The sequence below is a fragment of the Rickettsia fournieri genome (genome assembly GCF_900243065.1).
Classification (GTDB): Bacteria; Pseudomonadota; Alphaproteobacteria; order Rickettsiales; family Rickettsiaceae; genus Rickettsia; species Rickettsia rickettsii.
The window spans coordinates 162,844-220,514 of record NZ_LT978484.1 but is presented as its reverse complement, the minus strand read 5'-3'; the positions used below and the strand labels follow the sequence as shown (position 1 = coordinate 220,514).

The window sequence follows — 57,671 nt, the reverse complement described above, 5'->3', positions numbered from 1 at the left end:
AAATTAAAGTAGCTAGCCAAAATTTGCATCATTCTAAAGGTATTAAATCAGGAGTTATATCAGATTTAAAAAATGCTGAAACTAGCATTGTTTCAGCAATTTACGCACTTGAAAAAGATTGCGGTAAAAATATAAAAAAAGTTATATTATCGTTATCAGGTGCCGACACTAAATCTTATTATATTAATTATACCATTAAAGTTAACGGGCAAACCGTAACGCAGCAGGATATTAAAAAGTTACTACAAAAAGCATTACTTGAATTTAAAGTTAAAAACCAAGAAATTATTCATTATTTTCCTCTTGAATTTACCCTTGATAATAATTCAGTCGAGAATCCTATAGGTATGTACGGTAGAGAACTTAGTTGTGAATTACATATTATTGCTGCTAGTTCAAATATGTTATCAAATATTGTACAATGCTTCGCTAAATGTCATGTTGAAGTCACAAATATTACTCTAGCAATTTATGCTTCTGCTATTAGCTGTCTTACGAATGATGAAAAAAATCTAGGTTCGATTATCATCGACATGGGGGATAAAACTACCTCTTTCGGCATTTTTTTTGCCGGTAAATTAATATATACGGGGCATGTAAATATAGGTAGTTTTCATATTAGCTCGGATATTGCTAAAGTCTTTGGTATTGATCTTGTTACGGCAGAGAAATTAAAAATTTTATACGGTAATGCAATGATACCTTTATTTGAGAAAGATAGTATTATAAATATGGAGGATTTTCAGGTTGATACTCATCATACTTTAAATACTTCCGTAACAATTTATAAATTGGCGGAGGTAATAAGAGCAAGAGCCGAAGAAATATTATCAATAGTAAAAGCCGAATATGATAAAGCAACAAAAGGGCAGGTTGAAGTTTTTAGAGTTGTAATTACCGGCGGCGGGTCTCAGCTTAGAGGACTTAAAGAGCTTTCAAATAAAATTTTTGAAAAACAGAGTAGAATCGGTAAACCGGAGATTATTGCCGGTTTTATAGAAGACTATAATCCGGCCATGTATTCAGCAACTATAGGAATGCTAAAAATTCATGCTCTAAAACAGCAAAAAGAATTTGCTCATACTAGACTTGATGCAAATAGTAGCTTCTTTAAAAAAGCTTTTGATTGGTTTAAAGAGAATATTTAGAGAGGCTGCCCGCGTTGGACTGGAAAATGCATTTAGTGTCATTCCCGCTTCCGTGGGAATGACATAAAATGATCCACTCAACAATACCTACTTGCAATGAGTACTTGTATTTACGCGGGCAATGTCATTTAGAAATATTTTGCTAAGAATTATTATTAGGTTTTTCTCTAGAACAAATTAGTACATTCCCTTTAACTTCGATAATAAAAAGTCGGTCGCCTGTTTTTGCATCGATTTCATTTGGAACAAGGTAAGCATTCATAATAGCACCGGACCATCTTACTTGTCCTATAGTATCAGAAGAAACTGTAGAACTATAAACCTCTACCGTTTTGCCTATCATATCCGAGTAATTTTTTGTTTTATCAGTTTTATTATAAACATATTTTTTAAGAGGATAATATAATATGCAAAACCAAATAAGCGATAATATACCAAAAAATGTTATTTGATTTGTTAAGCTAACTAGAGGGTAGTTATATACCACAAGAGTGTTTGATAACGCTCCAAGCCCAAAGAATAAGAATCCAATACTTGGAACTGCAAAGAATTCAACAACTATGCAAATTATGCCTATTATTAACCATATTTCGGTGAGATAATTATTTATCATGAACATAAGTTTTTAAAAATAATATTACGTCAGCTATGTCTTGTGGTTTTGAGATACCGGCAAAGGACATTTTAGTTCCTGGTGCATAGATACTTGGTTTATGTAAGAAAGCAAATAAACTATCATCATCCCATACGTCGCCAAGTTTTGATAGAGCAGGGGAATATTTATAGTCTGCTATGCTTGCTTTTGGTCTGCCTGCTACATCCCAAAGATGCGGTCCTAGTTTATTTGGACCGTCTTTATCAAGAGAATGACACATTAAACATTTCTTGGCTATTTCACGACCGTTATCGGCGTTAGCAGTCTTCATTAATTCTGGTATATTTACCGGTGCTTGCTCTAGTGCAGTAGTATTTTGATTTTCTGATGATTCTTGAACCGCAACACTGTAGCCGTGATGTTGTAACTCTAGAGTGGGCTTGTATAATATATTTGCAACAAATCCAACCATCATAGCAATTAAACTAGCCAATAAGATGGCTGCAACAATTTTATTTAATTCTTTTCCAGACATTTATTTTGTTTTTTTTATTAGAATTTATACTATAATTTAAGTTGTAAGAGAAGTTAATTAAATAAATAAAAGAAAAATTTATAAAAATATTTGTTCTTTGGAGAGAAAAATAAATGTCAAAAAAATCAAGGGTTAGAAAAATATTTAATAAGTTAAAATCTTATTGGACTAGTTTTAGACAAAGTAAAATCGGTAAAATATTATTTAGCAATAGTTTAAGTTATGCAGTTTCCATAGCTTCTATAGCAATTACAGTTTCTGGGCTTTTTACTCCTATATCACCGATAATTATAGCTGTAGCTGTTGTTTCAGGAGTTAGCTTAGGAATTCAAGCTGTAAATGAGACTTTGAAAGTGCATGATTTGCGTAAACTTCATAAAGAGAATAATTTATTAGTACATAACAGAAATGCTAAAAGTCAGCAAGATTATATATTATCATTAGAACCGAGCTTAAAAGATATTTTGAAAAATGAATTATATACGCCGCAAACGGCAGGTAAGTATGCTACTCAAGATAAGTATGAGTTAAATGTAAATAAATTGAAAAGTACAGGACGAATATTTGGAAATAATTTAGGTGGAGCCGCAAATTTGGCCGCTTCTATTATTAAAGGTGCTAGCGGTAATGTGCTTGATATATTAAAAGCTACGGGTTACGGTGTAGTGACAACCGCATCATTAATTATCGACGGTCTTACTGAAAAGGAAAAAATAGAAATAAAAGCAATATTTAAATTAAATATAAATGAAGAATATAAAAAACAAGATACTCCTATATATGAAAATTTAGAACAATTAGAGAATTATACTAAAAATCAAGTATTGCAAACATTAGCTTTAAAAAAATTAATAACGGATAAGAATTATTGGAGTATGAATAAAGACCAAAAAATACAAAAATTTCGAGAAATAATAGGCAGTTTTAATTCTGAAATAAAAAGAAACGGTTTAGAAGAATTTTTTAGAGAAAATAAAATAACAATGGATAATAGCAAAGAGAGCTATGTTAAAGATATTCAAAATGTAATGAATCCATTTTATGAAAATCCTAGTAAAGCCGAAGGATATAATCCTTTAACTAAAGCTATGGATAAAGATAAAGTTAATAATGCTGAAATAAAAAGGACCAAAAGTGAAAATTTAAAAAGGATGCAAAAAAGAAATCGAAATTTAACAATATGAAATGATTATTATAACTCACTGCTAGTTACAAATTTGTAAGAGGTAGTATCGCTAAATATTCTATGCAATAGTTCATTATTAAGAGCATGGCTGGTTTTGTAGCCTTTAATTGCACTTACAATGCTAGTGCCGTTGGTATATAAATCACCGAATAAATCTAATAGTTTATGGCGAACAAATTCATCTTCATAACGTAAGCCGTTTGGGTTTAAGATTTTATCCTGCTCATCTATTCCTATAGCATTCTCAAATGAGGCACCTTGGGCAAGCCCTTTGCTTTTCAAATAATCAACATCTCTTATAAAGCCAAAAGTTCTAGCATCCGCAATATTTTTAGTAAAAGATTCTTGATCCCTAAAACTTAGATTTTGTCTGCCTATAGCTTTACTACTAAAATCAATGGTTAAATCTACAGTCATGTGATCGGAAGGAGTACAATATAATTCACAATCTTTATGAACTACTTTTATATCTTTTAAAATTTTTAGATATTTTTTAGGAGCATTTTGTAATTTTTTTCCTGCACACTCAATCATAAACACAAAAGGTTTACTACTGCCGTCCATAATTGGTACTTCAGGACCGTCAATTTTAATAATTGCATTATCAATGCTGCATCCCCAAAGTGCTGCCATTAAATGTTCAATTGTTGAAATTTGAACTTTATGATCATTGCTGATAGTGGTAGATAACAAGGTATCGGAAACATTGAAATAGTTAGCTTCAATATAATTATTTTCAGAAGATATATCGGTTCTAATGAATATAATTCCGGTATTTTCTTTAGCGGGTTCTATAGTTAACTGGGTACGTTTTCCTGAGTGGACCCCGATTCCGTAACAACTAACCGGTTTTAATAATGTACTTTGCTGCATTTTAGGCATTGTAAAAATATATTTAAATATTAATATTTAATGCCAAATTATACAAGTTATATTATGTTACAGAATATTACACATATACTCGATGAACTTCAAAAATTGGCTGCGTCATCCTACAAGAGTTGCGATACTCACGTATTAAGTATACGCGCCGCTCCTCACCTTGTGGATTCCTTGCTCTTTTTGAAGTTGATCTTCGTCTATGTTAGTATAAGACTTCTTGCATAACTTGCTAATAAGAGAAATTTGCAGGAGACACGGAACGCAGAACCGCAGCGTACACGCAAGTAACGTGAGGATTCGAGTACCGGATCGACGTACAAATTACCCTTATTAGCAAGTTATGCAAGAAGTCTTATTAAAATCTATATAATGTATACTTAATAAAATACCAAAAATGATAAGCTACAAAACTACCGACTACGGCAAAAACAGAAAATAAGAAATCACTGCCGTTAATAGTGCCGTAAGGTACATGAGATGATAAAGCTCCGGCATATGTACCGATGCTGCACATTGAAAAATACGAAAATAAAGCTGTTCTAAGTTCGTAATCCCTAAATTTATCAATTAGTATTAAAATATTGCAAATATAAATGGATCCTAAACAACTACCGATTAGTATTATATATAATATATTAAGGTTTTTATTAGTTCCATGAAGCGGTAGTAAAATAAAGCAGACGAGCAGAATTATAGTTAGTGATAAATTAGCCAAATATTTATTTACTTTGCTTAATATATAGCATATAGGAATTATAGAAAAACATATTGCTAGAAAAATATATTTTAGTATAAGTCTTAAATTAATTAATGCTAATTCTTTCTTTAATGCAAAAGCTTCATAATACCATAATATATCCAAGGTGACATAAGCAACTACGAAGCCTGTCAATAATTGTAATTCGACATTTTTTATTAAGGATGAAAATTTGGAATTTAAATTTAATTTATGAGATGTAGGATTATAATGCAGAAATTCGGTTATTATATTGATACAATATAATAATGCACAAATTACTATAGTATTATTTGTCGGTGTTATAAATGGATTTAATAAATCTACCATTAAGTTTCCACCCGCCCATAACAACATTATACAAGCTAAAAAAAAATATTTCTTTTCTTTGCTACTCTCAATAATGTCTAATGTTATAGAAGTGAAATATGAAAATGTTCCAAAATTAATTACAATAAAATTAATTTTAATTAGAGTATAATTATTTAATAAAATTAGGTTTATTGTACAAATAATTAATAAAGATAAGCTAATTAAAATAATTTTTTGATTACTTAACTTATTAATTAACTGTGTTAAGGCAAAGCCTGCGATTATCGAACCTATAAATTTAGTTTGATTTATATGATTTATTTGTTCTCCGCCTAGATTTTTATTTAGCAGTAAAAAGATTTTAAAATTATAAAAATTTATAGCATTGATACAGGAAAAAATAAATATTCCCAAAAGTGAGAAAAAAATAGTTTTGTAATCGTTTTTAAAGTCATAAATTAAGTGTTTGCTAAACATAAATACATTGTATATAACTCATAATTATAATGATTAAGATTATTATCTTAAAAATTAAAGAGATTCGTAATTCCATTATTTAAGTATATATAGATAGTTATTAGATTATCAGCTTTTAATCAAGTATGGTAGTCTTATTTATAATTTGTATATAATTATTGTTGAATTTTTAAAAAAATTAATGAATTAAATAATATGAAAATATTTTAATGTAAGAAAAATAATAATATATTTTTTAGTATTTTAAAGAGGTGTTATTTGAAGTTTATCTAGAATTTCATTTTTGCTCTTTACTCATAGATAAATTATCTATTTAAATAAATTAATACAAGATAAACAATGATTTTTCTTAAGATACAAGCATTATATTAATTATTTGTTCTTCAAGTTAGTGAGCAAGATAAATGAATAAAAAGATTATAATTGATGCTAATTTTCCAAGCGAAACAAGAGTAGTTTTATTAGGACAAAGCAACAATATAGAAGATATTGAATTTCAAACAACCGTAAGACAACAAAATAAAGGTAACATTTATTTAGCAAAAGTTACAAGAATAGAACCGTCGCTACAAGCTGTTTTTATAGAGTACGGAATGGATAAAAGCGGTTTTTTACCGTTTAGTGAAATCCATCCTAACTATTACAATTTGCCTACCTCGGAGAGAAATTTTCCAGTTAATGCTTTTCCTGAAATAGCTCTTTCAAATATTACGGTTGAGGATGATAAAGAGAAACCGGCTGTTATATATGATTCTTTGGTTGATAGTGAAGAAATTGACCTAAAAACCATAGAAGATTTAGTAGAGAGTAAATTCCAGTCAGAACTTAATTTAGAAGCGGCTGATGATATTGAAATGATTCAAAGCGGTACCTCTGAGTCAAATATTCCGCAATATAAACAATATAAAGTTCAAGAAGTAATAAGAAAAAACCAAATATTATTAGTGCAGGTTACTAAGGAAGAACGAGGAAATAAGTGCGCCGCTTTTACTACTTATATATCCTTGGCTGGTAAATATTGTGTTTTAATGCCTAATAAAGGTTCGCAAAACGGTATATCGCGTAAAATATCAAACGGGGAAGAAAGAAAAAGACTGAAAGATATTTTAAATAAAATAGTAAGCGGTGACAAAAATGCTTATAGCGTCATTGTTAGAACCGCAGGTAGAGGAAGTAGCACCTTAGATTTAAAGAAAGACTATAATTATTTAGCAAGGTTATGGAATAAAATTCGTAAAAGTACTATTAAATTTCCGGCTCCGTGTTTTATTCATGAGGAAGATAGTATAATACGTAAAACCATACGTGATATGTGCGATCACAATGTTAAAGAGGTGGTAATTCAAGGACAAGAGGGTTATGAAGACGCTTCAAAATTTATGCAGGATTTATTACCTTCAGAGCTTGCAAAGCTGAAAGAGCATAAAAGTAAAACTCCTATATTTACTAAGTTTCAAGTAGAAGAGCAATTAGTTAAATTATATCAGCCTGTAGTGACGTTACCTTCAGGAGGATATATCGTTATTAATCCTACAGAAGCTCTTATTTCAATTGATGTAAATTCCGGTAAATCAACTTCTGAACAAAATATTGAAGAAACGGCACTAAAAACTAATTTAGAAGCAGCCAAAGAAGTAGCAAAGCAAGTAAAGCTTAGAGATCTATCAGGTTTGATAGTTGTTGATTTTATAGACATGAGCGAAGCTAAGAATCGTAAAATTATTGAACGATCCTTTAAAGAGTTTTTAAGTCGTGATCGTGCTCGTATACAAACCGGTAATATTAGTCAGTTTGGACTACTTGAATTCTCAAGGCAGAGATTACGTTCTTCTTTCTTAGAAACTAATTCGGCAATTTGTTCTCATTGTAACGGTAAAGGAGTCATTAGAGCAAGTGACGCTAATGCTATGTTAATTTTACGTACTATAGAGAATGAAATTTTTGAAGAAAGAATTGATGTAATAAATGTTTTTACCAATATCGTTTCAGTTATTTATCTACTTAATAATAAACGTGCTGAGATAAAATTTATTGAAGAAAAATATAATATAAAGCTTAATTTTTATTCCGATCCTAATGCTACATCAGATAGTTATTCGATTGAAAAAGTGAAGCTGTTCAAGAAAAATAACAATAATGTTAATTCTGTTAAGCCGGTAATTCAGAATCATAATGCCGATTATACTGAAGAAGAGCTGAAAAAAGAACAGTTACGCAAAAATAAACATAAATGGAAAACAGCTAATAATAGTAATAATATTGCTAATGAAGTAAAAGATAAGAGTTTAGAGGCAAAAGAATCGGTAGAGCAAACCGTAAGCGTTGTGGAAGAGGTGAAAGTTGTAGAAAGTAATGCCGGCTTAGAAGCAGCACAAGCTACTCCAAAAAAGACAAAACGTAGATATCGTAATAAAACATCAAATAAGAAACGTCCTTCTAATACCGTCGAAGATACGGAAAAGAATGCAGAGTCTTGATTTGAGGGTTTATAATATGTCATTCCTGCGAAAGCAGGAATCCAGTAATCTTTAATGTTACCCCGTGGGCTTGACCACGGGGTCCATAAAAATAATAAAAAATACTAATATGATTAGTATTTTTAGCTGGATCCCGCGATCAAGTCGCGGGATGATAAATGATAAACCTATCCACGCAACAAGGCCTACGCGGGGATGACATAGCAATGCCGTAATGACGCGATAAAAAACATAAACTTAAAATAAAAGTGCAGAAAAGTTTAATTACAAAATGGTTGTGTATAAGTTGTATAATGGTCATAGCGACGATTGTTATAGGGGGGATAACAAGGCTTACCGGTTCTGGTTTATCTATAGTTGAGTGGCGTCCGGTAACTGGTATTTTGCCGCCTTTTAGTTTTGAAAGCTGGCAGGCGGAATTTGCTAAATATAAAGCTTTTCCTGAATATAACTCCGTTAATTACGGAATTACTTTATCACAGTTTAAGTTTATTTATCTGTTAGAGTTTATACATCGATTACTTGGTAGAATTACAGTTTTAATATATATTGTACCTTTAATATATTTTTATTTTAAAGATGTTATAAAAAATCGTGACATACCTTATATAATTGTTTTGTTGTTATTTTGCGTACAAGGCTTTATGGGGTGGTATATGGTTAAAAGCGGCTTGTTGAATAGCCCGTATGTTAGTCATTTTCGACTTGCTTTTCATTTAATTATCGCCGTAATTATTTATCACATACTTTTTTATCAACTAATAAAAAATCGTTGTGATATTTTGTTAATCCCGTCACAAACAGATTTTAAATTACCATTAATATTTTCCGGTATTGCTATTACTGTAGTATATGTGCAAATTTTTTTAGGTGCTTTAGTTGCAGGGCTTGATGCAGGGCTGATATATAATAGTTTTCCGCTAATGGATGATAGTTTTATCCCGATGGAGATAAAAGATAATTTCGTTGATCTTAAAAATTGGTATGATCCGGTTTTTATACAATTCATACATCGTTTAGGCGGCTATAGCGTATTTTTGGTTGTTGTAGTTTTGATAATTTGCTTGTTAAAAATAGAACATCCGAAATTAAATAAGATAGCGTATTTTCTAATGATTGCATTATTTATGCAGGTATCTACCGGAATAATTACTCTTTTATACTCTGTACCTATAATAATTGCCTCTATACATCAGCTTTTTGCTATAATCCTTTTATCTATAATAATTTGGTGCTATTTTTTAATAAAAAGTTCCTAATTTATTAAAAATATGATCATCGATTTCAATACTCCTATTTCTTCTAGATTAGATAAATATTTAAAACGTCTATATCCCTTATTGACTCAAGGAGTAATAGAGAAAGCATTACGTCAAAAACAAATTACCGTTAATTCTCAGAAAGCAGAAGCGAGTTTAAGAGTAAAGGGCGGCGATAAAATTTTTATTAACGATAAGTTTAATTTACCTGTTAAGCAACCTGAAAAATTAGTTTTTACCGACGCTGAAATTAAGCTAGCGAAGAAAATTATTACCGATTATTTGATATATGCAGATGATAATTTAATAGCTATAAATAAACCTGCAGGTCTTGCTACTCAAGGCGGCAGTAAAATAAATTTATCTATTGACTCTGCATTAAAATATTTGAATTATAAAGGTGCTGATTTTAAGCTAGTACATAGATTAGATAAAAAAACAAGCGGTTTGCTCTTAATAGCCACAAATTATTTAAGTAGTGTAAAACTTCATGATGCTTTTAAAGAAAAATTGGTTGTAAAAACATATTTTGCCGTAACCTATGGGAAGCCAATTAAAAATGTAGGCGAAGTTAGAAGTAATATAGAAAAGAGTAAAGGAAGTACACCTAAAATTACTGATATTGATAGTGAAAATGGTAAACTTGCCATTACTTATTATAAAGTACTTAAATCACTTGATAATAACTTATTTTTAATTGAATTTACGCCGGTTACAGGTAGAATGCATCAATTAAGGTTGCATGCTAAATTATTAGGTTGTCCGATACTTGGAGATGATAAATATGGTAATAAAGAAATAATGCCGTATAGTAAATATATGTTCTTGCATGCTAATACTATATGTTTATCTGAAAAAATTTTTGGTCAAGAGATTAAGTTAGAAGCAAAATTACCGTTTTATTTTAATAGACGTCTTACATAACTTGCTTCTAAAGGTAATTTGTACGTCGATCCGGTACTCGAATCCTCATGTCAAGTGTACGCTGTGGTTCTGCGTTCCGTGTCTCCTTCAAATTTCTTTTTATTAGCTGCGTTATGTAAGACGTCTATTGATAAGTTTGTGGAGTGTTGCATTTATGATTCGTAGATATTTTTTATTGCTGCTTTTTTTTATGACTAATTGTATTGATTGTTTTGCAGATATACAGCAAAGAATCAATGAAGCAGAAAAAGAATATATAAGTAATAGATTTTTAAATGCCGTTTTTATGTTTGCCGATGATTATAAACCTTTATTAACCGGTGCTAAAGGAATTTTTGCTTTAAATGGTGAGCAATTAAAAGCAAATGAAATGATGCCTATTGCTTCTACTACAAAGCCTTTTACAGCAGCGGGAATCTTAAAATTACAAGAACAGGAATTATTAAATATTAACGATAAAATTTATAAATATCTTGATCCGGAAATGTGGGGTGGAAAAGTGCCGGATTGGGCATATAAAATATCTATCCATAATTTATTAACGCATAGTAGTGGTATTGCTGAATATTTTAGTTTTGTTAAACTTGATTTAAATATGCCTAAGAAAGAGATTCACAAGAAAATATTACAATTTGTTTCTTCTAAGCCTTTAGAAATATCTATAGGGAAAAAATTTAAATATAGTAATACTAATTTTGTTATACTCGGTATGATTATAGAAAAGGTGGCTAAAAAAGATTTAGCTAACTTTTTTTATGATGAATTTTTTAAACCGCTTAATATGAAATCTACTAGTTTTGCTTCATATAGTGAAGCCGCTAGAATCCAAAAAAACGTTATTAGTTCTAATTATCCGGTAAGATATTTTTTAACACCTAATAATAGTAATAAACCTATATTTACTCCTGTAACTGCTGATTTTTTAGCAGTTCCTTGTGCTGACGGTGGTATAATATCAACACCGGTTGATCTTATTAGATGGTATAGGGCATTAAATGAGGAGAAAATTCTTTCTAAGAAGTCGTATAAACTTATGACTACTAAATATTTTTTAGCAAAAGATATAGAAGGTCGTAAGTCTTATATGGGTTACGGTATTTTTCTTACTGATCTTGATTCTAAGCGTTTAATGATTCATTATACGGGAAAAGCCCTTGGAATACAAAGTGAAGCAGGATATGTTTTGCCTGATAATCTTTATTTTGCTATACTTAGTAATACTATGATAAAAATTCCTGAAGAAGAAAAAGATAAAATTGATATGAAAAATCCTTTAAATCAACTTGGAATAATTTATTTTAGAGATGCAATAATAGGGGCAGCTATAAAAAATTAAATAGACTTGTTGTGTAAGCTATTTTATAAAGAGGAATTTGAAAGAAACACGGAACGCAGTACCGCAGCGTACACTTAGTACGTGAGGATGCGAGTACCGGATTGACATACAAATTACCTTTAGAAGGAGGTTATACAACAAGTCTAATGAAGATAGTTACTTGGAATATTAATTCATTGCGTCTACGGATCGATTTATTAAGAAAATTAGCATATGAACATCAGCCGGATATTATTTTACTTCAAGAAACAAAGGTAGCTGACTCATTATTTCCTCTTGAAGTTATTAAAAATATAGGCTATGAACATGTAATATATTCAGGGCAGAAATCATATAACGGTGTTGCTATTATTTCAAAATTTCCTTTGAATAATGTTTTTTCATTGGAGTTATATAATAGTGATAAAAGGCATATAGCAGCTATAGTTAATGATATAGAAATACATAATTTTTATGTTCCTGCCGGCGGTGATATACCTGATATCGAGGTAAATACAAAATTTAAGCATAAGCTCGAATATGTAAGGTTAATGCAGGAATGGTTAACGACTAACCGTACTAAAAACGATAAAATGATTATTGTCGGGGACTTGAACATTGCTCCGTATGAACATGATGTATGGTCTAGTAAGCAGTTGCGAAATGTTATCAGCCATACCGATATTGAACGCTCGTTATTGGTAGAGCTACAAAATGCGTTAGGTTTTATTGATAGTAGCAGACATTTCGTATCGCTTGACGAAAAATTTTATACTTGGTGGAGTTATAGAAATATAGATTGGAAAAAATCTAACAGAGGTAGAAGACTTGATCATATTTGGGTTAGCGATAATTTAAAAGGTGCATTATTTTCTATGCATTTACTACCAGAAGCACGTGATTGGCCTTCACCTTCGGATCATGTGCCATATTTTGTGACTTTTAATTTACAAATGTCATCCCGTGGTTTGACCACGGGGTCCAGTTCAAAATAAAAAAAAAGACTGGATCCCGTGGTCAAACCACGGGATGACAATAGTCTTAAGGAGTAATTAGTGGATATTAAGTTAGGAAAATATAAGCCGACAAAGGAAGAATATATAAAAAGCTTTAAAGATATGCTCCTACTGCGTCGTTTTGAAGAAAAATGCGGTCAGTTATACGGAATGGGAGAAATCGGTGGTTTTTGTCATTTATATATAGGGCAAGAAGCAGTAATTTCTGCAGTAGATATGGTTAAACAAAAAGGTGATAGCACTATTACTAGCTATCGTGACCATGCTCATATTATTTTAGCAGGAACTGAGCCTAAGTATGTTTTTGCCGAGCTTATGGGGCGTGCTACAGGTTGTTCGAAAGGTAAGGGTGGCTCGATGCATTTATTTAATGTACCAAACAAATTTTACGGTGGACACGGTATAGTAGGGGCTCAAGTACCGATAGGCACAGGGCTTGCGTTTGCTGAAAAATATAACGATACGCATAATATCTGTTTTACTTTTTTAGGTGATGGTGCCGTTAATCAAGGTCAGGTATATGAAGCTTTTAATATGGCTGCTTTATGGGGGTTGCCGGTAGTTTATATTATTGAAAATAACGAATATTCGATGGGGACGTCTGTAGCACGTTCTACCTTTATGCGTGATTTATATAAGAAAGGGGCATCGTTTGGGATTAAAGGATTTCAGCTAGACGGTATGGATTTTGAAGAAATGTATGACGGCTCTAAGCAAGCAGCCGAGTATGTTAGAGAAAATAGCTTTCCGCTGATATTAGAGGTAAAAACTTATCGTTATCGTGGGCATTCGATGTCCGACCCGGCAAAATATCGCAGTAAAGAAGAAGTTGAGCAATATAAAGAGCGTGATCCGTTGGTAATAATAAGAAAAACGATACTCGACAATAAATATGTAACCGAAGCGGATTTAAAAGAAATAGAACAGTCGGTAAAAGAAATTGTGAAAGAAGCAGTAGAATTCTCAGAAAATTCACCGCTACCTGATGAAGGGGAGTTGTATACACAGGTGTACTGTTAAGGCGTCATTGCGAGGAAAAACTGTAAGTTTTGACTAAGCAATCTCAGGAATTTGTTATTATTTCATGAGATTGTCACGCAGCCTACGGCTGCTCGCAATGACGTTCACGCAGGCAAGCCTACTTGCAATAACGTTTAATTTAATCAAATAAAAAAGAAAAATGCAAATAACGGTACGTGAAGCGTTGCGTGATGCCATGCAAGAAGAGATGATAAGAGACGACAAGGTTTTCGTCATAGGCGAGGAAGTTGCAGAATATCAAGGAGCTTACAAGGTAACTCAAGGATTACTAGAGCGATTTGGTCCTAAGAGGGTAATTGATACACCGATAACGGAATATGGTTTTGCAGGGCTTGCAGTCGGAGCAGCTTTTGCAGGACTTCGCCCGATCGTGGAGTTTATGACCTTTAACTTCGCTATGCAAGCATTCGATCACATAGTTAATTCAGCTGCAAAAACGCATTACATGTCAGGCGGGCAGGTCAAATGTCCGATAGTATTTAGAGGACCAAACGGAGCAGCAAGTAGAGTAGCTGCACAACATAGCCAAAATTATACAGCTTGCTATTCCCACATTCCGGGATTAAAAGTAGTAGCTCCTTATAGTGCAGAAGATCATAAAGGACTTATGCTTACAGCTATTAGGGACGATAATCCCGTTGTTTTTTTAGAAAATGAAATTTTATACGGTCATAGTTTTGACGTGCCGGAAACAATCGAGCCTATACCCTTTGGTCAGGCAAAAATTTTAAGAGAGGGTAGTAGTGTCACTATAGTAACTTTCTCGATTCAAGTAAAACTTGCCTTAGATGCTGCAAATGTTGTGCAGAATGATAATATTGATTGTGAGGTTATTGATCTTCGCACTATTAAACCGCTTGATACTGAGACAATAATAGAATCAGTGAAAAAAACTAATCGTTTAGTTGTAGTGGAAGAAGGGTGGTTTTTTGCAGGTGTTGGTGCAAGTATAGCTTCTATTGTTATGAAAGAAGCATTTGATTATTTAGATGCTCCGATAGAGATGGTAAGCGGCAAAGATCTTCCCCTTCCTTATGCTGTTAATTTAGAAACACTAGCTCTGCCGAGTGAGAGCGATGTAATAGAAGCCGTTAAAAAGGTTTGTTATTATAGTATTTAATGTATTAGCTTAGTTTTTTCGTCATTGCGAGCAACTGAAAGGAGCGTGGCAATCTCATAAAGCAAGATTCCAGAGATTGCTTTGTCAAAACTTACAGTTTTTCCTCGCAATGACGATGTCAACTTTTTGAGGCATACCTACTTTGCAGCTCTTTTACGGTCGTTAGGGTCAAGTAGAGCTTTACGTAAACGAATAGATTTCGGTGTTACTTCAACTCGCTCGTCATCTTGTATATAGCTGATTGCCTGCTCTAACGTTAAAAGCATTGGCGGAGTTAGCCTTATGGCTTCGTCTTTACCTGCCGCTCTAACGTTGCTCAGTTGTTTCGCTTTTAGTGGGTTTACCTCTAAATCATTATCACGATTATGTTCGCCGATAATCATGCCTCTATATACTTTGTCACTAGGGTTTATAAACATTTTCCCCCTTTCTTCTAGATTCCATAGAGCATATGCGACCGCTGCCCCGTCACCGTTAGAGATAAGCACGCCGTTACGTCTTCTCTCGATATTTCCTTTATAATCAGCATATCCATGGAAAATACGATTCATAATCCCTGTGCCTCGTGTTTCGGTTAAAAACTGGCTGTGATAGCCGATTAACCCTCTAGACGGTCCGATAAACGTAACACGGCTTTTACCGCCGCCTGATGGCCTCATATCAGTCATTTCGGCTTTTCTCAGTGCTAAAGATTTTACGACTACTCCAACATAATTATCATCAACGTCAACTTGGATTTCTTCCATCGGTTCTTGCTTATTACCTTTCTCATCAGTTTGGAATAATACTTCGGGTCTGCTAATAGATAGCTCAAACCCTTCACGACGCATAGTTTCAATTAAGATACCAAGTTGTAACTCACCACGCCCTGCAACTTGGAAAGCATTTTTCTCGGCAGATTCAGTAACTTTTAAGGCAACGTTACTTTCAAGCTCACGCATTAACCTAGCTCCAATTAAGCTCGACGTAACTTTTGTCCCTTCGCTTCCTGCAAGCGGTGAGTCATTAACGCTAAAAGTCATGGATAAAGTCGGCGGATCGATAGGTAGAGACGGTACGGCCTCGGTTACCTCAGGGGAGCAGATAGTATCGGCAACGTTGGCGTTTTCAATGCCTGATACGGCAATAATATCGCCGGCTGTAGCATCATTTATAGCGATTCGTTCTAAGCCTCTAAAGGCTAATATTTTAGTGATACGTCCGGTTTCAAGTACTTTATTCTCACGATTTAATACTTTTACGTTTTGGTTAATTTTAACAGTGCCGCTTTGTACACGACCTGTTAAAACCCTACCGAAGAAAGAATTATATTCTCTAGTAGTAACAAGCATAGAAAACGGTGCTTTGTCATCGGCTAAGGGTTTTGGTACATGCTGTACTATAAGGTCGAAAAGCGGTGCTAAATCATCTGCTAAATTATCTAAAGGATTAATTTTATCATCAAAGGTTAAAGATGCTCTACCTGCTCTACCTGATGCATAAACTATAGGGAAGTCAAGTTGATCGTTGTTTGCTTCAAGTGCCATAAATAGCTCAAATACTTCATCGATAACTTCTTTAATTCTTTGGTCATCTCTATCGATTTTATTAATAACGACAATAGGTTTTAAGCCGAGATTTAACGCTTTAGAAAGCACGAATTTTGTTTGCGGCATTGGTCCTTCCGATGCATCGACAAGTAGCACTACACCGTCAACCATGCTAAGGATGCGTTCTACTTCACCGCCAAAATCGGCGTGTCCTGGCGTATCAACTATATTGATACGGATATCGTTCCACATAAGAGCAGTGCATTTGGCAAGTATCGTGATTCCACGCTCACGCTCAAGATCGTTAGAGTCCATAGCACGCTCAGCAACTGCTTGGTTAGCTCTAAATGTTCCGCTTTGTTTAAGCATGTTATCAACAAGCGTAGTTTTCCCATGATCAACGTGGGCAATAATTGCTATATTACGAATAGATGTCATCTTTAAAAATTCTCACAAGTTTACAATAGTTTTTCGTATTATACACTAAAATACCAAAAATTGGAATATAAGTTCTTGAAAAAGAAATTGATTTAACTGCAGAATAAAAATTACTAAGAATTTTTAAACTTTAAAATAAGAGAAATTAATGAACGATAATACAGCTTTATTTATATTTGATTGTGACAATACTTTAGTTGGACATTCGCATAATTATATCGGAGAGAGGTTAGGAGGTTTAATAGCACGTAATATACAAAATCGCTTTTTTGGCTCCTATGAAGAACGAGAGCAAGAAAAAGTTAGGCTTGAGCAAAAATTTTCTATAGAGCTGATGGAGAAATTCCTAGATAATGAAAATTTAGGTTGGAAAAATGAAGAGCAAATAGCACGCCTTTTTAAGAATATTATATTATCCGGTCATAAAATAGCTATAGCATCATTTAATGATTATCCTCATGCTGTAAAATATGCATTAGAAAGGTTACTAGGAAAGGAAGATGCAGCAAAAATTTATATAAAATCAGTTTTACCTTCTAATAATTTTGAAGAAATACAAAATTGTACTAAAAAAGAATATATAAGAGAAATAATTAATAATACCGAAATAACTAATAAAAAAACGTATTTTTCATGGATGATGATATTAAACATGTCAATGCTGCAAAAGACTATGGTATTACAGTAGTTTTGGTTAAGAACAAAGGAACAGAGCATATTCATGAAGCTTTTTTTTATATGAATTTAGTGAACAGCATGAAATTTATGTTGAGCTAGAAGAACCGGCTACTGAACCTTTGCTTAGTGATGGAGAGAGCACCTATTTTAAGTACTGAAGCAATAAAATCTATTTCGTTTGAACCTATTTCTAGTGATTATTATTCGGATGGCGAATATACACCATGGGGAGGCGGGAATGTGCCAATGTTAGGTAAAGGTTAAGTTTTTAATTATAGACAAATTGCTTGATGTTATTTATTCTTAGATTAATAAGGGTGTTGCTCCAGTGTCATTCCCGCGTAGGCGGGAATCCAGTAATCTTGAATGTCATCCCGCGACTTGATCACGGGATCTCAGGATACTGCTTGTGACACAAGATCCCGTGGTCAAGTCACGGGATGACAATCCTAGCCGACACCGTTTAACCTAAAAGGATCAAGGATGATGTACCGAATATTATGTTTATACATATTCATAATAAATTTCTCAACGATTACGGAGGCACAAAATGTGCCAATTAAAGAAGATAATTTTAAAGTTAGAGTAGCTGTTGCTGATGTACAATCTATATTGGAAGGTTCGATCGCTATAAAAGATTTGCGTAATAAAATCGAAAAGCTTAATCATAAAATTCAAGAGGATATTGCTGCAAAAGAAGCAGAATTTAAACCGCTGGAAGAGAAGCTGCTAAATGAGCGTTCTCATTTAAGTGAAACCGAATTTGAGCATAAAGTAAACGAATTTAATGCAAAAGTTAGCCATGTTAGAAAAGAAATTCAGATTAAGAAAACAAAGCTTGAACAAGCCCACGCTGAGGCTATGAGTAGAGTCCATGAAACAACTATTACAATAATTAGTGAACTTGCCGAGAAATATAACCTTAATTTGGTAATTCCAAGTGCTCAAGTCTTATATGCCAAAAATAATTTGAATATAACTTCCGAAGTGACTTTTATGTTGAATGAGAGATTAAAAGAAGTAACGATAAACTATTGATAGTGTTGTATGGATTTTTGTGTGTCATTCCTGCGTAGGCGGTAATCCAGAAAAATAACTTCAATATTGATACAGAAGTTACATATTTGATAAAATAAATCTATAAAAACTAGTTTTTATAGGTTTTACTGGATTCCCGCCTACGCGGGAATGATATAAACAAGAGAGTATTTAATATGGCAGAATTTACACCGATTACAATTGCATACGGGGACGGTATAGGTCCTGAAATAATGGAGGCAGTGCTTTATATATTACGTAAAGCCGAGGCTCGTATTCGTTTAGAAACCATTGAAGTAGGTGAAAAGCTTTACAAGAAGCATTATACTTCAGGCATAAGCGAGGAAAGCTGGGAATCAATACAACGCACTGGTATTATACTTAAAGCCCCGATTACTACTCCGCAAGGTGGAGGATATAAAAGTTTAAATGTCACGATTCGTAAAACATTACAGCTTTTTGCTAATATTCGTCCTGCCGTTTCGTTTCATCCTTTTACTAGAACATTACATCCAAATTTGAACCTAACTATTATACGTGAGAATGAGGAAGATTTATACGCAGGTATAGAATACCGTCAAACGCATAATATGTATGAGTCAATGAAGTTGATAAGTCATACAGGATGTGAGAAGATTATTAGATATGCTTTTGAATATGCAGTAAAAAATAACCGTAAAAAAATCACGTGTTTAAGCAAAGATAATATTATGAAATTTTCCGATGGGGTTTTGCATAAAGTATTTAATGAGATTGCAAAAGAATACCCGCAAATTAATAACGCGCATTATATTATCGATATCGGGACGGCAAGGCTTGCTACCAAACCAGAAATATTTGACGTTATCGTAACTTCTAATTTATACGGTGATATAATATCTGACGTAGCTGCTGAAATTTCAGGCTCGGTAGGTCTTGCAGGTTCTGCAAATATTGGGCAGCATTATGCGATGTTTGAAGCGGTACATGGAAGTGCTCCCGATATTGCCGGTAAAGATATCGCAAATCCGTCAGGGCTTTTAAATGCTGCAATAATGATGCTAGTACATATAGGGCAGGGTGATATCGCTACATTAATCGAAAATGCTTGGAAAAAAACTATAGAGGATGGCGTTCATACAGCCGATATATATAACGAGCAGAGTTCTAGTAAAAAAGTCGGTACAAAAGAATTTGCCGAAGAAGTAACGAAAAGATTAGGACAGTTACCGACAAAGCTACCTAAAGCAGATTATCCCTTAATTGCTGAGAAACAAGAAAGCAATATAGATTATAAAATTGATACTAAAGAAGTTAAGAAATTGGTCGGTACGGATATATTTGTGAATATGAATGTATCTTCCGCTCATGATATAGCAGATAAAATTAATAAACTTGATCTTGGTAATTTTGAGTTAAAAACAATCTCGTCAAAAGGATTAAAGCTGTGGCCTCGTGATACAAGGTTTGAAACTGTTTCCGATCATTGGTGTTGTCGTTTTATGAATAAAGACGGCACAGAAATAAAGCATTTAGATATAACAAGATTGCTTGAAGCTTTAAGCACAGCAAATATCGATTTTATCAAAGTAGAGAATCTGTTTGAATTTGACGGGGTTGCAGGTTATAGCTTGGCTCAAGGTGAGTAAAAACGTCATTGCAAGTGAACTTTAGTTCGTGCGGCAATCTCAGGACTTTTGCATGAGATTGCTTCGTCAATTATTTCATAATTTCCTCGCAATGATGAAAAAAGGATAAACACAATGACACTATACTATATAGGAATTTTATTAGTAATTATTGGATTATTTGCTATATTTTCAGGGATAATCGGTTTTTTTAGATTTCCTGATTTTTATACTAAATTACATGCAGCAAGTGTTATTGAGAGTTTCGGCGTGCCTATTTGCTTAATAGGTTTTGCGTGCATTGAAGCAGATATTGTGAACTCTGTTAAATTAATTTTAGCGGCTTTATTGATTTTTATACTAAATCCGGTAGCAACTCATGCACTTGGTAAAGCATCTTTATTTATGAAAATTAGAGCTGATAGTACCGTCATTGCGAGGAAAATTACGAAGTAATTGACGAAGCAATCTCAGGATGCTTGATAAGATTGCCACGTCGAAATTACGTTTCTCCTCGCAATGACGTTAAATTTTAACAACCATATGACAGTAAAGACAGCTTTAAATTTTGATCTCGGCAATTACCTACTTAACTTAATTGCTTTTTTATTGATCTTAATCTCGATAAAAATAATTTTTGCTAAAGATTTACTAAATGCAGTGATTGCTGCTTCTGTATTTAGCTTATTAATTGGTGTATCCTATCTTATTATGGATGCTCCTGATGTCGCAATGACCGAGGCAGCACTTGGAGCTTGCTTATCAACATGCGTATATTTGAATTTGTTGCGTAAATTACCTTCGGATTTAAAGAATATTGAGAGAACTAATATTATTCCAGCAAGTTTAATATGTTTATTGTTTGTAGTAACTCTTGCTTATATGGGGCTAGAATTACCGAATTACGGTGATGATAATGCTCCTATTCATATGCATTCAAGTAAATATTATATCGAAAATACCTCTAGAGATATAGGTATACCTTCTTTTGTTGCGGTTATTCTTGCAAGTTATCGTGGATATGATACTTTAGGTGAAACTAGCGTAATTTTAATTGCAGGAATTGCCGTGCTGTTGATATTTTCAAGAAAGTCTGATGATGCCATACCGCGACTTGATCGCGGTATCTCAGGACACAGCAGGCGATACAAGATCCCGTGGTCAAGCCACGGGATGACAAATCCAATAATAAAATATATTACTAGTTTTATAATACCTTATATAATTTTATATAGTATATATATTCAGCTTAACGGTGAGTCTTCGCCGGGTGGTGGGTTTCAAGCAGGTGTTATATTTGCATCTAGCCTTATTGCTTATGATTTAGTTTACAGTAATCGAAAATTAAGCCGATCTAACGTGTTAGTTTGTATTGCGGTTTTAGGTGTAGCAATATATGCAATTGTAGGAACAATATCACTCTTTTTTAACGATAATTATTTAAATTATTATTCACTAACAAATTTTATCAATGATAGGCTACTTGCTCAGCATATTGCGATAGTTATTGTTGAAATTGGTATAGGTTTAACTGTTGCAGCTATTATGTACTTAATTTACAACGTATTTAATAATTATGAATAGTCTATTTGTACTAATTAAGCGTGAATTGATAGTGCAGAATCGCATTAATAATATAATTAAATATCTAGTTATATTTTTTTTATTTTGCATAATTAGTACTGTTTTAATTAACAGTGAAAGGGATATTAACAAATTCGGTTTAATTTTTTCGGTAATTTGTTTATTAATTTCATTAATCGGTTTTTCTTCGGTGATATTTAAATCTGATTTGGAAGACGGAAGCTTAGAGTTATTATTATCAATTGTTAGTCATGAAAAAATTATATTGGCTAAATTTTTTGCTATATTTATCAGCAGTACGATAGGGCTGGTTTTTGTTTTACCCATTATTTATGTTTTGTTTGATCAAACTTTGCTTGAGATAATATTTTTCTTTATTAGTGTATGGATGATATTAGTGTTATCAAGTAGTTTAGTAGTGTTATCCGGTAGCGTGCAATGTTATTTTAAGAAGAATGCTAACTTTGTCGGTACGTTTATCATGCCGTTATTAATTCCGAATATTATAATGACAGGTTTAATATTACAAGATAATAACTTACAATTAATTTTTATTATGATAGGAATTAATTTAGTATTTTTACCGATTTCATTCTTCTTGAGTTCCTGTTTAATTAAAAATATTTATAATATTACGTGATTTTGCTTTATTTTTACTAATGTAGTGATATAAAATAAGATGAATATTATTAATAAATTTTTTTGAGCAGAATATATGTGGCAGGCTTTACGAAGGTTAATGGCAGCAAATCCTATGGGATTTTTTCTGTGGTCTATTATCACTAAATGGTATTTAATTATAGCAGTTGCTTCCTTAATTACTTTATATTATACAGTATTGGGCTTAAAAAAAATTGGGTTTATAGATTATTTTACTGAAACTACAGTCGAGATATTAGATACAACTAAAGCAGTTGCTCAAAATTGTACTACAAAACTCGGTCCTAATTGGAATCATTTAGTTAGTTTTTGGAATTGCTTAAGTGATCCTGGCGAATATAAGCATGAAGAAGGGACAGGAGCAAAAGTGTTAGAAGATGAAATAAATAAGCTTACGCCAAAACAAGCAGATAGTGCTGCAGACGCTGAACGTCCTATAATAAATCCTTATGAAGCACTAGAAAATCCAAATAATCTTAATAATACCCCAAGCGGTAGTAATAATAATCGTTAATTTATGTCACCTTAATATTATATGTCGGATACTGAAGAGAATAAAAACAAACAAACAACACGTCGTGATTTTATGGTTCTAACGGCTAGTAGTGTTGCAGCAGTTGGGGCAGCATGTACTCTTTGGCCTCTCGTTGATTCTTTGAACCCTTCTGCGGACGTGCTAGCTTTATCATCAATTGAGGTTGATTTATCAAATATTGCGGTAGGTCAAACAGTTACGGTTAAATGGCAAGGTAAACCGGTTTTTATCACTAACCGTACGCCTGACAAAATAGCTGAAGCAAGAGCCGTTAAAATGTCAGAGCTGATTGATCCTGAAGCAGATGAAGCACGTGTGAAAGCAGGGCATGATAATTGGCTGGTGACGATCGGGATCTGCACGCATTTAGGTTGTGTACCGCTTGCTAATCAAGGTGAATATGATGGATGGTTCTGTCCGTGCCATGGTTCACAATATGATTCTTCAGGTAGAGTTAGAAGAGGGCCTGCCCCTTTAAATTTAGCTGTGCCGCCTTACACTTTTATTAGCGACAAAAAAATTAGAATAGGGTAATTATTTATGAATGAAGATATTACCCCTAAAAAGCCTAATGCTATTATAGAATGGATAGATTATCGTCTTCCTATTTTTGCGTTCCTAAAGCATTTTAGTCATTATCAAACTCCGAAAAATCTTAGCTATTTGTGGAATTTAGGCTCTATTGCTGGTATTGCGTTAGTGATTCAGATAATCACCGGCGTCATACTTGCTATGCACTATACTCCGCATGTTGATCATGCTTTCGATAGTGTTGAGCGAATCATGCGTAACGTGAATTACGGTTGGTTACTGCGTTATACTCATGCGGTAGGTGCATCGATGTTTTTTGCCGCCGTATACTTACACATAGCAAGAGGTTTGTATTACGGCTCTTATAAAGCACCTAGAGAACTGCTTTGGCATATCGGTATCATCATTTTTCTAACCATGATGGCTACTGCTTTCATGGGTTACGTGCTTCCTTGGGGGCAGATGAGCTACTGGGGAGCAACGGTTATTACTAATTTATTTTCCGCTATTCCGTTAATAGGGGAATGCATAGTTACGTGGTTATGGGGTGGTTTTTCTGTTGATAACCCGACATTAAATAGGTTCTTCTCACTGCATTATTTATTGCCGTTTATTATTGTTGCTTTAGTGATGCTGCATTTAGTGGCCTTGCATCAGCATGGTTCAAATAACCCAAAAGGTATAGATGTTAAAAGCCCTAAAGATACTATTCCGTTCCACCCTTATTATACCGTAAAGGATTTTGTCGGTTTCGGAGTTTATTTCATAATATTTGCCTATTTTATTTTTTACGAACCTAATTATTTAGGACATCCCGATAATTACATTCCGGCAAATCCGTTAGTTACGCCTGCCCACATTGTCCCTGAATGGTATTTTCTGCCGTTTTATGCAATACTTAGAGCCGTGCCGTCTAAGCTTGGTGGGGTGCTATTAATGTTCGGAAGTATATTTGTGTTATTCTTACTACCTTGGCTTGATACTTCAAAAGTTAGAAGTAGCAATTATAGACCGATATACCGCATGGCTTTTTGGCTATTTATGGCAGATTGTCTATTGCTTGGTTATTTAGGCGGGCAGCCGGCAGAAGAGCCGTATATTACCATTAGCCGTTTTGCTGCTTGTTATTACTTTTTTCATGTCTTAGTAGCTCTGCCGCTTATAGGTAAATATGAAAAACCGCTGCCATTGCCGGAGGAGTTGTAAGAGTTAAGTCATTGCGAAGCAATCTCAGGAGTTTGTTATTATTTCATGAGATTGCCGTGTAGCCTATGGCTGCTCGCAATGACGTTTTTTGTATTATACAAATTTATGAAGTAACCAATAGTATATTATAGTAACTAACAAGAAAAATGGCTATACTGGTGTTACTTTTAATGTAATAAAAAGAATATATCAACACAAAAATGATACAATTAAGGGGTTTAGTAAAAATTGCAAAATTTTAGTATTTTATGAGATTCATCAACTATGAATTCAGCAATAAATAGAGAAAAACAAATTAAAGCCGGTTTTAAGAGACAAAAAAATTAAATTAATAGAACAAACAAATATAAATTGGGATGATTTGTATAATGAAATTATTCTGTAATAAAAACATCATTGCAAGTAAAGACAAAACCTCAACACGACAATCTTATAAAATAATATATAAGCTCCTGAGATTGCTTCGTCAACATTTTCAATTTTTCCTTGCAATGACGACTCAAAAAAATTTATGAAAACTAAACTACTTATCTCTATCATCATACTACTAACGTCGTGCTTAAGTTTAGCCAACGAAGAAGTATTACGTCCAAAAAAGATGAAATGGTCGTTTGGCGGCGTATTTGGTACAGTTAATCGTGAAGCAGCACAAAGAGGTTTTCAGGTCTATAAAGAAGTTTGTAGTGTCTGCCACGGTTTAAACAATTTATATTACCGTAATCTTAAAGATATCGGCTTTTCGGATGACGAGATAAAAGAGATTGCTAAAGGCTATACGATACAAGACGGACCTAATGATGACGGTGAGATGTTTGACCGCCCCGCTCTTCCCTCTGATCGTTTTGTACCTCCTTACCCTAATGAGCAAGCAGCAAGAGCAACTAATAACGGTGCCCATCCTCCTGATTTATCGTTGATAATAAAAGCACGTCATGACGGAGCTAATTATATATATTCGCTACTTACCGGCTATACTGAACCGCCGGCAGATTTTAAGCTGATGCAGGGAACTCATTATAATCCCTATTTCCCTGGCGAGCAAATAGCAATGCCGCCGCCGCTTACAGACGGGCAGGTAACCTATATGGACGGTACTAACGCAAGTGTAGAGCAGATGTCGCAAGACATTGTGGTATTTCTACAATGGGCAGCTGAGCCGGAAATGGAACATCGTAAGTCTATGGGTCTTAAAGTTATGATGTTTTTAGCGGTATTTACTATCTTTTTCTATATTGCAAAAAACCGCATTTGGTCTAATTTAAAGTAATTGTTGAGTGGATCAGTTTTCCTATTATTGGCGTTGTTGCATGGATCATTAAACATGTTCGATGTCATTTCTGCGAAAGCAGGAATCCAGTAAAAAATGATAAAAACACAGCAAACTATATAAAAATTTAGTATATAATTAGATTAAAAAACTGGATTCCTGCTTTCGCAGGAACGACATAAATAATCAGTCCATGCTGCCCCTTTTTGCCTCTTTCTTAGTATAATGACTTATCTTTGCTATACTTATCCTAAAATTTATATAGATAGATATTTATGATTACTTTACTTGCGGCGATAACAGGATTTATTAGTTCAATAATTCCTGAAATTTTGAAAATATATAAAGATATTAACGACAAAAAACACGAGATAAATATTTTAGACCGTCAAATTGCTAATAACAAAAACTTAATCAGTCTAAAACTTTTACAGAGCTTACCATATCACAAGAAATGGCAGAGCAATATTCTCTTTACTCCACTTATAAATCAGGTGTTAGTTGGGTTGATGCTTTAAATGGCTCGGTAAGACCCGTGCTTGCCTATAGCTTTTTTGCAATGTATGTAGGAGTTAAATATGTTCAATATAAATCGTTAAAAAGTTCTGCTCTGCTAGTTGAATATCTAGATATATTATGGAGCATAGAAGATCAAACTATTTTTGCAGAGATTATTAGTTTTTATTTTGGGCAGCGTACTTTCAGTAAATTATGGAAATGTAAGACTTGAATTTTAAATAGATAATTTTATATATTTAAATATATAACTAACAAAATTAATGGTGGTTTTATGTTAAAGAGCGTAAGATTATATATTCCGTCTATAGCAGCTATGATTTTATCTAGTAATATTGCAATAGCTAATAAGAATTATGATTCCGGTAATGCAACGCCACTGCGTCAGGTAGCAGATTTAATAGATAATCAAATTACAAATATTGATAATTTATTTAAAAATAGATTGCCGCTTTATGAATCTAATAGCATAAAAAGCAATTTTATTACTAAAGATAAGCAGTATATTATTGTTATGGAAGTACCTGGCTTTGATAAAAGTCAAATTAAGGTTAAAGTAAACGGTAATAAATTATTTATTACAGGGAATATAGAAGAAAAAAATAAAGCTGATGATTCAGATAATTATATGAATAAAAATTTTAATTATGTAATATCATTATATGAAGATGTAGATCAGGCAAATATCTCTTCAAGCCTTAAGAATGGAATACTTACTATTATTCTACCTCGTATTGAGATTAAAGAACAAGAAGCAAGAGAGATAGTCATTGATTAATCAACCATTGCTAAATATTAGCATTTAATTTTTCTGCAACAAAACCTTTCTCTATATAGTTAGGTAATTTTATTAGCTCCTGCTTTAGTTCATTATCTACTCCTATGATTTCAAATTTTCGATCGACTAAGAAAATTATAGGTTTAGTGTTATGAATAAAGAAGAAGTCAAAATTCGGTTTGTTATCAAAATATCGATTAACACGAGGAAAATGATAAGCATGAGTAACAATAGCAATTTCGGCGTTACTTAAGTCAATATTACTGTTTTCATGCTCTTTATATAGAGTGTTAAATTGTCCGCGCCGGTATTGGTTTGGTATTCCGGCAGCGTAAAAATATAAAAATTTTCTTTTGGATAATCGGTAATAATATTTTTATCAAGCGCTTCTTGTAGTAATTTATTATCATACGCTCCGCCGTTAAACAAAATCATCGGTCCGTATTTTTTCAATTCTTCATATGTTAGGCTAGATATTTGCTTATCAAGTTTTTTAGCTGCTACTTCTCTTGCAATCTCTATCTATGCCAAGCCTCATCCTATTATATCCGTCCTCTTTATCTGCAGCCTCTATATTTTGAGTATCGGAATTGATAGGTATTTTGGTATAAGAATGTCTTGTGGATTTTTTCATTAGCAGGATCAAACTCTAGATTATTTACGGTTATTACCTGCTCAAAATGTTTATCTTGAGTAAATTTTTGATAACTCTGAAATCCTAGAACCGAGGCTATAGCTATAATAAATATAGAAATAGCAGTAGTAAAGTTTTTCTAGTTTTTCATGTTGCGATAAAAATAATAAGGTTGAAATATGAAAAGGTCATACCAAAGCTTGACCATGATATCAAGAAAAATAACTTTTAGTAATTTATTCGCTTTTTAGCTTTGCTAGATCTTGAGGGGTAGGCAGGAATTTTTCAAGCTTTTTAGGTAATGTTGCTGTAAGCTTAAATTGTGATACTCCTATTGGTTTTTGGATGCCTTCTATAGCGTATTCTACAGTAATACCTTGTTTTTCTTCGCACAAAATTAACCCAATTGTAGGATTGTCCGAATTATCTTTAATTGTGCGCTTCATTAAATTAAGATAAAAATTTAGTTTACCGGCATATTCCGGCTTAAACTTGCCGGTTTTTAATTCAATAACAACATACATAGCATTTGAGTTTTGTGTGATAAAAAACTAAATCCAAATAATAATCTTCTCCCTCAAGTTCTATATGATACTGATTGCCAACAAATGCAAAACCTTGTCCTAACTCTAATAAAAAGTTTTTAATATTATCTATCAATTTATTTTCTAAATCTTGTTCTATTATGTTACCTTGAATATCTAAAAATTCTAAGTTATACGGTTCTTTTATAATCGACCTGGCAAATCAGACTGTAGCTCAGGTAGAGTATTGGAAAAGTTATTTATACCTTTCGCTGACCTTTCATGTAAATTACTTTTAATTTGCAAAGATAATACATTTCTTGACCAACCATTTTCGATGGTTTGTTGTGCATACCAAATTCTTTGATTTATATTTTTTAGTTTTGAAAAAATAATAATATTATGACTCTATGGGATTTCTCCAACCGCCTGTTGGAGAATTTGGTCATTATTATATTCTGCAAAAAACTGATGCATATAAGAAAGGTTTTGATATGATAATCCTTTCATTTCAGGAAATTCTTTACGCAAATCATTAGAAATATTTTGAATCACTTTTGATCCCCATTTTTCTTTATTCTGACGAAAATTAATTTTCCTATATTCCAATAAAGAACTATCAATTCTTTATTTACTGCTAAATGGGCTCTAATAAGAGCTTTGCTAATTTCGTGTTTTAAATTTTTAATTAAATCAGTATATGATTCATTACTTAAAGTATTGCTCATTGATTTTCACTACTTCTTACCACCCGCATTCATAGCAAGGTTTGCGGAAACAAATTCTTCAAGGTCACCGTCAAGCACTCCTTTAGTATCGGAAGTTTCATAATCGGTACGTAAATCTTTTACCATTTGATAAGGTTGCAAAACATATGATCTAATTTGATGTCCCCAGCTATTATCGGTTTTAATGGCATTCTGCTCGTTAACGCTATCGGTACGTTTTTGCATTTCAAGCTCATAGAGTTTGGCTTGAAGCATTTTCATAGCTTGAGCTTTATTTTTATGCTGCGATCTATCGCTTTGGCATTGTGTTACCGTACCGGTCGGTATATGAGTGATACGTACAGCTGAATCGGTAGTATTAACGTGCTGCCCGCCGGCTCCCGATGCTCTAAAAGTATCGATTCTTAAATCTTTATCCTCAATAGTAATTGCTATATTATCATCAATTTCGGGATATACCCAGCTACTTGCAAAGCTAGTCATTCTTTTACCGGCTGCATTAAACGGAGAAATACGCACTAATCTGTGAACGCCAGCTTCGGTCTTAAACCAGCCGTAAGCACGCTTTCCTATTATCCTAATCGTGCATGATTTAATGCCTGCCTCTTCGCCGTTAATCATATTGATTATTTCGGTTTTAAAGCCGAGTCTTTCGGCAAAACGCAAATACATACGCATCATAATAGACGCCCAGTCATGGCTTTCAGTTCCCCCGGCTCCAGCATTAATCTCTAAAAAGCAATTATTACCGTCTGCTTCACCTGAAAACAAACATTCCTTTTCAAATTTGGCAGCAATTATGCTTAAATTTTTTAAGTCCTGTTCAATTTGTGAAAGTATTTCTAAATCGTTTTCGGCTTCAGCCATTTCTTCAAGTTCTAAAGCATCTTTTAAATTGGATTTGAGTTTATTAAAAGCGTTTAATTTTTCTTCTAGATTACTTTTTTCTCGCAGTAATTTTTGAGCATTAGCCTGATCATTCCATAAACTAGGATCGGCTGTTAACTCTTCTAACGCGTTCAGTCTTTCAGTTGATGCTTCAACGTCAAAGTGACCTCCAAAGTAGTTCTAAAGACTGCTCAATTTTTTTTACATAATTTTCTATTTCAGCTCGCATTATTTTTTCCTGTTATAAATTTCGATTTTGTTATATATTATCGTGGTTTAGTGTCATCCCGCGACTTGATCGCGGGCTAACAGACAATAAACAAATGCAAATTATATCACAATAATTATGAATCATCAAAAATATATAAGGAACTTCTCAATAATCGCCCATATTGATCACGGTAAATCTACGTTAGCCGATAGGTTAATTGAACATTGCGGCGGCTTGCAGGCTAGGGAAATGAGCCAGCAAGTGCTAGATTCGATGGATATTGAAAAAGAGAGAGGTATAACTATTAAGGCACAAACCGTGCGGCTTGTATATAAAGCTAAAGACGGTAACACCTACTATTTGAATCTAATGGACACTCCCGGGCATGTCGATTTTGCTTATGAAGTTAGTAGGTCACTTGCTGCTTGTGAAGGCTCGTTATTGGTAGTTGATAGTACGCAAGGAGTAGAAGCACAAACGCTTGCCAATGTTTACCAAGCAATCGAGAACGATCATGAGATTGTACTGGTGCTTAACAAGCTTGACCTACCGGCGTCAGAACCTGAACAGGTTAAGCAGCAAATAGAGGATATAATCGGAATCGATGCAAGTGAGGCTGTGCTAATCTCTGCTAAAAGCGGTATAGGGATTGATTTAGTTTTAGAGGCTATAGTAAATAAATTACCTCCGCCAAAAGAAAGTAGTTCTGATATTTTGAAAGCTTTGCTTGTTGATAGTTGGTATGACCCATATCTTGGCGTGGTTATTTTAGTACGTGTTATTGATGGCTACTTACGTAAGAATATGCGTATTAAAATGATGGCTACTAACTCGGTTTATACCGTTGAGAATGTTGGCTATTTTACTCCGAAAAAACATATTTCGGATGTTCTGCATGCAGGCGAAATCGGCTTCTTTACTGCGGCTATAAAGCAAGTAGCGGATTGTAAAGTTGGGGATACTATCACTGATGAAAAAAAGCCTTGTGAGCAAGCTCTACCGGGTTTTAAACCAAACTTACCTGTAGTGTTTTGTGGTCTTTATCCAACGGATAGCTCGGAATTTGAGCATCTAAAGGATTCACTAGCTAAATTACGCCTTAATGATGCTAGTTTTGAGTATGAAATGGAAAGCTCTTCGGCACTCGGAGTAGGCTTTAGATGCGGCTTTTTGGGGCTGTTACATTTAGAGATAATCCAAGAACGTTTAAGTAGGGAATTCGATTTAGATTTAATCACTACCGCTCCAAGTGTGGTGTATAAAATTCATATGCGGGACGGTGAGAACTTAGAGATACATAACCCAGCAGATTTGCCTGATTTACAAAAAATCGAATCAATGGAAGAGCCTTGGATTAAGGCAACTATAATGGTACCTGATGAGTTTTTAGGTGCGGTACTATCGCTTTGTACGGAAAAGAGAGGGATGCAGCTTGATCATAGCTATATAGCAAATAGGGCTAAAATAATTTATAAATTACCGCTAAATGAGATAGTTTACGATTTCTATGATCGTTTAAAAAGCTGTTCTAAAGGTTATGCAAGTTTTGAATGGCAAATGGATGTTTATGAACCTTCCGAACTTGTTAAGCTTGGGATTTTGGTTAACGCAGAGGCGGTTGATGCACTATCCACAATCGTACACCGCTCACGTGCCGAGCAAAGGGGGAGGGCATTATGCGTAAGGTTAAAGGATTTAATACCGAGACAGCAGATTGATATAGCAATTCAAGCAAGTATAGGTAGTCGTATTATCGCTCGTGAGACTATTAAAGCCCTACGTAAAGATGTTTTATCTAAATGTTACGGCGGTGATATAAGTCGTAAACGTAAATTACTTGAGAAACAAAAAGCAGGTAAAAAGAGAATGAGACAGTACGGTAATATCGAAATTCCGCAATCTGCATTTATTGCAGCTTTAAAAATAGGTGATGAATAAAACTTTTTTATTTTATATAAAGAAAACGCTAGACGTTATAATAAAGATTTGTTATAAGGAAGTATCTGAATCTTCCAGATGCTTCTAATGTTCCTCGGTAGCTTAGTGGTAGAGCAAACGGCTGTTAACCGTTCGGTCGCTGGTTCGAGTCCGGCCCGGGGAGCCATTCCTCGATTTTTGACAACTTTACGAATGCATCAAACGGTGAATGCAGCATAAAGTCAAGCTTTTTGCCTGTTAATTTAATTGAAAACACAGTTTTTATTAGGCGTCTTTTTCCCTCAGCATTCGACAAAACAAAATATTGATGTGCATCGGCAACTAAATTTAGTACATTCAGTTAAATATACATCTGCTCCTATTACTTTTCCCATTGAGGACATGCCTTGTGTCATACGGCATGCTATCGTAACCCATGTAGCTACAATTCCTGTTTCATTATAAGTTGAAGATTTGCCGTAATAAAACAAGCTATAGTAATAAGCAAAGTAGTTATTATTATAGTTGATTTTCTTCCTATATTATCACCAAGCCAACCAAAGATTAATGCTCCTATCGGTCTAAATACATATGTTGAACATAATGCAGCTGCTTCATAGATTAGAGCAGTCTGAGGATCAGCTTGAGGAAAAGCTCGTTGAGAGGCACTGCCATATGTACATATAAATATAAATCAAAATATTCAAGAAAAGTTCCAATAGACAAAATACCTCATGCTTGCTTTTGTTCTCTATTTAAATTTGTTGGTGCTTTCTCATAGCCGAGCATAAATTCTTTATAAAAAATTAAATTGTAAAGAAATCTATACTGTTTTATATAAAAGTCAATAGGAAATTTCGCTTTATACGAAAATCAGAAAGTGAAATGCAACTTATTATTAATTTATGTTATCCATTTTGTCAATATAATTGCACTAGTTTAAAGCGGTATGCCCGTGTACCTGAGCATTCATCACAAGCCCAAAGCCGATTAGCATGGATGCGATCATTGTTCCGCCGTAAGAAATAAACGGTAGCGGTACGCCTACTACGGGAAGCAAGCCCATAACCATAGCTATATTAATAAATACGTGACTAAATAAGATTGAAGTAATACCTATTACCATTAATTTACTAAAAATCTCTCGGCAATTTGCGGCAATTAATAAAGAAATAGTTATAAGTGCAAAATATAATATTAGTAAAAACATTCCTCCTATAAAGCCGAACTCTTCAGCGAAGGTAGCAAAGATAAAGTCAGTTTGATGTTCGGGAAGAAAATCCAAATGGCTTTGGCTACCTTGATTTAAACCGCGTCCAAATAGGCTACCTGAACCTATAGCGATTTTAGACTGAATAATATTATAACTAGCACCGAGCGGATCATGTTCGGGATCTAAAAAAACCATTACCCGTTTTTTTTGGTAATCATACATCATATTCCAAGCGATAGGTAGGCTAATAAGAGCAGCAAGACCTAGTATTATAAAATATTTTATTCTAAAACCTGCCGCAAAAAATATAATTGCCGCAACAATTAAAACAATCATTCCCGTACCTAAATCTGGTTCTCTAATTATTAGAAAAGCCGGTATGAAAACTCCTATAATCGGTATAATAACTTTATGAAATTTTGTAAGATCATCAATTGTTAGTGAATGGAAATATCTAGCAAGCATTAGTACAACGGCGATTTTTATCGGTTCAGAAGGTTGAAGCTTAACTATACCGATATCAATCCATCTTTTACCGCCCATGGCAGTTGAGCCGAAAAGCTCCACGGCTACTAGTAAAGCGAGTACGCACAAATAAAAGATATACGATAACCTAAATATTATGCGTAAATCAATTAATGCAATAATAATAGCTAAAGGCAAGAATATACAAAAATTTATAATTTGTTTGTAAGCCCAGGGCTGCAAATTGCTATTTGCTGCAGAATAAAGCACAATGAAACCAATACAGCAAATTAAGCTAATTAGTAAAATTAAAGTAATCGGTAATTTTTGTAATTGTTCTAGATAATTTTTATGCATTGTTTTTGTATTCAGTAGAGGTGTTGTATGTCATTCCTGCAACAAATCTGCTAACTAAACCTCAACATCAAACACCTTAAAAATAAATACTAATTCATCAGCTATCTCTTTCAGATAATCAAAACGACCAGCAGAACCTTTATGTCCCGTATCCATATTTGTTTTTAATAATAAGGGATTATTGTCCATTTTTAGTGCTCGTAATTTTGCTACCCATTTAGCAGGTTCCCAGTAACCTACACGTGGGTCGGATATACCGCAAGTAACGAATAGAGCAGGGTAGTTTTGTGCTTTTACGTTATCATAAGGGGAATATGATTTAATATATTCAAAATATTCTTTCTCTTTCGGATTACCCCACTCATTATATTCCAAGAGAGTTAACGGTAAGCTTTCGTCAAGCATGGTACTCAAAACATCAACAAACGGTACATGCGCGATTGCTGCTCTATAGATTTCCGGTTTTTCGTTGAGTATGTAACCGATTAACATACCGCCGGCACTACCGCCCATTATTACTATATTGTTGTTACTTGTATATTGCTCGTTAATTAAAGCTCTACTACAGGCTATGAAGTCTTCAAATGTTCTTTTTTTGGTTAAAAACTTAGCAGCTTCATACCAATCATGACCTAGATCATCGCCACCTCTAATATGAGCAACTGCGTAAATAAAACCGCGATCGGCAAGTGTCACTGCTGTATTTCTAAAATTGACGGGCATAGCGATGCCATAAGCACCGTAACCCATTAGATATAAAGGATTTGAACCGTTTTTTTTAAATAAAGATTTTTTATAAAACAAGGTTATAGGTACTTTTACATCTTCATTATCTGCAAATATTCTCTCCACTTTATACTCCTCCGGGTTAAAGCCTGAAGGTATTTCGTGGCTCTTTAATATCGTTAATTTATCGCTATTAAAATCGTAGCTATAAGTGGTATTGGGTCTTGCTAGAGAAGAGTAATCTATTCTGATATCGTCTTCCTCAAAGTTTGTAGAAAAACTACTTGCTTGGAAACTTTCGTCGGGAAAATGAATTGTGTTTTCTTGTAAATCTTTAAACCGCTTTATTTTAATTAGCGGTAAACCTTGGTCACGATAGTTTAAGATTAAATAATTATTTGTAACATTAAAGCTTTTTAAATATTTGTTTTGTTCTTCCTTAATATAAATATCATCCCAATCATCCCAGCTAGTATTTTCAAAATTATTTACCGGCAGTTTTATAACATGGAAATTTTTAGCTTTATAATTAGTTTTAATATAAAAATAATCGCCATTATATTCTATTTCATAGAATATTTTGTTTTCTGCAGCTCGTACTAATTTAGGCGTAAAACTGTCATCCTGCATAGAAATTACGTAAATTTCATTTTCATTATGATCGCCTGAATTTATAAAAATATATTCATGACTTGCTGATTTCTTGCAGCTGATAAAATGAAGAGGGTTTTTTACCTCGAATATTAATTTATCCTGAGTGACCTCTTCACCTAGACGGTGAAACATTACCTTATCCCAGCGTTGATTCTCATTAATAGTAATATAGAAAAAGCCGTTTAAGTGTTCATGCCAAATTATAGTAGGAGCTACAGCTAAATCTCGATCGCTTGATACAAGCGAATTTTGCGGCATTCGCCTATGCTCACGTACATTTGTACGTTCCGCAGGCTTTTCCTGAAATTCATCTTGTCTGAAGCAATCGAGATTTAGCTGTACATTGCCTAATTCATCAGGTAAGTATTTTTGTTCTTTAAGGTTGTATATTTTGATATTGTATTGTTCATTACCTGTAAAATTAACACTATAAGCCATTAAATTGTGATCAGGTGACATTGCAACTGTAGCAACATCAGTAAAACCGCTATTTGGAGCAAGAAGGTTGACATCTAATATTACTTCTTCCGCTGAATCCATATTATTATGCTTTCTGCAATATATCGGATAATTTTTATTCTCCTCTACTCTATGGTAATAGTAATAATCTTTGTTCTTAACATAAACCGATTCATCGTCTAATTTAACCCGTCCTTTTAATTCTTCAAAAATCTTTTCCTTATCATTTTGCAGATCGGCAAAGAAATTTTCGGTATATTGATTCTCAGCTTTTAAATAATCTAAAATTTTAGAGTCTTCTACATTTGGCCACTTAGGATCACGCAGCCAGTGATAATCATCGTTTATTGTTGCTTCGTGAACTTCAAAGCTGTAATTTTGTTTGTCTGTTATTGGTGGTTTCATGTTTTTTATTTTTTTGTGTTGTTATGCCTAAAGTCGTCATTGTGAGGAGCCGTAGGCGACGCGGCAATCTAGTAAAATAATAAAAAAATTCTGTAATCAGAATTGTTTACTAGATTGCTTCGTTGAAACTTACAGTTTCTTCTCGCAATGACGATTTTGGTATCTATACAACAATGACATCGAATTATTGTAGTGTTAAAATCAAACTAATTAATAGGAATAATACAATCAATATAGCAGCTTGCTGATTATGCCAAGCAGATATTTTACTTAAAATATTATCCCAAATAACCTTAAAATTAAGATATTCTGCCACATCTTCGTTATTGTCTGCCGTTTCTTTATATTTATCGATACTGAAATATATAAATTTTTCAATATATTGGTATAGGTCAAGGTTTATGTTTTCTGTTGAAATGCGTGGTATTTTTCTAAATATTAAAGCCAATAACAGTGAGATTGCAAGGATGACTAGCTTAAAGTTAGCAGTATGTGATATTTGAATAGGGTAGAATAAACATATGCATAAAGTTATGATGCAGAAAGAGAGGTAGGTTATAGTTCTTATGTCATTCCCGCGAAAGCGGGAATCCAGAAATATTATAAAGCTTTTATTTTTAAGGTTTTTACTGGATTCCTGCTTTCGTAGGAATGACATAAAGAGAGACAGGAATGGCGTAGAACTCTCCATCAACAACCCAAATAATACGGTACAAGTCGCTATCTTGGAAAATAGCATTACACTATTCTCGTTTAAAATATTAGCTATTTCATCTTTAATATAAGAAGAACTAATAGGCAGTATAGATGTATAGATCAATATACTAATAACAAATCCGCTTAATAAAATAAAATTAATTTGAGTATTCTGAAGATCTTGGTAATTTTTAATATCATACTCATCTTCTATATAAGCGAAATATAAAGCAAATAATCCGTTATATAATATATGTATGAATATAAAGCTTGTAATAAGATAAGCTATATTTGGAGAGTTTATGCTAATAGCCGTTAATATAAAACCAAGCTGTGATACGGTAAGATAACATATTAATCGTTTAAGTTTTTTTTCAATTAGAGAAAATACTAACCCGTAAATGATCATTGATATCCCAAAAAACTTTAATATCTCAAGACCGCTAAATAATTTTAAAATGATAATTAAAATAACTTTAGTAGTAAAACTAATTAAATATACAATACCGCTACTTGAAGCTATAGGATAGCAATGAACCACCCAGCCGTTTACAAAAATAGCCGAGGCATTAATTAAACAACCTGCAAGTATGAATACTGCTGGTAACTCAAAATTATTTACTGATTCCGTTAAAGAAGTAAAAGTCGTATTACTTGTTGTTTGGATTAGAAGAGTCATACCGATTAAGATTAGCCCGCTGCTGAATAAATGAGTGAGGAAATATTGACGTGCCGGTTTTATCTTTAATTGGTCACAAAAAATAATTATGCAGGCAAAAATCGTCATGAATTCAAGCGAGATTATCATGGAAATAAAATCAGCTGCAAATACGCATATAATAGAGGATAAACAGTATAAACTACCGATTAAGCATTCTAATTTTCTATTTTGGGAAATTGTATAAAGACTTAAGATAGCAGTAACAATTAGAAATGCTAGAGCTATTAGCTGATTTTGTGGGTGAAAATCAAACATAAGCTCAAAATTAGTAAGCGGCAATGTACACTTGGTATTTTGAATAAACATTTTAATCCTTAGAAGAAACTGTTAAAACCTCTAGTCCCTGGATTCTTTTAAAGTCTTTTACATTTAGAGTTAATATCGGAAAACCTTTTGTAATAGCCGTTGCTGCAATAAGCATATCATGAGTTCCTATAGTTATACGTTGTGTGTATAAATCATGAGTAATACGTGCATATGTATATACTTCTTCAATACCGAAAGGTAATATAGTAAACAGACTTTTTACGTATTCTATAAAAGCTAAACATTTTATACGTTTATTCTCATTCTTGACTCTATCTACTCCTATTAATAGTTCAGTTAACACAATAGGGCTAATATAAGTCTGACCGTAATGTGACCATTGCTTAGTACTTACCTTTCCTCTTGCTAAAGCTATGATTATAGCAGTATCAATAATTAATCCCATCTTTCAACCAATTTTTTAATATCTTGTTTAGTATTGCGTCTTATTTCTTCGAGATTTTTCATGAATTGATCAGCATCTTCAGGATCAAGATGTGGACCATTTTTAAAAGCTTCCTCTAAGTCTCTTACTGCTACAGAAGGCTTGATTTCTGCAGGCGTAATCCTTGCTACGATATGATTACCTTTTTGAACGTCAAAGCTTTCGCCTTTATAGTAAACTCTATTCATAATATCTGAAAAAGATCGTACAAATTCTGTTGCTCTAATAATTTGTGCCATATTTATACTCAAAAATAATTACCATATGTATACCTTTGATACTTCAAGATTTGGTACGTCAAATTTCGGGATTCGCCTGTGTTCACGTACTATTGTACGCTGTGTAGGCGCACTGCTTATTTGACTTCCAACTTTTGAAGTATCAAAGGTATACATATTATATGATTATGTGTAGATTATGTAAATATGTTTATGTAATATAAGCTAAAAATTCTCTGATTAAGATTTGAATAAAATAGAAAAGAGTTACGGCACAGCAGCACATTATTATACTAATTTGCATAGAGTAGGGGAGTGGTTTTGTTACGCTAGATTCTACTAAAGAAGGTTTATAAATAGAGCTTAATATTTTGAGCAGGTAAAGGCTTGAGAATATACTACTAGCTATTACGACAATCATAACAATGATTTGATTCTGTTCGCTTGCGGCAAGTAATATTGAGAATTTGCTAATAAATCCGCTAAAGATAGGTATACCGATTAATGATAATGAAGAGATAGATATAATAAAAGAAATTAAAGGAAATTCTTTGGATGTACCATGTAAATTCTGTACTTGATCGGCTTTCTTTAAACTGTAAATACTTCCCATACTATAAAATAAGCAGATTTTTGTAAAAGAATGTGAAACTAAATGGAGTATTGCGGCTCCAAGTGCCTTAGGTGTTAACATGAAAGCACTAAGCAATGCAAGGCTTAATTGGTTCATAGTGGAGTAGGCGAGTATTTTTTTGATATTATCCGTGTCTAGGGCTTTGATTGAGCTATAAAATATGCTTACTATCGGTATAAAAATTAACCAGTTAAACTCGGCAAATATCATTTGTAAATACGATAAACCGAATATATATAATAGGATTTTGTAAATACAAAATAATCCGGTTTTAACCACTATTACGGCATGCAGCAAACTACTAATGGGGTAATGTGCAACCATTGCAGCAGGAAGCCATGAATGCACCGGAAAAATTGCAGTTTTAGCAATACCGCAAATAAACATTAACAATAAAATAATTGACTGGTTTTTGGAAAAATAATTTTCTACTAAACTCCCACTTGCAAAATCTCCGTTACCGGTTTTAGTATAAATAATTATCACTGCCGGTAAAAATAATATTGTGGCAGAAATCATCAGAATTTTTAGATATTTATATAACCCTCTAAGTACTATATTATTTTTGGTATGTCCTATTAAAAAAGCTGTAGAAATAGTTAAAAGCTCATAGCAAATAAACATCGTGAATAAGTTGCTAGATAAAGCAATTAAAACACCGATTATAATAGTTAAGTTAAAGAAAAATAAGAATCTAGAAGAATAGTCTATATTATTAATAGCAAGATATTTGGGAGTGTAAAGTAAAGCACAAATCCATAAAAAGCCTATTAAGCTTAAGAAAATAAGCCCTAAAGGTTCAAGATGGAATCCTATAGAGTAATTACTGAATATATTAAATTCAAATCCTGCTCTAATACCTTTTAAAAACAACCAGTCTATAATTAAAATATTACCGAAGAAAAAAATAGCGATAGTAATAAGTAAAAAATTACGTATAAAGCTATCTTTTTGAGTGGCATACGGGCTAGTTAAGTTTAATGCACCAACTAGCAAAGTTGATAGAATCAAAAGACTCGGAGTAGTAAATTGTGTAATCATGATAAGCTGTTATACTTTTTTTGATAGTATGGTTAGAGCATTACCTGTATGGCTTTCTATGTCATGCCTAGCTAAAAGTGGGAATCCAGAAAAAGCGAGATAAATCGTGCTTTTAGTTTTAAAAACTTACTGTGTTTATATTTTTTAATTACTGGATTCCCGCTTTCGCGGGAATGACAATAGTATCATTTTATAATGGTAAAATAACGATCCTACGGAGCTAAGTAAAATTATAATAAAATCTAATAGTAGATTTTGTGTTAATAATAATTCAAGAATATTTACTTTGATAAAAAATAATGGACTGATAGGTAAGCCACAGCTGCACATAATAGCAATTATTATTAAAACTTTGTTAGGCTCTCTTTTATAGCTTTCATTATAAGCATCTATCAAGAAAAGAGCTATTTTATTTATACTATCCGCAAGTAATAAACTTGGTAAAACTATTATACCGTTTTCGGTTACGTATAATAAAAATACGTAACCTATTTGAGTGCAACATGAATAAATTATAATATTCTTGAAATCTTTTGTTTGGTAAGCAAAATACGGGGCTATAATAAGAGTAGCTAAAGCGATAGGTTTTATAAAATTTGTAATAGCCGTTTTAATTGTCTCATAGCCTATAATAATATAAGTAAATTTATATATTATATATATTCCTATTATAGTAGAAATCCCTGCTAAATATACTAAAATAACTGAAGCCGTGTTATTATAAGCTCTCATCATCCAAAAATGCATAGGGAAAAAAGCTGTTTTTAAAATAGCACCTATTAAGAAAAAACCGATAGCTATAGTGATTATACGGGAATTAGTATGTTCTTGTAAATACGCTGCAATTTCTGCCATATTCAAACTACCTGTAATGCTTAGCAAAAATCCTATAGATATAAGAATAAGAGTTGCACCGATACTACCTATTATCAAATAATCAAAAGCTCCGATTAAAGATTTTGGATTATTACCTGAGGCTATCAGGACATAGCTACTAAGTGCCGAAATCTCTATAAATATATATAGATTAAAAAAATCGTGAGTAGCAATCATCCCTAAATAGCCCGTATGAGCGAATAATAATATACCGTAAAATAAAGATTTTCTATTATGGTTTATATATTTTAAGATAGTTTGATTAGTAATCTTATGACAAAAAACTAAAAAGAATAATAAAACCAAGTTAAGATAAATAATAATAGCTTGGTTTAGTGCATTTAGCCGATATTCTATTCCTATTTTTGAAGTCCATCCTCCCATGGTGTAAGATAGCTCCGTATTTTGTATAATGCTATATCCATAAACACTGACCAAAAGGCTAGATAAAATACAAATCGTAGTAATTATTCGTGCAAATGTAATAAAGCGAAAAGATATTATTGAGAGTAAAGCCCCAAATAAAGGGAATAATATTTGTATGATAGGGACATGGTTAGCTAGAATCATTTATCAAAATTAATTTCATTTTCTGATATTGTACCAAAATGTTTATAAATTTGATATATTAAACTTAAAGCTACGCTAAGAGTAGCAAACCCAACTACTATAGCAGTTAGCATTAATACATGAGGCAAAGGGCTAGTGTAAGTAGTGACGCCCTCTTGGAAAATAGGTACACCGCCTATTTTAATTTTTCCGATACTTAAATAAAATACTAACACCGAACTTTGAAAGATTCCAAGCCCGATAATTTTATGAATATAATTACGACTTGTAAGCATTATAAATAAGCCGCTAGTTAGTAAGATCAAGGCAAAGAAATATATTAAATGATGCATAATTATATTGTTATTGTAAGAAAAGCATTGTTACGTGAATCAGTTTCATCGTCATTGCCGCAATGACGTTGGTAGACATTAATACGCTTTGAAAGACTGATTAAATACGCATGTGACTTTTTTGCCCTTACGTATAGCGAGCTTAGGAAAAACCTGTTCAAGGATCACCATATTAGGATTATCTTGAGCAAGGCGATAATTTACTAAAGATTCTCGAAGTGAATCATCTACAGCAAAAATACCGGAAATTTCAGCGTTTTTATCTCTAAATTGCAGATAAGTAAACTCACCGTCATCAAAAATTTTAATAGGAGCTATTTCTTCGCTGCCGCTAATATAGTAATTAAAGTTATATTTTTCAGGATGAGTCAGGTCGGGACTTGCTAGGGCAGCAGAAAAAGTTTGCATATGACCGCTCATATTGTCATTTTCGTCATCCGGATAAAGAAACTTTACGTTAAAGACCATTTCAGGATCACGCATATCAAGAGTTTCGGCGGCATATAGTTCAAAGAAGTACGTCCGTTTATTAGTAATTAAAGTCATATTAGTAGTAGCATCTGGTTCCATCGGTTTAATAAAAATCCTATGACCGGCAGGTACTATTTGCCATGAAGTAGTATCTCCCATAGAAATACTTACTATTTCCTCGTCCCTTGCTAGTTCTATACTTGCTTGATAGCCGTAATATCCTGTGAATTTGAAAACATCGTCAGGGTTATAAGTCATAACTCTTAGACGTGGGTCTCGACCTAGAGGTCGTGATATAGTAAGAGCAAATACATCTAATGTAAGTATTATAAAAGTACAAAATATTATTAGTTGCTTCATATTATTTCTGATTTTTATTCCTTAGTAACTTTAGCTTGTAACTAGTAACGGTAAAATTGAACGGCATATCAGGTGATGTATTTGTACTGATAGAATCCATTATAAATCCGATTCTTGCTTCCCATACCATATTTTCTAAAATTGCATCCGTACTATTTTTTGCCAATGATTCAAAAGTAACAACTGCCTCGTTATCGTTTATATTGTTAATTGATAATATATTAATTGAGCGTCTATATAGTTTTTGATATCTTATGACCGGTGATAATGGGTTATCAATATTCATAAAATTAGCAAATTGCATATAAACAATACTCGTAGAAGTATTTTTGATAAAGGTAAATTGTTCTTTTAATATATCGTAATTGTATTCTTCTCGTTGCTTTACATAATTCTGAAGCATAATATTTGCAATAGAGATATAAGGATTTGTTAATGTTGAATGTTTAGTATTAGTAACGGCAGCTTGTTTTGCGGCATCATCTTTTATTAAATAACTTACTTTTTTGTTTATAGGTAGCAATATATTGATATTTATACAAATTAAGGTTAATAATAAGGTAAAAATCGTGCATATTAAAAGCAGAAGACTTCTATGACTTAATGGTAAGATATACTTAAAATTATACCATTTTCTTGCATCAATAAAATATTCGCCGGATTTTATATATTCTTGTATTGCGTTGGTTAATGGGTCCATAATTACTAGATTAATATCTAATTTTATTCTGTTTTAAAACTCTATCATAATTATTATAATATGATTGTTAATTTAATGTTATTTAAGCTATAAAATAAGTTTATATTGTTGCTACAATACCAAATATTTAACTTTAAAATTAAAATAAATAAATTATAAATTAAAATTATACAATAACAATTATTGATGGTAGTTATTATGTTATACGCGTCCTACTTGAAAAATTGGCGACAATGTCTTATAAGTCCGCAGGTAGCCACGTATTAAGTACATGCTCTTCTCCTAAGCTGAACTTCGTATAACTACTCTTTATTTACTTCAGAGTATAATAGTTTACAATCTTTTTAATATTTTTTTATATTTATAAATAGATTTTTTCAAAAAATGCTTGTGAACTATTGTATAGTAAGGTAATTTTAAAATAGTAACAAGATAATTTAATAATGTATAATTAGAATGTTAAAATCATTAAAGCTTCTATTAGTATTAATTATGCTTGCTCAATTGTTGTCATGTACCCCTTCAGCTCCTTATGAAATTAAAAGCCCGTGTGTTTCTGCTGATATAGATGATGGCTCGAGTGTAAGCGTAAATCCTTGTATAAGAAGACCTGTTAATTCAGTAAATATAGTATAAAAGTAATAGTTTTACACAATAACAATGTAATAATAAAAATACCTTTGATATGAATAATATATTTGGCTTCTTTAAATCAAGTAATAACTCGCAAATCGGTTCAGGAGATACACAAACGCAAGAAAGTATTAAATCGGCTAATCCTTTAAAAATTACTCAGAATTGGTATGAAGAGCGATCTGATAAGTTACTTGTTCAACGTAACTTACTTATCATATTAATAATACTACTAACCATTTTTATGGTTATAGCAACTTTAGTAATAGCCTTTGTAGTAAAATCTAAACAGTTTGAGCCTTTTGTTATTCAGCTTAATAGTAAGACCGGACGTGCCTCGGTGGTAGAACCTATTTCATCACCAGTGTTAACGGCGGATGAGTCTCTTACAAGGTATTTTATAAAGAAATACATAACGGCACGGGAAACATATAATCCGGTTGATTTTGCGACGATAGCTCGTACGACAATAAGATTATTTTCAACAAGCAGTGTTTATTACAATTATCTTGGCTATATAAGAAATAAAGATTTTGATCCTACTTTAAAATATAAAGAAGAGAATACTACATTTTTAGTAATAAAATCATGGTCAAAAATCGCAGCAGATAAATATATAGTTAGATTTTCCGTAAATGAAACATCAGGAAACCAATTAGTTTATAATAAAATAGCGGTAGTAAGTTATGCTTATGTGCCTATGCAATTAACAGATTCAGAACTTGATGTAAATCCTGTAGGGTTTCAAGTGAACGGATATAGGGTAGACGATGACAATAGTTAGATTTTATTTTTTAGTTTTTATATTATTAAGCGGTTTTACAGTACAACGAGAATGTCCACTTGTAGATGATCCATGTAATAGTAGTAATAATTATGTAGATGATTTATCTATAACTAAAGATAATAGGATAAAAACTTATATATATAATCCAAATGAAGTTTATTTATTAGTTTTGCATTTTGGCTTTCAATCTCATATAGAATTTGCTAAAAACGAAGAAATCCAAAATATAATTCTTGGGGATGCTTATGCTTGGAAAATAACTCCTTTGGCAAATAGATTATTTATTAAGCCTCTTGAAAAAGATATTCGTACAAATATGACTATTATAACTAATAAAAGAATATATGAATTTGATATCGCTTCTACGGAACTTATGATGGGTAACGAAAGGGATTTAGTATATGTAATTAAATTTTACTACCCTAAGAAAAATAGTAATTACATGGCAAGATTTTAATCGATGTCATTTCTGTGTAGATACGTCATTGCGAGCAGCCGTAGGCTGCGTGGCAATCTCATGAAATAATACAAACTCCTGAGATTGCGGACTTACAATTGCTCTGCGGTTTCCTCGCAATGATGGAAAACCGATCCACGCAACAATGACAATAAAAATACTTTAACTAATATAATTTAGATATGGCTGAAGAGCAAAATAACAATCATAATACCGGTTCTTTATCAGGAGCAGATTTTCCTGAAGTACAAAGAGAATTATCAAAAGTTTCGGTTAGCTTTAATAAGAGTATTGCGATAGTAGTCGTAATTTGTAGTATTTTTATATATATTTTTTATACTCTTTTTTTCGGTACTGAAAAAGAAGAAATACCGGAGACTCAGATACCGAGTAATATTGTAAAACCTGTTACGGAGGTTGATGATAATATTCCGGAGATTCCAAAGTTACCTGATCCGCCTAAGCTTGAGATGCCCACTGCTCCTCCACCGCCTCCCCCTCCGGTAGTAAAAGTTCCACCGGTCTTACCTCCTACTACTCCTGTAGAAGAGAATAAAGACAAAACGCTTCCATTGCCGCCGGTTTCGTTGCCTTCGACTTCAGGAACGTTAGTTGAGAGCGATGCAGAGAAGCAACGTCGTGAAGCAAAAAGAAAATCAGCGATAGTGTTAATTGGTGGTGTAGAGCCTAAAAAAACACCGGAACAGATTACGGCAGAAGCGACCTTTAAAGATCGCGGTGATATGTCTTTGGTTCTCGGACGCGGTAAATTAATTGATGCAGTCCTTGAAACGGCAATAAATAGTGATCTTGGCGGTGAAATAAGAGCCATTATTAGTAGAGACGTATTTTCTGAGAAAGATAAAGTTATATTGATACCGAAAGGATCAAAAATATTCGGTAAATATGCAACCTCAACTTCTTCAGATAGTTACGGTAGAGTTTCTATAATATGGGATAGAATCGATTTAACTAACGGTTATACTATAGAATTCGACTCACCTGCAGTTGATAATTTAGGTAGACCGGGATTACAAGGAAGAGTTGATAATAAATATAAAGAACAATTTGCAAATGCCGTATTACAATCCGGCTTTAATATAGGGCTTGCTAAAGTCCTTGATAAGTTAGTGCCGCCTCCTATAGCTTCTCAGGCAGCGGCTACCAATAGTGCTACGGCAAAACAATTGTTAAATACTGCTCAAACTATTGCGTCTAATACCGCTATGGATGCAAATACTAGGATAGTTACAATTTGTACTAATATACTTGCTGCTATTACCGATAAAACTTCGACTGCTTATACTACTATGACTCAAGCATGTACAACCGCACAAACTGCTTCTTCAGTGAATACTGCTGAGCAGAGACTTCAAACCTTAGTACAGGCAGTTAATACGGCAGCTTCAAGTTTGCTTACTACTACCTCTATAGCATCAACTCCGACGCAAGCACAACAAGCTTCTACTCAAGCTTTTACGGATGTAACGAATGTTGTAAAAAATATGATAACTCAGCAGCAGTTTAAGCCGACGACAACGGTTAATCAAGGTACGCCGGTTAGAATATACGTTAATAAGGATTATAAATTCCCAAAATCCGTTTTATTAAAATCGAAGGTAATGAAATGAATGAAGAATTTGCAGCCTTAGAGACGTTTTTACTTCCTTTTAAAAATTTATTTGCTGAAGACGGTATTAACGAAATTATGGTTAATAAGCCCGGAGAAGTATGGGTTGAAAAAAAAGGCGATATATATTCTAAGCAAATACCGGAACTGGATAGCGAACATCTACTTGCATTAGGGAGTTTAGTCGCTCAATCTACCGAACAGATGATTTCAGAAGAAAAACCGCTTCTTTCGGCAACTTTGCCGAATGGCTACCGTATTCAAATAGTATTTCCTCCTGCTTGTGAGATAGGACAAATCATTTATGCTATAAGAAAGCCTAGCGGTATGAATCTAACTTTAGATGAATATGCTAAAATGGGGGCATTTGATGATACTGCAACAGAGAGTTTAATAGATGAAGATGCAGTAATTTTAAATAATTTCTTAGCTGAAAAAAAGATTAAAGAATTTATTAGACATGCAGTTGTTTCAAAGAAAAATATCATAATTAGCGGCGGTACTTCAACCGGTAAAACTACTTTTACTAATGCGGCACTCACTGAAATACCTGCAATAGAAAGATTAATTACTGTAGAAGATGCTCGTGAGGTTGTGCTATCAAGCCATCCTAACAGAGTGCATTTACTGGCTTCCAAAGGAGGACAGGGGCGTGCAAATGTTACTACTCAAGATTTAATAGAGGCCTGTTTGCGTTTAAGACCAGATAGGATTATAGTAGGTGAGCTTCGAGGTAAGGAAGCTTTTAGTTTTTTGCGTGCTATTAATACAGGTCATCCCGGTTCAATATCAACACTGCATGCTGATAGTCCTGCTATGGCTATTGAGCAGTTAAAGCTTATGGTTATGCAAGCAGATCTTGGTATGCCGCCTGAAGAAGTAAAGAAGTATATTTTAACCGTTGTAGATATCGTTGTGCAGTTAAAACGCGGTAGCGGCGGGAAAAGATATGTTTCGGAAGTATATTATAAGAAGAACAAGAACGCTGAGGGGATGGTTTAAAAACGTTATTGCGAGGAAATTACGAAGTAATTGACGAAGCAATCTCAGGACACAATCCTGAGATTGCCAAGCTCCTTTTAGTTGCTCGCAATGACGTAAAAATGACTCCACGCAAAAACTAATATATAAGCATAAACTAGGAATATCAATTCATGGAATGGCATAAGATACTTAAAGTTACTAGAAATATATTCGGTCATGCTATAATTCATCCGGTTGTTATTTTTTGTACCATTTGGATAAGCGGTGCATTTGTTGCAATTTTTACTAATGAGGTTGGAGCTTTAGGTGTAAATATAAATGCTATAAATATTGCTTATAAGTGGGCTTACTGGCTTATTAACGTTTGGGGGCAGTTAAAAATTGCCGACTATAATTATTTAAAATTGAAGCTACTTGCCTCTCTTCTCAGTCCGGCTATTATTGTTATAATATTTTACATTAAAAATTTTGAAAGAATAAAATCATTACAATTTTTCAAACAAGATGAAAAAGTATATGGAGATGCAAGCTGGGCTAATCCGTCAGATATAGAGGCTGCAGGTCTTAGATCTAAGAAAGGTATGCTGATCGGTGTTGATGCCGGTGGATATTTTGTTGCAGACGGGTTCCAGCATGCTTTATTATTTGCTCCTACCGGTTCAGGTAAAGGTGTAGGGTTTGTGATACCTAACTTGTTATTTTGGAGTGATTCGGTAGTAGTGCATGACATAAAGCTCGAAAATCACGGGTTGACAAGTGGTTGGCGTGAGAAGCAAGGGCAGAAAGTTTTTGTATGGGAGCCTTCTAATCCTGATGGTGTTACTCATTGTTATAATCCGATTGATTGGGTTAGTACTAAGCCTGGGCAAATGGTTGATGACGTTCAAAAAATTTCAAATCTTATAATGCCGGAAAAGGATTTTTGGAATAATGAGGCACGAAGCTTATTTTTAGGCGTAACTCTATATTTAATAGCCGATCCTACTAAAACTAAATCTTTCGGTGAAGTAGTGCGTACTATGAGGAGTGACGACGTAGTTTATAATCTAGCGGTCGTACTCGATACGCTTGGTGGTGTAATACATCCTGTTGCATATATGAATATTGCTGCATTTTTGCAAAAAGCCGATAAAGAGCGTTCCGGCGTAATATCTACAATGAACTCATCGCTTGAATTATGGGCAAATCCACTTATTGATTCAGCTACAGCATCTTCTGATTTCAATATACAAGAATTTAAAAAAGTAAAAACAACCGTATATGTAGGGTTAACACCCGATAATATACAGCGTTTACAAAAATTAATGCAGGTGTTTTATCAGCAGGCGACAGAATTTTTAAGCCGCAAAATGCCGGATTTAAAGGAAGAGCCGTATGGAGTAATGTTCTTACTTGACGAGTTCCCGACGCTCGGGAAGATGGATACTTTTAAAGCCGGTATAGCTTATTTTAGAGGTTATAGAGTTCGTTTATTTTTAATTATTCAAGATACACAGCAGTTAAAAGGAACATATGAAGATGCAGGGATGAATTCTTTCTTATCTAATGCAACATATCGTATTACTTTTGCCGCTAATAACTATGAAACGGCAAATTTAATATCGCAGCTTGTCGGTAATAAGACGGTAGAACAAAGATCATTTAGTAAACCTTTATTTTTTGATCTTAATATTTCTACTAGAACTCAAAACGTTTCTCAGGTTCAAAGAGCTTTACTTTTACCTCAAGAAGTAATACAGTTACCGAGAGATGAGCAAATTGTTTTAATAGAATCCTTTCCGCCTATAAAATCTCGTAAAATTAAGTATTACGAAGATAAGTTTTTTACTAGTAGATTATTACCGCCGACTTTTGTACCTACTCAAGTACCTTTTGACCCTAGGGCAAATAATAATGAGGCTTCTGAAGAGACCGAAACAATAACTGTTCCGGAAAATAATGAGTAAAATGCGTTCAGCTATTATTGATATCGGTTCAAATGCTTTAAGAGCTGTAGTTTATGAAAGTGATGAGCTTGGAGCGCCGGAAATTTTTAATTATAAATTTAGAAATTATCTTACAAATTTACTTAATTTAGATAATTTAGACGTAAAACATCAAACATATTTATCTCTACAATATCTTATTCATATTTTTACCAAACTGTCCGTTACTAATATTAGATGTGTTGCAACAGCTATACTTAGGGGGCATCCTAAAGCAGATGAATTCAAAGCTATAATTAAAAAGAGATTCAATATTGATATTGAAATTATCTCAGGTGAACGTGAAGCTTATTTAACTGCTGCCGGGTTAATTTCCGGTATTAGTGATGCTTTCGGTATTGTAGCTGATCTTGGAGGTGGAAGTCTTGAGCTTGCACAGATTGGAAATAAAAAAGTCGGTAAATTAAAATCATTGCCGCTTGGTACAAAAATTATTGTTAGTAGCAATTTTGGTGATGTCGGGCTTATTACTAAAATGCTAGAGGAAGAATTTGGAACTGCACATTATCCTAATTTATATTTAATTGGCGGTGCATTACGTCTAATGAGCCGTATATACATGGAGTCTATAAATTATCCCCTTAAAAATTTACATAATTTTGAAATAAATCGTGTAGAGTTTGAGTTATATTTAGAGAAATTATCGCAAATCGATAAATTAAAGCTGAGTTATTACGAGCAGAAAGCCATAAATTATAATGCAGTTTTAGTAATAAAAGCAATGATTAAGGTATTTTCACCGGAAAAAATTATTATCTCAAATTACGGTTTAAAAGAAGGAGTAAGATTTGACTCGTTGCCGTCTCATGAAACAGAAAAAGATATTATTTATGAGAGGGTGAAGAGATTAGTAAAATTTGATAGAAATATATGTAAAATTGAAAAATATATTGAAGCAGTACAATATCTTTTAATTAATGCCGATGCCACGACTATTATTATTATTGAACTCGCTATAATGCTAGCACAATATAATAAAAATATTGATAAAACGCTTAGAGCAAATTTTGTTTCGGAATTTATATTATCTTCAGACATTCCTTTTAGTCATAGACAGCGTCTTATGCTAGGTATTGCCCTTACGGTTACTTATACTGCTAAAACTGACATGCAGATTAATAAAATAGCTAAGAAAATGATTAGTAAAAGTGATTATTACAACAGTCATATAATCGGTTATTATATAAAAATTGCTAGAGAAATTGATGGGCCAGAATTTCAAGAACCTTCTTTTTCGATTAAATTAAAAGACGATAAATTTTTACAAATTAATGCTTCAAATATCTTGCCTAAACAAGTCTTTGAAAAGGTTTGTGAACGTTTAAAAGATATAAGTTCTGCTAGAAAAAATATTAGGTATAATTTTAGTGATTAGGGTTTTTTTGTTATAGTGCCGGATAGTTTTCGAAAAGCCAGGTATGACATAAAAAGCGCCACACAACAATAGCTAAATTAATTACGCTCCATCAAATGTGTCACAATTATATTCCTTTGTACATCCTATAATAGTAGATTCCATTTTAGGAACTATGTGTTCCTCCCAAAAATCTGCCAGCGGTTGGATTGCATTAATAATACGTGAATCTTCGATGGAATGCAATAAATTATCTATACTAATTTCTAGATACCTAACTATGAACTCTGCAGCTCTATCATCTGATTCGCTGTGTATAAGATTTCCAATTCTTTCTAAGTAGTAAACTTGCTCGCTAGTAAGATCTTTATCTTTTATTATTTGCGGTAGAATCTTGGTTAATATACATTGCAATTGAACTTTTTGATCAGTTGCAAATAATTCATAATAATCCTGTTCTTTTACACAAGGTAATTTTAGTAAATTAATAATTAAATTGGTCATAATATGGGCATGAGAATTAGTTTTTATAACTTCCTCTAATTCTCTTGTATCTGTTTTTTCCGGTCTATAATTATTAAAGTAAAATATAGGTAATATAGTCTCATTTTTTAAATATTTAATCAATTCTTTACTATCGTTATATTTACTACTAATTTCATTTTTTTCCTCTGGTGTTAATATTAAATTTGCCGTTAAATCAAGTATTGGTTTTGCCGCTCTACTACTATTCATATGAACTATTAATTAAGCGCTTTAAGCTTTCAAAATTTTTAGGCAAAAATATTTTATCATCATTTTGATATGGTACATTTTTTACGAAATCTGTTTTCAAAATTTGAAAACTATTATTTAGTGGGATACTTGCATTGTAAAAAATTTTCTCTATTGCATAATGTCCAAATTCATGTGCTATTATTGATTCTAAATTTAATTTTTCTGCGCCTATACCTATTAGGTTATTGTCTCAATCGTAATGAGCAAATGATTTATTATCAAATATTATTTTTAGGCTATCTTGCACTTTAATATTAGCCGTTATATAGGCTAATAACTTATTTGTAGGCCCCTATTGCAAAAGCTTTGTATAGTTATGAAGAATTATATTGTCATTTAAATCGCTTACATTGTTAAGTCCTTGTCATTAAAATAGTAATATCAGAGTTTTCGCTATATGCAATTGGTGATAATTTTTCTATTTTAAATTTTGCAATATTAAGTTCTTCAATATTTATCTCAATTTTATTATCTTCAATAAAGCTTTTAAACTATTGAAAACTTAAATAACTAGCTAATTTTTTAATTCAAATCCTTCTATTTTAAGTTCACTAATTGCATTGTTATTTTGCTCCTCAATCGCTCTCTTCTTAAACTTAATCAACTCTTGCAACATGCTGCTTTTGTATCTCTATATTGTATAGTATCAAAATTTATAAATGCTGCTACATCAAGCATAGATGTATCATCGATGTTATGTATATATCTATCGTATTCAGCAGAAGTAAAGTGGCTAGGGTTAGCATAAGAAATAATAAGTTTATATGCTTCTAGATCAAATGACGTAATGGCATGATGTAACCCTAACAATTATAGCTGTTCTTAGATGCTAAAATTGATTTTATTTTGTCATATTTTTTAGTTTTTATAAAATTTTTTATTAGCTTATTCAAAGCTGTTGTGGGTCATTGTAAATAATATTCAGATGGTAAAGACATGTTTTATATCCTATCAAGTTGCTATATTTCATGGTAATATGTTTTATAATAAATAGTATATCTTTCTATTTGTAAAGAAATAATTTTAATTACATTAACGAACATTAACATCTTATTAAGCTCTCTTAGTCTACCTCCCAAATCATTATATAATCCTGAAAACAACAAATATATTAGGATATATGATAAAATCGGCATAGAAGCTTATCGAGAAAATGTTATAGTATATAGATGTATTAATTTAATTGCACAATCGGCGGGACATGTTCAGTGGAAAGTGCTTAAAAGTAAAACCGGAGAAGTAATATTAGACTATCCGGTGCATTATTTACTAAAAAAACCGAATCCCAAAAAAGCCGGAGCGGATTTTGTTAGTGAGCTAATTGCAAGCAAATTATTATGCGGTAATAGTTATATTTTATCAGCTCTAGACTCGTACCCTAAAGAGATTTATTTACTACCGGCTCTTGCTACGGAACTGGTTATAGAACATAACAATTTAGTTGCTTATTTTGATTTGCCCAAATTATTTGTCCGTTAACTCTTGCAGTACCGAAAATGAGCGGTATAGGTTCGCCGTAATTAGCTGTTACATATTTAAAACTTTCTTTGAAATTTTTAATATTGTCATATTCTATCGGTTCGTGATTTAGTTGATCTAAATACTCACCAAGCATTTTGCCGACAAATCTTCCCACGCTTGAAAATATGCCACCGCCAAATGCATTTCCAACAGTACCGACAAGCGAACTACAAACATATTTACCATATTATAATTTAATATGGATTGATATTAGCAGTATGATGTGGTAACACTAATATATGTCATGCCTGCGAAAGCGGGAATCTAGGAAAACATATAAAAAAACAAGCTTTTATATGTTTATTTTGTCAAACATGTACCAATTATTAAGGTTATTTTTTCTGGATTCCTGCTTTCGCAGGCATGACATAGAAAATCACAGGGTGATATGCTGCCTTTAAAAAAATGGAAATCATAAATGTTTAAAAAATATATATTTATTCTAATATTATTTATTGCTTCTATAGCTTGTGCAGAAATTATAGAAGTGGATAGTTTAAATAAAATAAAACAAGATTTTAAAGAAAATTATAATAAAAATTATGTACCTCAGGATTTATTAGTAGTAACGGTTCTAGATGAATTTTTGTTTAAGTCTTTAGTGCCTATCGTTGCACAGCTTGATAAAGACATTTATCTTACACTAACTCCTCTTTTACGTAATATTAATAAAAATTCAAAAACTATTTATATAAAGCAATTGATTTTAACTAATGATAGTTATAAGAAAGAATTACAAGAATCTGATTTTCCAAATTTTGTAAATGAAATGAGTAATAGTAAAATCCCCATAATAGCAGTAAATGATGGGTTTACCGGTAATTTTAATAATATTCCTAAATTTGAGATATGGTTTGCCGATTATTTAAAGAAAAATTTCGATATTGATTTTTCAAATAGTTTTCCAAACAATAATTATATTATTTTTAATAATTTAGACAGTTTTGCTAATACTTATCCGGTATTTTATAAGGGTATATTGACGAGTAATAATATATCGGAAGCGGAAATGATACTCAATTTCCTTATTCAAATGAATTTTATACCGAAATGCTTTATAATGATTAGTAGTAGCATAGAATTGTTAAGCTCAATGGAATTGCAACTTAGTAGTTATAGTTCTAATATATTATTTATTGGTTATCATTATAATAATAAAAATACTCTGAAAAATAAAGATGTTGCATATTATACTAAACTGATTAATGATTTAATATCTCAAATAAATAAGCTAAAAAGAAATAATCCACCTTTAAAGAATAATAATGCAAAAGGTAAAAATCCTTATGACACGAATAAATAAAGTTTTATTGAGTTTACTTTGCTTAGTTATTTCGTATGCGGGCTACGGTCAAATTATTCCTACTTACTCCGTAGATTCAGTAACAATGAAAAACTTATTACCGAAGATAGATGCAGATACGTTGGTACTTATAAATATAGATAATACTATCATAACACCGAAATCCAAATTATTTCGATATCAGGATAATTCTTATATAAATTTTACTAAATATTTATATAGTCTTGCAGCGGATAACGCATCAGTTAATAAAACTATTGCAAAATTGATAGTGCAGCGTCAAATGATGCTTGTTGAATCTAAATGGGTAGATTTAATTAATAAGATGAAACAGCAAGGTGCAACGGTTTTAGGTCTTCAGGAAATAACGGCCCCATGTAATTTAATTGAAAATTATGAAGGATGGTTATATACCTTACTTTACGGACTCAATATTAATTTTACTAATAAAGTTAATGATAAAGATGTATTTAGATTTAATCCAAGCGATGCTGAAGCCCCTATTTTTTATTTAGGTATAATATTTACCGGTAATATAAATAGAGTAAAAGCTCTTGTAGAGTTCTTAAAAATTATACCGAAACAACCTAAAAAAATAGTAATTTTTGCAAATAATAAAAAAGATTTAGAAAATATGGACTCTTATTTAAGTATGGTTGATATAGGATATTATGGAATTGAATATTTGGGGTGGCAAATGTTACCGGGGTCACCTGATCATCAAATCGCTGAGTTGCAGCAATCTACGTTTTTAAATACCGGTCAGTGGTTAGAAGATGATACAGCTGCAAAGATGTTAAATAAATAATTATGAATGACAATTTAATTAATGCTTTAAAAGATTTAATTATTAATACCGGCAAGATTGCACTAGATATAAAAAAGGCAGGAATATTGACTGATATTAAATCAGATGGGTCAGTAGTCACTAATGCCGATAAGGAAATTAGTAAAATAATTTATCAAACTCTACAAACCTTAACCTCTCAAATAGCTATAGTATGTGAAGAGCAGCCGCTACCTATATTCAGCAGTGATACTTTTTGGTTAATCGATCCTATTGATGGGACATGGAGCTATGTAAACGGTAAAAGTACATATACGGTCAATATAGGGCTTATTGAAAACGGTTTTCCAACCATCGGTTTGATATATCACCCTGAAACAGCAAAGCTATATTATACCGATGTAAACGGTCGGTTAAAAATCGAACAGAATTCTAAAGAAATATTTGTTAATCATGAACTTAAACATGAAGAGCTTAATGCGGTAATAGGTTTTTATAATTCAAATAAAGCTACTAAAGAATTTTTAAGTAAGTATTCATTCGGTCAAATAAATGCAATAGGCAGTTCAATTAAACTATGCTTAATTGCTGAAGGAGCAGCTGATATATATCCAAAATTCGGTCAAACTATGGAATGGGACATAGCGGCAGGTCATGCTTTAATTAAAGCCGGCGGTGGTAATATTTTAGATACGCATGGACAAGAAATTACTTACGGTAAAGAAAGTTTCGCTAATCCTAATTTTTTTGCCTGTAGTAAATATTGGTTGGAAAGGGAGGCAAGGTTGCATAGATACTAGGTCGTCATTGCGAGCAGCCGTAGGCTGCGTGGCAATCTCATGAAATAATAACAAACTCCTGAGATTGCTTCGTCAAAACTTGCAGTTTTTCCTCGCAATGATGAAAAAACTGATCCACGCAGGCACTGCCAAACTCGCATCAAACCAACTTCTTTAACTCATAAATTAACTCAAGTGCTTCTTTAGGGGATAGTTTATCAGGATCGATAGTGCTGAATTTTTTATCTAATTTGCTGCTTATAGTAGTTTTATTAGGTTCAAGATAAAACAAACTCAAATTATTTGATTCCGTTGATAAAATATTTTTTCCTTTACCTGTAGAAGTTTTTTCAAATTTAAGCAGAATCTGCTCAGCTCTGTTTATAACACTCGCAGGAAGACCGGCAAGAGCCGCAACATGAAGACCGTAGGACCTATCGGCAGCACCTGATATAATATTATGTAAAAATAGAATATCTTTACCTGACTCCTCAATAGCAATAGTATAATTTTGCAAAGCCGGCAGGAAATTACTCATAACGGTTAGCTCATGATAGTGCGTTGCAAATAAACAGCGACATTTCAGCTTATCATGAATATATTCAAGCACCGACCATGCTATAGATACCCCGTCATAAGTGGATGTGCCTCTACCTACCTCATCAAGTATGATTAGTGAGTTTTTTGTAGATTGAGCAAGAATTGCCGAGGTTTCAAGCATCTCTGCCATAAA

General features: G+C 32.8%; 58 protein-coding genes, 1 tRNA gene and 8 pseudogenes (2 of these 67 only partly in view). 38 read left to right on the top strand and 29 right to left on the bottom strand.

Going from position 1 to position 57,671, the window contains the following annotated elements; all coding sequences use genetic code 11:
• Positions 1 to 1,148: the 3' portion of a cell division protein FtsA gene (gene ftsA / locus C4Q30_RS04070; RefSeq protein WP_014120616.1), read on the top strand. 88 nt of this gene lie to the left of the window's left edge; only the last 1,148 of its 1,236 coding nucleotides appear in the window; its start codon lies beyond the left edge, outside the window; the stop codon is at positions 1,146 to 1,148.
• Between the two features lie 142 nt (positions 1,149 to 1,290).
• Here the strand turns inward: ftsA and C4Q30_RS04065 are convergent, their stop codons facing one another.
• Positions 1,291 to 1,767, bottom strand: coding sequence for an NfeD family protein (locus C4Q30_RS04065; protein ID WP_012152576.1), 477 nt, complete (start codon positions 1,765 to 1,767; stop codon positions 1,291 to 1,293).
• Positions 1,751 to 2,278 carry a c-type cytochrome gene (locus C4Q30_RS04060; RefSeq protein ID WP_103897281.1) on the bottom strand — a complete coding sequence of 176 codons (528 nt, stop codon included), beginning with the start codon at positions 2,276 to 2,278 and terminating at the stop codon, positions 1,751 to 1,753. The genes C4Q30_RS04065 and C4Q30_RS04060 overlap by 17 nt, the downstream gene beginning before the upstream one ends.
• Before the next feature lie 113 nt (positions 2,279 to 2,391).
• Here C4Q30_RS04060 and C4Q30_RS04055 point away from each other — a divergent pair, with 113 nt between their 5' ends.
• A complete protein-coding gene (locus C4Q30_RS04055) occupies positions 2,392 to 3,462 on the top strand; it encodes a hypothetical protein (protein WP_103897280.1) in 1,071 nt (356 codons plus the stop codon).
• Positions 3,463 to 3,470: 8 nt separating this feature from the next.
• Here the strand turns inward: C4Q30_RS04055 and lpxC are convergent, their stop codons facing one another.
• Positions 3,471 to 4,337, bottom strand: coding sequence for a UDP-3-O-acyl-N-acetylglucosamine deacetylase (gene lpxC, locus C4Q30_RS04050; protein ID WP_014014043.1), 867 nt, complete (start codon positions 4,335 to 4,337; stop codon positions 3,471 to 3,473).
• A 245-nt stretch (positions 4,338 to 4,582) separates the two neighbouring features.
• Here lpxC and C4Q30_RS10475 point away from each other — a divergent pair.
• Positions 4,583 to 4,712, top strand: a pseudogene (locus tag C4Q30_RS10475) (palindromic element RPE1 domain-containing protein); the annotation flags it as partial.
• Here the strand turns inward: C4Q30_RS10475 and C4Q30_RS04035 are convergent.
• Positions 4,702 to 5,871: an MFS transporter gene (locus C4Q30_RS04035; RefSeq protein WP_103897278.1), complete on the bottom strand. Its 1,170-nt coding sequence runs from the start codon at positions 5,869 to 5,871 to the stop codon at positions 4,702 to 4,704. The pseudogene C4Q30_RS10475 and the gene C4Q30_RS04035 sit on opposite strands and share 11 nt — an antisense overlap.
• A 404-nt stretch (positions 5,872 to 6,275) precedes the next feature.
• Between C4Q30_RS04035 and C4Q30_RS04030 the strand changes: the two genes are divergently transcribed.
• The 3 genes from C4Q30_RS04030 to C4Q30_RS04020 all read left to right on the top strand — a co-directional run bounded on the left by C4Q30_RS04030 (position 6,276) and on the right by C4Q30_RS04020 (position 10,531).
• Positions 6,276 to 8,348, top strand: a complete 2,073-nt coding sequence (locus C4Q30_RS04030) for an Rne/Rng family ribonuclease (protein WP_103897277.1) — start codon at positions 6,276 to 6,278, stop codon at positions 8,346 to 8,348.
• Positions 8,349 to 8,596: 248 nt separating this feature from the next.
• Positions 8,597 to 9,607 (top strand): COX15/CtaA family protein, encoded by a 1,011-nt coding sequence (locus C4Q30_RS04025; protein ID WP_103897276.1) that lies wholly within the window; start codon positions 8,597 to 8,599, stop codon positions 9,605 to 9,607.
• Between the two features lie 12 nt (positions 9,608 to 9,619).
• Entirely contained in the window at positions 9,620 to 10,531 is a 912-nt protein-coding gene (locus C4Q30_RS04020; RefSeq protein WP_103897275.1) for an RluA family pseudouridine synthase, read from the top strand.
• On the opposite strand, the pseudogene C4Q30_RS10705 reads toward C4Q30_RS04020, so the two are convergent.
• Positions 10,513 to 10,641: pseudogene (locus C4Q30_RS10705) on the bottom strand (palindromic element RPE1 domain-containing protein); the annotation flags it as partial. The gene C4Q30_RS04020 and the pseudogene C4Q30_RS10705 sit on opposite strands and share 19 nt — an antisense overlap.
• A gap of 44 nt (positions 10,642 to 10,685) precedes the next feature.
• On the opposite strand from C4Q30_RS10705, the gene C4Q30_RS04010 reads away from it, so the two are divergent.
• From C4Q30_RS04010 to C4Q30_RS03990, 5 genes and pseudogenes are all read left to right on the top strand, one after another.
• A complete protein-coding gene (locus tag C4Q30_RS04010; RefSeq protein ID WP_103897274.1) occupies positions 10,686 to 11,867 on the top strand; it encodes a serine hydrolase domain-containing protein in 1,182 nt (393 codons plus the stop codon).
• 9 nt (positions 11,868 to 11,876) lie between these two features.
• Positions 11,877 to 12,016, top strand: a pseudogene (locus C4Q30_RS10700) (palindromic element RPE1 domain-containing protein); the annotation flags it as partial.
• The gene (gene xth, locus C4Q30_RS04005) at positions 12,014 to 12,841 is read left to right on the top strand and encodes an exodeoxyribonuclease III (RefSeq protein WP_103897273.1); all 828 of its coding nucleotides are present in this window, start codon (positions 12,014 to 12,016) and stop codon (positions 12,839 to 12,841) included. The pseudogene C4Q30_RS10700 and the gene xth, both read left to right, overlap by 3 nt.
• Positions 12,842 to 12,901: 60 nt before the next feature.
• Entirely contained in the window at positions 12,902 to 13,882 is a 981-nt protein-coding gene (pdhA, locus tag C4Q30_RS03995; RefSeq protein ID WP_103897271.1) for a pyruvate dehydrogenase (acetyl-transferring) E1 component subunit alpha, read from the top strand.
• A gap of 160 nt (positions 13,883 to 14,042) precedes the next feature.
• Positions 14,043 to 15,023 carry a pyruvate dehydrogenase complex E1 component subunit beta gene (locus tag C4Q30_RS03990; protein ID WP_014014051.1) on the top strand — a complete coding sequence of 327 codons (981 nt, stop codon included), beginning with the start codon at positions 14,043 to 14,045 and terminating at the stop codon, positions 15,021 to 15,023.
• A gap of 137 nt (positions 15,024 to 15,160) precedes the next feature.
• On the opposite strand, the gene typA is transcribed toward C4Q30_RS03990, so the two are convergent.
• The gene (typA, locus tag C4Q30_RS03985; protein ID WP_103897270.1) at positions 15,161 to 16,990 is read right to left on the bottom strand and encodes a translational GTPase TypA; all 1,830 of its coding nucleotides are present in this window, start codon (positions 16,988 to 16,990) and stop codon (positions 15,161 to 15,163) included.
• 148 nt (positions 16,991 to 17,138) lie between these two features.
• On the opposite strand from typA, the pseudogene C4Q30_RS03980 reads away from it, so the two are divergent.
• From C4Q30_RS03980 to C4Q30_RS03920, 14 genes and pseudogenes are all read left to right on the top strand, one after another.
• Positions 17,139 to 17,363, top strand: a pseudogene (locus tag C4Q30_RS03980) (hypothetical protein); the annotation flags it as partial.
• A gap of 434 nt (positions 17,364 to 17,797) precedes the next feature.
• Positions 17,798 to 17,932, top strand: a complete 135-nt coding sequence (locus tag C4Q30_RS10235) for a hypothetical protein (protein ID WP_280641670.1) — start codon at positions 17,798 to 17,800, stop codon at positions 17,930 to 17,932.
• Between the two features lie 219 nt (positions 17,933 to 18,151).
• The gene (locus C4Q30_RS03970; protein ID WP_045805387.1) at positions 18,152 to 18,706 is read left to right on the top strand and encodes an OmpH family outer membrane protein; all 555 of its coding nucleotides are present in this window, start codon (positions 18,152 to 18,154) and stop codon (positions 18,704 to 18,706) included.
• 176 nt (positions 18,707 to 18,882) lie between these two features.
• A complete protein-coding gene (locus C4Q30_RS03965) occupies positions 18,883 to 20,334 on the top strand; it encodes an NADP-dependent isocitrate dehydrogenase (RefSeq protein ID WP_103897269.1) in 1,452 nt (483 codons plus the stop codon).
• 114 nt (positions 20,335 to 20,448) lie between these two features.
• Positions 20,449 to 20,769, top strand: a complete 321-nt coding sequence (locus C4Q30_RS03960) for a Na+/H+ antiporter subunit G (RefSeq protein ID WP_004996272.1) — start codon at positions 20,449 to 20,451, stop codon at positions 20,767 to 20,769.
• A 63-nt stretch (positions 20,770 to 20,832) separates the two neighbouring features.
• Entirely contained in the window at positions 20,833 to 21,897 is a 1,065-nt protein-coding gene (locus C4Q30_RS03955) for a DUF4040 domain-containing protein (protein WP_103897268.1), read from the top strand.
• Complete coding sequence (locus tag C4Q30_RS03950) at positions 21,890 to 22,537, top strand: heme exporter protein CcmB (protein WP_014014059.1); 648 nt, start codon at positions 21,890 to 21,892, stop codon at positions 22,535 to 22,537. The genes C4Q30_RS03955 and C4Q30_RS03950 overlap by 8 nt, the downstream gene beginning before the upstream one ends.
• Before the next feature lie 75 nt (positions 22,538 to 22,612).
• Positions 22,613 to 23,071 carry a DUF2670 domain-containing protein gene (locus C4Q30_RS03945; protein WP_004996263.1) on the top strand — a complete coding sequence of 153 codons (459 nt, stop codon included), beginning with the start codon at positions 22,613 to 22,615 and terminating at the stop codon, positions 23,069 to 23,071.
• 21 nt (positions 23,072 to 23,092) lie between these two features.
• The gene (gene petA / locus C4Q30_RS03940) at positions 23,093 to 23,626 is read left to right on the top strand and encodes a ubiquinol-cytochrome c reductase iron-sulfur subunit (RefSeq protein WP_103897267.1); all 534 of its coding nucleotides are present in this window, start codon (positions 23,093 to 23,095) and stop codon (positions 23,624 to 23,626) included.
• 6 nt (positions 23,627 to 23,632) lie between these two features.
• A complete protein-coding gene (locus C4Q30_RS03935) occupies positions 23,633 to 24,829 on the top strand; it encodes a cytochrome b (RefSeq protein ID WP_103897266.1) in 1,197 nt (398 codons plus the stop codon).
• A gap of 124 nt (positions 24,830 to 24,953) precedes the next feature.
• Positions 24,954 to 25,097: a GIY-YIG nuclease family protein gene (locus C4Q30_RS10470; protein WP_342447539.1), complete on the top strand. Its 144-nt coding sequence runs from the start codon at positions 24,954 to 24,956 to the stop codon at positions 25,095 to 25,097.
• 243 nt (positions 25,098 to 25,340) lie between these two features.
• On the top strand, positions 25,341 to 26,096 hold the full coding sequence (locus C4Q30_RS03925) for a cytochrome c1 (protein ID WP_103897265.1): 756 nt from the start codon (positions 25,341 to 25,343) through the stop codon (positions 26,094 to 26,096).
• 454 nt (positions 26,097 to 26,550) lie between these two features.
• Positions 26,551 to 26,826 carry a hypothetical protein gene (locus C4Q30_RS08785; RefSeq protein WP_045805395.1) on the top strand — a complete coding sequence of 92 codons (276 nt, stop codon included), beginning with the start codon at positions 26,551 to 26,553 and terminating at the stop codon, positions 26,824 to 26,826.
• Positions 26,827 to 26,886: 60 nt separating this feature from the next.
• Positions 26,887 to 27,390 (top strand): Hsp20/alpha crystallin family protein, encoded by a 504-nt coding sequence (locus tag C4Q30_RS03920; RefSeq protein ID WP_012736569.1) that lies wholly within the window; start codon positions 26,887 to 26,889, stop codon positions 27,388 to 27,390.
• Positions 27,391 to 27,639: 249 nt separating this feature from the next.
• On the opposite strand, the gene C4Q30_RS03915 is transcribed toward C4Q30_RS03920, so the two are convergent.
• The 7 genes and pseudogenes from C4Q30_RS03915 to prfB form a co-directional block, all read right to left on the bottom strand.
• Positions 27,640 to 27,825 (bottom strand): hypothetical protein, encoded by a 186-nt coding sequence (locus tag C4Q30_RS03915; protein ID WP_012150576.1) that lies wholly within the window; start codon positions 27,823 to 27,825, stop codon positions 27,640 to 27,642.
• Positions 27,826 to 27,883: 58 nt separating this feature from the next.
• Positions 27,884 to 28,024 (bottom strand): hypothetical protein, encoded by a 141-nt coding sequence (locus C4Q30_RS08780; protein WP_198913032.1) that lies wholly within the window; start codon positions 28,022 to 28,024, stop codon positions 27,884 to 27,886.
• Between the two features lie 236 nt (positions 28,025 to 28,260).
• Positions 28,261 to 28,585 (bottom strand): annotated as a pseudogene (locus tag C4Q30_RS10230) (PDDEXK nuclease domain-containing protein).
• Between the two features lie 27 nt (positions 28,586 to 28,612).
• Positions 28,613 to 28,708 (bottom strand): annotated as a pseudogene (locus tag C4Q30_RS10465) (PDDEXK nuclease domain-containing protein); the annotation flags it as partial.
• Between the two features lie 44 nt (positions 28,709 to 28,752).
• Positions 28,753 to 29,103 (bottom strand): annotated as a pseudogene (locus C4Q30_RS03900) (DUF1016 N-terminal domain-containing protein).
• Positions 29,100 to 29,276 carry a DUF1016 N-terminal domain-containing protein gene (locus tag C4Q30_RS08775; protein ID WP_198913031.1) on the bottom strand — a complete coding sequence of 59 codons (177 nt, stop codon included), beginning with the start codon at positions 29,274 to 29,276 and terminating at the stop codon, positions 29,100 to 29,102. Before C4Q30_RS08775 ends, C4Q30_RS03900 begins: the two are co-directional and overlap by 4 nt.
• Before the next feature lie 9 nt (positions 29,277 to 29,285).
• A protein-coding gene (prfB, locus tag C4Q30_RS03895; RefSeq protein WP_103897262.1) for a peptide chain release factor 2 occupies positions 29,286 to 30,393 on the bottom strand; the annotation gives its coding sequence in 2 pieces (ribosomal slippage) (positions 29,286 to 30,323 and positions 30,325 to 30,393; 1,107 coding nt in all).
• A gap of 117 nt (positions 30,394 to 30,510) precedes the next feature.
• Between prfB and lepA the strand changes: the two genes are divergently transcribed.
• Positions 30,511 to 32,313, top strand: coding sequence for a translation elongation factor 4 (gene lepA / locus C4Q30_RS03890; protein ID WP_103897261.1), 1,803 nt, complete (start codon positions 30,511 to 30,513; stop codon positions 32,311 to 32,313).
• A 91-nt stretch (positions 32,314 to 32,404) separates the two neighbouring features.
• Positions 32,405 to 32,479 (top strand) — tRNA-Asn (locus C4Q30_RS03885).
• 255 nt (positions 32,480 to 32,734) lie between these two features.
• Here C4Q30_RS03885 and C4Q30_RS10695 read toward each other — a convergent pair.
• The 12 genes and pseudogenes from C4Q30_RS10695 to C4Q30_RS03815 all read right to left on the bottom strand — a co-directional run bounded on the left by C4Q30_RS10695 (position 32,735) and on the right by C4Q30_RS03815 (position 43,941).
• The gene (locus tag C4Q30_RS10695) at positions 32,735 to 32,857 is read right to left on the bottom strand and encodes a hypothetical protein (RefSeq protein ID WP_410525781.1); all 123 of its coding nucleotides are present in this window, start codon (positions 32,855 to 32,857) and stop codon (positions 32,735 to 32,737) included.
• 369 nt (positions 32,858 to 33,226) lie between these two features.
• The gene (rodA, locus tag C4Q30_RS03865; RefSeq protein WP_103897259.1) at positions 33,227 to 34,327 is read right to left on the bottom strand and encodes a rod shape-determining protein RodA; all 1,101 of its coding nucleotides are present in this window, start codon (positions 34,325 to 34,327) and stop codon (positions 33,227 to 33,229) included.
• Between the two features lie 54 nt (positions 34,328 to 34,381).
• Entirely contained in the window at positions 34,382 to 36,571 is a 2,190-nt protein-coding gene (locus C4Q30_RS03860; protein ID WP_103897258.1) for a prolyl oligopeptidase family serine peptidase, read from the bottom strand.
• A gap of 184 nt (positions 36,572 to 36,755) precedes the next feature.
• Positions 36,756 to 38,294 carry a proton-conducting transporter transmembrane domain-containing protein gene (locus C4Q30_RS03855; RefSeq protein WP_103897257.1) on the bottom strand — a complete coding sequence of 513 codons (1,539 nt, stop codon included), beginning with the start codon at positions 38,292 to 38,294 and terminating at the stop codon, positions 36,756 to 36,758.
• Position 38,295: 1 nt separating this feature from the next.
• The gene (gene vapC, locus C4Q30_RS03850) at positions 38,296 to 38,700 is read right to left on the bottom strand and encodes a ribonuclease VapC (RefSeq protein WP_014014082.1); all 405 of its coding nucleotides are present in this window, start codon (positions 38,698 to 38,700) and stop codon (positions 38,296 to 38,298) included.
• Entirely contained in the window at positions 38,691 to 38,978 is a 288-nt protein-coding gene (gene vapB / locus C4Q30_RS03845) for a type II toxin-antitoxin system antitoxin VapB (protein WP_103897256.1), read from the bottom strand. Before vapB ends, vapC begins: the two co-directional genes overlap by 10 nt.
• Before the next feature lie 27 nt (positions 38,979 to 39,005).
• Positions 39,006 to 39,131 (bottom strand): annotated as a pseudogene (locus C4Q30_RS03840) (palindromic element RPE5 domain-containing protein); the annotation flags it as partial.
• 37 nt (positions 39,132 to 39,168) lie between these two features.
• Positions 39,169 to 40,632, bottom strand: a complete 1,464-nt coding sequence (locus C4Q30_RS03835) for a proton-conducting transporter transmembrane domain-containing protein (protein WP_103897254.1) — start codon at positions 40,630 to 40,632, stop codon at positions 39,169 to 39,171.
• 144 nt (positions 40,633 to 40,776) lie between these two features.
• Positions 40,777 to 42,078 carry a proton-conducting transporter transmembrane domain-containing protein gene (locus tag C4Q30_RS03830; protein WP_103897253.1) on the bottom strand — a complete coding sequence of 434 codons (1,302 nt, stop codon included), beginning with the start codon at positions 42,076 to 42,078 and terminating at the stop codon, positions 40,777 to 40,779.
• Positions 42,075 to 42,410 carry a Na+/H+ antiporter subunit C gene (locus C4Q30_RS03825; RefSeq protein ID WP_014014086.1) on the bottom strand — a complete coding sequence of 112 codons (336 nt, stop codon included), beginning with the start codon at positions 42,408 to 42,410 and terminating at the stop codon, positions 42,075 to 42,077. Before C4Q30_RS03825 ends, C4Q30_RS03830 begins: the two co-directional genes overlap by 4 nt.
• A 78-nt stretch (positions 42,411 to 42,488) precedes the next feature.
• Positions 42,489 to 43,241, bottom strand: a complete 753-nt coding sequence (gene virB9, locus C4Q30_RS03820; protein WP_010977039.1) for a P-type conjugative transfer protein VirB9 — start codon at positions 43,239 to 43,241, stop codon at positions 42,489 to 42,491.
• A 1-nt stretch (position 43,242) separates the two neighbouring features.
• Positions 43,243 to 43,941 (bottom strand): VirB8 family type IV secretion system protein, encoded by a 699-nt coding sequence (locus tag C4Q30_RS03815; protein ID WP_103897252.1) that lies wholly within the window; start codon positions 43,939 to 43,941, stop codon positions 43,243 to 43,245.
• A 456-nt stretch (positions 43,942 to 44,397) separates the two neighbouring features.
• On the opposite strand from C4Q30_RS03815, the gene C4Q30_RS03810 reads away from it, so the two are divergent.
• The 7 genes from C4Q30_RS03810 (at position 44,398) to C4Q30_RS03775 (ending at position 51,792) form a co-directional block, all read left to right on the top strand.
• A complete protein-coding gene (locus C4Q30_RS03810; RefSeq protein WP_010977041.1) occupies positions 44,398 to 44,577 on the top strand; it encodes a DUF2706 domain-containing protein in 180 nt (59 codons plus the stop codon).
• Between the two features lie 49 nt (positions 44,578 to 44,626).
• Positions 44,627 to 45,358: a VirB8 family type IV secretion system protein gene (locus C4Q30_RS03805; protein WP_103897251.1), complete on the top strand. Its 732-nt coding sequence runs from the start codon at positions 44,627 to 44,629 to the stop codon at positions 45,356 to 45,358.
• A complete protein-coding gene (locus C4Q30_RS03800) occupies positions 45,345 to 45,818 on the top strand; it encodes a TrbG/VirB9 family P-type conjugative transfer protein (RefSeq protein ID WP_017443177.1) in 474 nt (157 codons plus the stop codon). The genes C4Q30_RS03805 and C4Q30_RS03800 overlap by 14 nt, the downstream gene beginning before the upstream one ends.
• Positions 45,819 to 46,000: 182 nt before the next feature.
• Positions 46,001 to 47,449, top strand: coding sequence for a TraB/TrbI/VirB10 family type IV secretion system protein (locus C4Q30_RS03795; RefSeq protein WP_103897250.1), 1,449 nt, complete (start codon positions 46,001 to 46,003; stop codon positions 47,447 to 47,449).
• Complete coding sequence (gene virB11 / locus C4Q30_RS03790) at positions 47,446 to 48,450, top strand: P-type DNA transfer ATPase VirB11 (RefSeq protein WP_103897249.1); 1,005 nt, start codon at positions 47,446 to 47,448, stop codon at positions 48,448 to 48,450. The genes C4Q30_RS03795 and virB11 overlap by 4 nt, the downstream gene beginning before the upstream one ends.
• A 152-nt stretch (positions 48,451 to 48,602) precedes the next feature.
• On the top strand, positions 48,603 to 50,378 hold the full coding sequence (locus tag C4Q30_RS03780; protein WP_103897247.1) for a type IV secretory system conjugative DNA transfer family protein: 1,776 nt from the start codon (positions 48,603 to 48,605) through the stop codon (positions 50,376 to 50,378).
• A 1-nt stretch (position 50,379) separates the two neighbouring features.
• A complete protein-coding gene (locus tag C4Q30_RS03775) occupies positions 50,380 to 51,792 on the top strand; it encodes a Ppx/GppA phosphatase family protein (RefSeq protein ID WP_103897730.1) in 1,413 nt (470 codons plus the stop codon).
• 81 nt (positions 51,793 to 51,873) lie between these two features.
• Here C4Q30_RS03775 and C4Q30_RS09635 read toward each other — a convergent pair whose 3' ends face one another.
• Together C4Q30_RS09635 and C4Q30_RS03765 are read right to left on the bottom strand one after the other, a co-directional pair.
• Positions 51,874 to 52,506: a hypothetical protein gene (locus C4Q30_RS09635; RefSeq protein WP_245207472.1), complete on the bottom strand. Its 633-nt coding sequence runs from the start codon at positions 52,504 to 52,506 to the stop codon at positions 51,874 to 51,876.
• Positions 52,507 to 53,148: 642 nt separating this feature from the next.
• Complete coding sequence (locus C4Q30_RS03765) at positions 53,149 to 53,358, bottom strand: hypothetical protein (RefSeq protein ID WP_245207471.1); 210 nt, start codon at positions 53,356 to 53,358, stop codon at positions 53,149 to 53,151.
• Positions 53,359 to 53,763: 405 nt separating this feature from the next.
• Between C4Q30_RS03765 and C4Q30_RS03760 the strand changes: the two genes are divergently transcribed.
• Positions 53,764 to 54,027: a hypothetical protein gene (locus tag C4Q30_RS03760; protein WP_324602900.1), complete on the top strand. Its 264-nt coding sequence runs from the start codon at positions 53,764 to 53,766 to the stop codon at positions 54,025 to 54,027.
• Here C4Q30_RS03760 and C4Q30_RS03755 read toward each other — a convergent pair.
• Positions 53,969 to 54,196 carry a host specificity protein gene (locus C4Q30_RS03755; protein WP_103897245.1) on the bottom strand — a complete coding sequence of 76 codons (228 nt, stop codon included), beginning with the start codon at positions 54,194 to 54,196 and terminating at the stop codon, positions 53,969 to 53,971. The two genes, C4Q30_RS03760 and C4Q30_RS03755, sit on opposite strands and share 59 nt — an antisense overlap.
• A gap of 291 nt (positions 54,197 to 54,487) precedes the next feature.
• Here C4Q30_RS03755 and C4Q30_RS03750 point away from each other — a divergent pair, with 291 nt between their 5' ends.
• Genes C4Q30_RS03750 through C4Q30_RS03740 form a run of 3 tightly spaced genes read left to right on the top strand, consistent with a single transcriptional unit; the run spans position 54,488 to position 56,959 of the window.
• Positions 54,488 to 55,372: a DUF2608 domain-containing protein gene (locus tag C4Q30_RS03750; protein WP_103897244.1), complete on the top strand. Its 885-nt coding sequence runs from the start codon at positions 54,488 to 54,490 to the stop codon at positions 55,370 to 55,372.
• On the top strand, positions 55,335 to 56,180 hold the full coding sequence (locus C4Q30_RS03745; RefSeq protein WP_014014102.1) for a DUF2608 domain-containing protein: 846 nt from the start codon (positions 55,335 to 55,337) through the stop codon (positions 56,178 to 56,180). The genes C4Q30_RS03750 and C4Q30_RS03745 overlap by 38 nt, the downstream gene beginning before the upstream one ends.
• Before the next feature lie 2 nt (positions 56,181 to 56,182).
• The gene (locus tag C4Q30_RS03740; protein ID WP_103897242.1) at positions 56,183 to 56,959 is read left to right on the top strand and encodes a 3'(2'),5'-bisphosphate nucleotidase CysQ family protein; all 777 of its coding nucleotides are present in this window, start codon (positions 56,183 to 56,185) and stop codon (positions 56,957 to 56,959) included.
• A gap of 139 nt (positions 56,960 to 57,098) precedes the next feature.
• Here the strand turns inward: C4Q30_RS03740 and mutS are convergent, their stop codons facing one another.
• Positions 57,099 to 57,671: the final stretch of a DNA mismatch repair protein MutS gene (gene mutS, locus C4Q30_RS03730; protein ID WP_103897728.1), read on the bottom strand. Its footprint extends 2,088 nt past the window's final position; the window shows 573 of its 2,661 coding nt (coding positions 2,089-2,661); the start codon falls outside the window, past its right edge; it ends in the stop codon at positions 57,099 to 57,101.

Bases quoted from the DNA above. Each gene is read 5' to 3' on its own strand.
- C4Q30_RS03860 (WP_103897258.1), bottom strand. From the start codon at position 36,571: ATGAAACCACCAATAACAGACAAACAAAATTACAGCTTTGAAGTTCAC.
- virB9 (WP_010977039.1), bottom strand. From the start codon at position 43,241: ATGAAGCAACTAATAATATTTTGTACTTTTATAATACTTACATTAGAT.
- C4Q30_RS03920 (WP_012736569.1), top strand. From the start codon at position 26,887: ATGTTAAAGAGCGTAAGATTATATATTCCGTCTATAGCAGCTATGATT.
- C4Q30_RS04020 (WP_103897275.1), top strand. From the start codon at position 9,620: ATGATCATCGATTTCAATACTCCTATTTCTTCTAGATTAGATAAATAT.
- C4Q30_RS09635 (WP_245207472.1), bottom strand. From the start codon at position 52,506: ATGAATAGTAGTAGAGCGGCAAAACCAATACTTGATTTAACGGCAAAT.
- C4Q30_RS03835 (WP_103897254.1), bottom strand. From the start codon at position 40,632: ATGATTACACAATTTACTACTCCGAGTCTTTTGATTCTATCAACTTTG.
- xth (WP_103897273.1), top strand. From the start codon at position 12,014: ATGAAGATAGTTACTTGGAATATTAATTCATTGCGTCTACGGATCGAT.
- rodA (WP_103897259.1), bottom strand. From the start codon at position 34,327: ATGCATAAAAATTATCTAGAACAATTACAAAAATTACCGATTACTTTA.
- C4Q30_RS03965 (WP_103897269.1), top strand. From the start codon at position 18,883: ATGGCAGAATTTACACCGATTACAATTGCATACGGGGACGGTATAGGT.
- C4Q30_RS08780 (WP_198913032.1), bottom strand. From the start codon at position 28,024: ATGAAAAAATCCACAAGACATTCTTATACCAAAATACCTATCAATTCC.
- C4Q30_RS04060 (WP_103897281.1), bottom strand. From the start codon at position 2,278: ATGTCTGGAAAAGAATTAAATAAAATTGTTGCAGCCATCTTATTGGCT.
- C4Q30_RS03945 (WP_004996263.1), top strand. From the start codon at position 22,613: ATGTGGCAGGCTTTACGAAGGTTAATGGCAGCAAATCCTATGGGATTT.
- C4Q30_RS04010 (WP_103897274.1), top strand. From the start codon at position 10,686: ATGATTCGTAGATATTTTTTATTGCTGCTTTTTTTTATGACTAATTGT.
- C4Q30_RS03825 (WP_014014086.1), bottom strand. From the start codon at position 42,410: ATGCATCATTTAATATATTTCTTTGCCTTGATCTTACTAACTAGCGGC.
- C4Q30_RS03775 (WP_103897730.1), top strand. From the start codon at position 50,380: ATGCGTTCAGCTATTATTGATATCGGTTCAAATGCTTTAAGAGCTGTA.
- C4Q30_RS04030 (WP_103897277.1), top strand. From the start codon at position 6,276: ATGAATAAAAAGATTATAATTGATGCTAATTTTCCAAGCGAAACAAGA.
- C4Q30_RS03830 (WP_103897253.1), bottom strand. From the start codon at position 42,078: ATGATTCTAGCTAACCATGTCCCTATCATACAAATATTATTCCCTTTA.
- C4Q30_RS03935 (WP_103897266.1), top strand. From the start codon at position 23,633: ATGAATGAAGATATTACCCCTAAAAAGCCTAATGCTATTATAGAATGG.
- lepA (WP_103897261.1), top strand. From the start codon at position 30,511: ATGAATCATCAAAAATATATAAGGAACTTCTCAATAATCGCCCATATT.
- C4Q30_RS03815 (WP_103897252.1), bottom strand. From the start codon at position 43,941: ATGGACCCATTAACCAACGCAATACAAGAATATATAAAATCCGGCGAA.
- C4Q30_RS03915 (WP_012150576.1), bottom strand. From the start codon at position 27,825: ATGATTTTGTTTAACGGCGGAGCGTATGATAATAAATTACTACAAGAA.
- C4Q30_RS08775 (WP_198913031.1), bottom strand. From the start codon at position 29,276: ATGAGCAATACTTTAAGTAATGAATCATATACTGATTTAATTAAAAAT.
- lpxC (WP_014014043.1), bottom strand. From the start codon at position 4,337: ATGCAGCAAAGTACATTATTAAAACCGGTTAGTTGTTACGGAATCGGG.
- C4Q30_RS03955 (WP_103897268.1), top strand. From the start codon at position 20,833: ATGACGTTAAATTTTAACAACCATATGACAGTAAAGACAGCTTTAAAT.
- C4Q30_RS03780 (WP_103897247.1), top strand. From the start codon at position 48,603: ATGGAATGGCATAAGATACTTAAAGTTACTAGAAATATATTCGGTCAT.
- C4Q30_RS04055 (WP_103897280.1), top strand. From the start codon at position 2,392: ATGTCAAAAAAATCAAGGGTTAGAAAAATATTTAATAAGTTAAAATCT.
- C4Q30_RS03745 (WP_014014102.1), top strand. From the start codon at position 55,335: ATGCAAAAGGTAAAAATCCTTATGACACGAATAAATAAAGTTTTATTG.
- C4Q30_RS03795 (WP_103897250.1), top strand. From the start codon at position 46,001: ATGGCTGAAGAGCAAAATAACAATCATAATACCGGTTCTTTATCAGGA.
- C4Q30_RS03855 (WP_103897257.1), bottom strand. From the start codon at position 38,294: ATGTTTATTCAAAATACCAAGTGTACATTGCCGCTTACTAATTTTGAG.
- C4Q30_RS03990 (WP_014014051.1), top strand. From the start codon at position 14,043: ATGCAAATAACGGTACGTGAAGCGTTGCGTGATGCCATGCAAGAAGAG.
- C4Q30_RS04035 (WP_103897278.1), bottom strand. From the start codon at position 5,871: ATGTTTAGCAAACACTTAATTTATGACTTTAAAAACGATTACAAAACT.
- typA (WP_103897270.1), bottom strand. From the start codon at position 16,990: ATGACATCTATTCGTAATATAGCAATTATTGCCCACGTTGATCATGGG.
- C4Q30_RS03750 (WP_103897244.1), top strand. From the start codon at position 54,488: ATGTTTAAAAAATATATATTTATTCTAATATTATTTATTGCTTCTATA.
- C4Q30_RS03740 (WP_103897242.1), top strand. From the start codon at position 56,183: ATGAATGACAATTTAATTAATGCTTTAAAAGATTTAATTATTAATACC.
- petA (WP_103897267.1), top strand. From the start codon at position 23,093: ATGTCGGATACTGAAGAGAATAAAAACAAACAAACAACACGTCGTGAT.
- virB11 (WP_103897249.1), top strand. From the start codon at position 47,446: ATGAATGAAGAATTTGCAGCCTTAGAGACGTTTTTACTTCCTTTTAAA.
- C4Q30_RS03805 (WP_103897251.1), top strand. From the start codon at position 44,627: ATGAATAATATATTTGGCTTCTTTAAATCAAGTAATAACTCGCAAATC.
- C4Q30_RS03810 (WP_010977041.1), top strand. From the start codon at position 44,398: ATGTTAAAATCATTAAAGCTTCTATTAGTATTAATTATGCTTGCTCAA.
- C4Q30_RS10235 (WP_280641670.1), top strand. From the start codon at position 17,798: ATGGAGAGAGCACCTATTTTAAGTACTGAAGCAATAAAATCTATTTCG.
- C4Q30_RS03970 (WP_045805387.1), top strand. From the start codon at position 18,152: ATGATGTACCGAATATTATGTTTATACATATTCATAATAAATTTCTCA.
- C4Q30_RS03950 (WP_014014059.1), top strand. From the start codon at position 21,890: ATGAATAGTCTATTTGTACTAATTAAGCGTGAATTGATAGTGCAGAAT.
- vapB (WP_103897256.1), bottom strand. From the start codon at position 38,978: ATGGCACAAATTATTAGAGCAACAGAATTTGTACGATCTTTTTCAGAT.
- C4Q30_RS03960 (WP_004996272.1), top strand. From the start codon at position 20,449: ATGACACTATACTATATAGGAATTTTATTAGTAATTATTGGATTATTT.
- C4Q30_RS03800 (WP_017443177.1), top strand. From the start codon at position 45,345: ATGACAATAGTTAGATTTTATTTTTTAGTTTTTATATTATTAAGCGGT.
- C4Q30_RS03925 (WP_103897265.1), top strand. From the start codon at position 25,341: ATGAAAACTAAACTACTTATCTCTATCATCATACTACTAACGTCGTGC.
- C4Q30_RS08785 (WP_045805395.1), top strand. From the start codon at position 26,551: ATGGCAGAGCAATATTCTCTTTACTCCACTTATAAATCAGGTGTTAGT.
- vapC (WP_014014082.1), bottom strand. From the start codon at position 38,700: ATGGGATTAATTATTGATACTGCTATAATCATAGCTTTAGCAAGAGGA.
- C4Q30_RS04065 (WP_012152576.1), bottom strand. From the start codon at position 1,767: ATGTTCATGATAAATAATTATCTCACCGAAATATGGTTAATAATAGGC.